The sequence below is a fragment of the Mycobacterium sp. IDUB_36 genome (genome assembly GCF_055419225.1).
Window position 1 is genome coordinate 1,019,114 of the sequence record NZ_JBVAXH010000001.1, and the last position, 43,511, is coordinate 1,062,624.

General features: G+C 66.0%; 42 protein-coding genes, 1 tRNA gene and 1 pseudogene (1 of these 44 cut by a window edge). 18 read left to right on the top strand and 26 right to left on the bottom strand.

Features of this window, described 5'->3' with window-relative positions; genetic code table 11:
- Both ACZYW1_RS04975 and ACZYW1_RS04980 read right to left on the bottom strand, forming a co-directional pair.
- Positions 1 to 165 carry the beginning of a hypothetical protein gene (locus ACZYW1_RS04975; RefSeq protein ID WP_463783772.1) on the bottom strand. 246 nt of this gene lie to the left of the window's left edge, so only the first 165 of its 411 coding nucleotides appear in the window; it begins with the start codon at positions 163 to 165; its stop codon lies beyond the left edge, outside the window.
- Between the two features lie 143 nt (positions 166 to 308).
- Positions 309 to 2,261: a serine/threonine-protein kinase gene (locus ACZYW1_RS04980; RefSeq protein ID WP_463783774.1), complete on the bottom strand. Its 1,953-nt coding sequence runs from the start codon at positions 2,259 to 2,261 to the stop codon at positions 309 to 311.
- A gap of 280 nt (positions 2,262 to 2,541) precedes the next feature.
- On the opposite strand from ACZYW1_RS04980, the gene ACZYW1_RS04985 reads away from it, so the two are divergent.
- Entirely contained in the window at positions 2,542 to 2,949 is a 408-nt protein-coding gene (locus tag ACZYW1_RS04985; protein WP_463783776.1) for a nuclear transport factor 2 family protein, read from the top strand.
- A gap of 41 nt (positions 2,950 to 2,990) precedes the next feature.
- Here ACZYW1_RS04985 and ACZYW1_RS04990 read toward each other — a convergent pair whose 3' ends face one another.
- Positions 2,991 to 3,584, bottom strand: a complete 594-nt coding sequence (locus ACZYW1_RS04990; RefSeq protein WP_463783777.1) for a TetR/AcrR family transcriptional regulator — start codon at positions 3,582 to 3,584, stop codon at positions 2,991 to 2,993.
- A gap of 211 nt (positions 3,585 to 3,795) precedes the next feature.
- On the opposite strand from ACZYW1_RS04990, the gene ACZYW1_RS04995 reads away from it, so the two are divergent.
- Genes ACZYW1_RS04995 through ACZYW1_RS05010 form a run of 4 tightly spaced genes read left to right on the top strand, consistent with a single transcriptional unit; the run spans position 3,796 to position 6,187 of the window.
- Complete coding sequence (locus ACZYW1_RS04995) at positions 3,796 to 4,500, top strand: hypothetical protein (protein ID WP_463783779.1); 705 nt, start codon at positions 3,796 to 3,798, stop codon at positions 4,498 to 4,500.
- The gene (locus ACZYW1_RS05000; RefSeq protein ID WP_463783781.1) at positions 4,497 to 5,297 is read left to right on the top strand and encodes a hypothetical protein; all 801 of its coding nucleotides are present in this window, start codon (positions 4,497 to 4,499) and stop codon (positions 5,295 to 5,297) included. The genes ACZYW1_RS04995 and ACZYW1_RS05000 overlap by 4 nt, the downstream gene beginning before the upstream one ends.
- Positions 5,294 to 5,905 carry a cytochrome c oxidase subunit 3 gene (locus ACZYW1_RS05005; RefSeq protein WP_463783782.1) on the top strand — a complete coding sequence of 204 codons (612 nt, stop codon included), beginning with the start codon at positions 5,294 to 5,296 and terminating at the stop codon, positions 5,903 to 5,905. The genes ACZYW1_RS05000 and ACZYW1_RS05005 overlap by 4 nt, the downstream gene beginning before the upstream one ends.
- Positions 5,906 to 5,908: 3 nt before the next feature.
- On the top strand, positions 5,909 to 6,187 hold the full coding sequence (locus ACZYW1_RS05010) for a cytochrome C oxidase subunit IV family protein (protein ID WP_463783784.1): 279 nt from the start codon (positions 5,909 to 5,911) through the stop codon (positions 6,185 to 6,187).
- 8 nt (positions 6,188 to 6,195) lie between these two features.
- Here the strand turns inward: ACZYW1_RS05010 and fadD1 are convergent, their stop codons facing one another.
- Positions 6,196 to 7,812, bottom strand: coding sequence for a fatty-acid--CoA ligase FadD1 (gene fadD1 / locus ACZYW1_RS05015; protein ID WP_463783785.1), 1,617 nt, complete (start codon positions 7,810 to 7,812; stop codon positions 6,196 to 6,198).
- Positions 7,781 to 9,433, bottom strand: coding sequence for a flavin-containing monooxygenase (locus ACZYW1_RS05020; protein WP_463783786.1), 1,653 nt, complete (start codon positions 9,431 to 9,433; stop codon positions 7,781 to 7,783). The genes fadD1 and ACZYW1_RS05020 overlap by 32 nt, the downstream gene beginning before the upstream one ends.
- Positions 9,434 to 9,582: 149 nt before the next feature.
- On the opposite strand from ACZYW1_RS05020, the gene ACZYW1_RS05025 reads away from it, so the two are divergent.
- Positions 9,583 to 10,203 (top strand): PadR family transcriptional regulator, encoded by a 621-nt coding sequence (locus ACZYW1_RS05025; RefSeq protein WP_463783788.1) that lies wholly within the window; start codon positions 9,583 to 9,585, stop codon positions 10,201 to 10,203.
- 3 nt (positions 10,204 to 10,206) lie between these two features.
- Here ACZYW1_RS05025 and ACZYW1_RS05030 read toward each other — a convergent pair whose 3' ends face one another.
- The 6 genes from ACZYW1_RS05030 to ACZYW1_RS05055 are packed head-to-tail and all read right to left on the bottom strand — an operon-like array spanning position 10,207 to position 15,017.
- Positions 10,207 to 10,614: a Zn-ribbon domain-containing OB-fold protein gene (locus ACZYW1_RS05030; RefSeq protein WP_463783790.1), complete on the bottom strand. Its 408-nt coding sequence runs from the start codon at positions 10,612 to 10,614 to the stop codon at positions 10,207 to 10,209.
- A 1-nt stretch (position 10,615) separates the two neighbouring features.
- Positions 10,616 to 11,815, bottom strand: a complete 1,200-nt coding sequence (locus ACZYW1_RS05035; RefSeq protein WP_463783792.1) for a thiolase family protein — start codon at positions 11,813 to 11,815, stop codon at positions 10,616 to 10,618.
- Positions 11,815 to 12,255: a MaoC family dehydratase gene (locus ACZYW1_RS05040; protein ID WP_463783794.1), complete on the bottom strand. Its 441-nt coding sequence runs from the start codon at positions 12,253 to 12,255 to the stop codon at positions 11,815 to 11,817. The genes ACZYW1_RS05035 and ACZYW1_RS05040 overlap by 1 nt, the downstream gene beginning before the upstream one ends.
- A 10-nt stretch (positions 12,256 to 12,265) precedes the next feature.
- Positions 12,266 to 12,766 (bottom strand): MaoC family dehydratase, encoded by a 501-nt coding sequence (locus tag ACZYW1_RS05045; protein ID WP_463783796.1) that lies wholly within the window; start codon positions 12,764 to 12,766, stop codon positions 12,266 to 12,268.
- A complete protein-coding gene (locus tag ACZYW1_RS05050; protein WP_463787687.1) occupies positions 12,763 to 13,833 on the bottom strand; it encodes an acyl-CoA dehydrogenase family protein in 1,071 nt (356 codons plus the stop codon). The genes ACZYW1_RS05045 and ACZYW1_RS05050 overlap by 4 nt, the downstream gene beginning before the upstream one ends.
- Positions 13,834 to 13,838: 5 nt before the next feature.
- On the bottom strand, positions 13,839 to 15,017 hold the full coding sequence (locus tag ACZYW1_RS05055; RefSeq protein WP_463783798.1) for an acyl-CoA dehydrogenase family protein: 1,179 nt from the start codon (positions 15,015 to 15,017) through the stop codon (positions 13,839 to 13,841).
- Positions 15,018 to 15,145: 128 nt separating this feature from the next.
- Between ACZYW1_RS05055 and ACZYW1_RS05060 the strand changes: the two genes are divergently transcribed.
- A complete protein-coding gene (locus ACZYW1_RS05060) occupies positions 15,146 to 16,399 on the top strand; it encodes a cytochrome P450 (RefSeq protein WP_463783800.1) in 1,254 nt (417 codons plus the stop codon).
- A gap of 93 nt (positions 16,400 to 16,492) precedes the next feature.
- The gene (locus tag ACZYW1_RS05065; protein WP_463783801.1) at positions 16,493 to 17,659 is read left to right on the top strand and encodes a DUF3060 domain-containing protein; all 1,167 of its coding nucleotides are present in this window, start codon (positions 16,493 to 16,495) and stop codon (positions 17,657 to 17,659) included.
- 80 nt (positions 17,660 to 17,739) lie between these two features.
- Here the strand turns inward: ACZYW1_RS05065 and ACZYW1_RS05070 are convergent, their stop codons facing one another.
- The 5 genes and pseudogenes from ACZYW1_RS05070 to ACZYW1_RS05090 all read right to left on the bottom strand — a co-directional run bounded on the left by ACZYW1_RS05070 (position 17,740) and on the right by ACZYW1_RS05090 (position 21,699).
- A complete protein-coding gene (locus ACZYW1_RS05070) occupies positions 17,740 to 18,054 on the bottom strand; it encodes a putative quinol monooxygenase (protein ID WP_463783803.1) in 315 nt (104 codons plus the stop codon).
- A gap of 85 nt (positions 18,055 to 18,139) precedes the next feature.
- Positions 18,140 to 18,835, bottom strand: coding sequence for an SDR family oxidoreductase (locus ACZYW1_RS05075; RefSeq protein WP_463783805.1), 696 nt, complete (start codon positions 18,833 to 18,835; stop codon positions 18,140 to 18,142).
- A complete protein-coding gene (locus ACZYW1_RS05080) occupies positions 18,823 to 19,869 on the bottom strand; it encodes an alpha/beta fold hydrolase (protein WP_463783807.1) in 1,047 nt (348 codons plus the stop codon). Before ACZYW1_RS05080 ends, ACZYW1_RS05075 begins: the two co-directional genes overlap by 13 nt.
- A 22-nt stretch (positions 19,870 to 19,891) precedes the next feature.
- Positions 19,892 to 20,988: pseudogene (locus ACZYW1_RS05085) on the bottom strand (NmrA family NAD(P)-binding protein).
- Positions 20,989 to 21,126: 138 nt separating this feature from the next.
- On the bottom strand, positions 21,127 to 21,699 hold the full coding sequence (locus ACZYW1_RS05090) for a TetR/AcrR family transcriptional regulator (protein WP_463783809.1): 573 nt from the start codon (positions 21,697 to 21,699) through the stop codon (positions 21,127 to 21,129).
- A gap of 66 nt (positions 21,700 to 21,765) precedes the next feature.
- Between ACZYW1_RS05090 and ACZYW1_RS05095 the strand changes: the two genes are divergently transcribed.
- From ACZYW1_RS05095 to ACZYW1_RS05105, 3 genes are all read left to right on the top strand, one after another.
- Positions 21,766 to 22,638 (top strand): alpha/beta fold hydrolase, encoded by an 873-nt coding sequence (locus ACZYW1_RS05095; RefSeq protein WP_463783812.1) that lies wholly within the window; start codon positions 21,766 to 21,768, stop codon positions 22,636 to 22,638.
- Between the two features lie 51 nt (positions 22,639 to 22,689).
- Positions 22,690 to 23,592, top strand: a complete 903-nt coding sequence (locus tag ACZYW1_RS05100) for an NmrA family NAD(P)-binding protein (RefSeq protein WP_463783813.1) — start codon at positions 22,690 to 22,692, stop codon at positions 23,590 to 23,592.
- A 165-nt stretch (positions 23,593 to 23,757) separates the two neighbouring features.
- Positions 23,758 to 24,759 carry an NmrA family NAD(P)-binding protein gene (locus tag ACZYW1_RS05105; RefSeq protein WP_463783815.1) on the top strand — a complete coding sequence of 334 codons (1,002 nt, stop codon included), beginning with the start codon at positions 23,758 to 23,760 and terminating at the stop codon, positions 24,757 to 24,759.
- Between the two features lie 86 nt (positions 24,760 to 24,845).
- On the opposite strand, the gene ACZYW1_RS05110 is transcribed toward ACZYW1_RS05105, so the two are convergent.
- On the bottom strand, positions 24,846 to 25,529 hold the full coding sequence (locus ACZYW1_RS05110; protein WP_463783816.1) for an alpha/beta fold hydrolase: 684 nt from the start codon (positions 25,527 to 25,529) through the stop codon (positions 24,846 to 24,848).
- Between the two features lie 61 nt (positions 25,530 to 25,590).
- Positions 25,591 to 26,289: an SDR family oxidoreductase gene (locus ACZYW1_RS05115; RefSeq protein ID WP_463783817.1), complete on the bottom strand. Its 699-nt coding sequence runs from the start codon at positions 26,287 to 26,289 to the stop codon at positions 25,591 to 25,593.
- Positions 26,290 to 26,362: 73 nt separating this feature from the next.
- Between ACZYW1_RS05115 and ACZYW1_RS05120 the strand changes: the two genes are divergently transcribed.
- Complete coding sequence (locus tag ACZYW1_RS05120; RefSeq protein WP_463783819.1) at positions 26,363 to 26,812, top strand: winged helix-turn-helix transcriptional regulator; 450 nt, start codon at positions 26,363 to 26,365, stop codon at positions 26,810 to 26,812.
- 89 nt (positions 26,813 to 26,901) lie between these two features.
- A complete protein-coding gene (locus tag ACZYW1_RS05125) occupies positions 26,902 to 27,696 on the top strand; it encodes a maleylpyruvate isomerase N-terminal domain-containing protein (RefSeq protein ID WP_463783820.1) in 795 nt (264 codons plus the stop codon).
- A gap of 274 nt (positions 27,697 to 27,970) precedes the next feature.
- On the opposite strand, the gene ACZYW1_RS05130 is transcribed toward ACZYW1_RS05125, so the two are convergent.
- The 3 genes from ACZYW1_RS05130 to ACZYW1_RS05140 form a co-directional block, all read right to left on the bottom strand.
- Positions 27,971 to 28,044, bottom strand: a tRNA-Met gene (locus tag ACZYW1_RS05130).
- Between the two features lie 69 nt (positions 28,045 to 28,113).
- Entirely contained in the window at positions 28,114 to 31,089 is a 2,976-nt protein-coding gene (locus ACZYW1_RS05135; protein ID WP_463783822.1) for a UPF0182 family protein, read from the bottom strand.
- A gap of 110 nt (positions 31,090 to 31,199) precedes the next feature.
- Positions 31,200 to 32,222: a YlbL family protein gene (locus ACZYW1_RS05140; RefSeq protein ID WP_463783823.1), complete on the bottom strand. Its 1,023-nt coding sequence runs from the start codon at positions 32,220 to 32,222 to the stop codon at positions 31,200 to 31,202.
- A gap of 106 nt (positions 32,223 to 32,328) precedes the next feature.
- On the opposite strand from ACZYW1_RS05140, the gene ACZYW1_RS05145 reads away from it, so the two are divergent.
- From ACZYW1_RS05145 to ACZYW1_RS05155, 3 genes are read left to right on the top strand one after another with little or no spacing between them, the layout of a single operon-like run.
- Complete coding sequence (locus ACZYW1_RS05145) at positions 32,329 to 33,711, top strand: zinc-dependent metalloprotease (protein ID WP_463783825.1); 1,383 nt, start codon at positions 32,329 to 32,331, stop codon at positions 33,709 to 33,711.
- A 36-nt stretch (positions 33,712 to 33,747) separates the two neighbouring features.
- The gene (locus tag ACZYW1_RS05150; protein WP_463783827.1) at positions 33,748 to 34,584 is read left to right on the top strand and encodes a cyclodehydratase; all 837 of its coding nucleotides are present in this window, start codon (positions 33,748 to 33,750) and stop codon (positions 34,582 to 34,584) included.
- Between the two features lie 45 nt (positions 34,585 to 34,629).
- Complete coding sequence (locus ACZYW1_RS05155; protein ID WP_463783829.1) at positions 34,630 to 35,970, top strand: macrolide-binding ATPase MABP-1; 1,341 nt, start codon at positions 34,630 to 34,632, stop codon at positions 35,968 to 35,970.
- 12 nt (positions 35,971 to 35,982) lie between these two features.
- Here ACZYW1_RS05155 and ACZYW1_RS05160 read toward each other — a convergent pair whose 3' ends face one another.
- Together ACZYW1_RS05160 and ACZYW1_RS05165 are read right to left on the bottom strand one after the other, a co-directional pair.
- The gene (locus ACZYW1_RS05160) at positions 35,983 to 36,246 is read right to left on the bottom strand and encodes a WhiB family transcriptional regulator (protein WP_463783831.1); all 264 of its coding nucleotides are present in this window, start codon (positions 36,244 to 36,246) and stop codon (positions 35,983 to 35,985) included.
- Between the two features lie 437 nt (positions 36,247 to 36,683).
- Positions 36,684 to 38,822, bottom strand: coding sequence for an ATP-dependent DNA helicase UvrD2 (locus ACZYW1_RS05165; protein ID WP_463783833.1), 2,139 nt, complete (start codon positions 38,820 to 38,822; stop codon positions 36,684 to 36,686).
- An 88-nt stretch (positions 38,823 to 38,910) separates the two neighbouring features.
- Here ACZYW1_RS05165 and ACZYW1_RS05170 point away from each other — a divergent pair, with 88 nt between their 5' ends.
- Positions 38,911 to 39,165, top strand: coding sequence for a mycoredoxin (locus tag ACZYW1_RS05170; RefSeq protein WP_463783835.1), 255 nt, complete (start codon positions 38,911 to 38,913; stop codon positions 39,163 to 39,165).
- Here the strand turns inward: ACZYW1_RS05170 and nudC are convergent.
- Both nudC and ACZYW1_RS05180 read right to left on the bottom strand, forming a co-directional pair.
- Positions 39,162 to 40,088, bottom strand: a complete 927-nt coding sequence (nudC, locus tag ACZYW1_RS05175) for an NAD(+) diphosphatase (RefSeq protein WP_463783837.1) — start codon at positions 40,086 to 40,088, stop codon at positions 39,162 to 39,164. The genes ACZYW1_RS05170 and nudC overlap by 4 nt on opposite strands.
- Before the next feature lie 48 nt (positions 40,089 to 40,136).
- Positions 40,137 to 41,204: a potassium channel family protein gene (locus tag ACZYW1_RS05180; protein WP_463783838.1), complete on the bottom strand. Its 1,068-nt coding sequence runs from the start codon at positions 41,202 to 41,204 to the stop codon at positions 40,137 to 40,139.
- A gap of 39 nt (positions 41,205 to 41,243) precedes the next feature.
- On the opposite strand from ACZYW1_RS05180, the gene ACZYW1_RS05185 reads away from it, so the two are divergent.
- Positions 41,244 to 41,639, top strand: coding sequence for a DoxX family protein (locus tag ACZYW1_RS05185; protein ID WP_463783840.1), 396 nt, complete (start codon positions 41,244 to 41,246; stop codon positions 41,637 to 41,639).
- Here ACZYW1_RS05185 and ACZYW1_RS05190 read toward each other — a convergent pair.
- On the bottom strand, positions 41,636 to 43,511 hold a 1,876-nt coding region (locus tag ACZYW1_RS05190; protein ID WP_463783842.1), incomplete at its 5' end, for a PD-(D/E)XK nuclease family protein. The two genes, ACZYW1_RS05185 and ACZYW1_RS05190, sit on opposite strands and share 4 nt — an antisense overlap.

Sequence of the window (43,511 nt, forward strand, 5' to 3'; positions counted from 1 at the left end):
GTACCAGCACGGCTCGATGCTCCCGCTGACACTTGCCGACGCGAGGTACAGGGTCACGTCCACCGCCCGACCGGGTGCCGGCGGATTTGCCTCAACGGCGTCGATCACCAGGTGAAGCTTGTGATCCGTCACGGTGTGCGTGATGCCGGTTTCGACTGCAGTCACGTTGGCTCCCTGTACGCCTGCGATCGCCGCGATCGGCGAGCTCCTGACGCGGAGAATAACTCAGATAGGGGCAGGGCCGTCGTCCGGATTCCAGGGCATAAGCACTGTTCACCTGCCGTTTAGGTTCTCGGCATGCGTCGTCGTCAATCGCCGGTGCGGGTGAAAGTCGTCTCGTAGTCGTGGGTAGCCGTGCAGCCGCCGGAGATATCGACATGCTCCGCGAGCTTCCAGACGCTGATCGGATCCTGCGGCGGTTGCGGCATCGCCCCTTCGATGGACCACTCGTTGTGCTGCGGGCTGCCGTTCTTGCACTTGGTGTCCTTGACCGAGTGCCTCGTCCACTTGCCATCGGCGAAGAGGAACTGCCGGGACGAGCCGTCTGCGGTGTCGGTGAAGTGGGAGAGGCAACGGCTGCCGTCTCGGAGACACTCGGTTCCGGCCACATAGTCCTCGGGCTTGCTCGCCGGGTTGGTCGATTCCGAGTGATAGTGGCCAAATAAAGCTGCTGCGGGCGATACCACCCGCGGCGGCTGCGGAACTGGGTCGGCGACCAGACCTCGATCGGCAGCACCGGTCCGGGTGAAGGTGACCGGCGCTCGGCGACCGCATCCCGACTCGCCAACAGTGCTGTAGGTACCGGTGAATCTGTCGGATTTGCCCTTCACCGAGAACATCACCCAGCGGGGGCTCGGCTCGCTGCCTTTGCATTCGGTCGCGGAGTCACCCTCGGCCACCGCCAACCACTCGCCGTCGACGTAGTCGAAGATCAGAGCCGAAGTGTAGCCGCCAGCACCCACCATCGACGCCGTTGCGACGCAACGCTTTCCGTGACAGGCGGACCGCACCACCCAGGTTTGGTCCGGCGTGTCACCCTCCTTCGACTTTCCCAAAAAGTTCGTTCGCGCACCGAACTTCGCCGTGAAGACGCCGTCGAAAGTCGGGCCGGCCGGCGGGAGAGGTGCCGGCGGACGCGCCTTGGCCTTGTCCGCCGAACCGCTGCCTCTGCCCAGAGTCACCCACAGCACTCCGGCCACCAGCGCGACGACGACCACCGCTATCAGCGCGATGATGCGCGGCTGAGCGATCTTGCTGCGCTTGGGTTCTGCTGACATCAACCCCTGTGCGTGCGGCGGTCCGGCGGGTGTGGTGTATCCCGGCGTGCGGTACTGCGTCGCGTCGCCCGCCGGTCCACCCCACGAGTTGTCGAACCGCGGGGGCGGCGTCATGCTCGCCACGGCGGTCGCCCTCGATCCGAACTCCGCGGCGTGCGGAGGTGGCGACGCTTGACGCGAGATAGCCGTGTGTGCGGCCGCGCTCAGTTCCACGGCTGTGGAGTATCGCCGGTCGGGGTCTTTGGCCATCCCGCGGGCGATGACCTCGTCGATCGCTTGGGGCAAGGTGTTCTGGACCGCTGAAGGCCGGGGTGGTGGAGTCGACAGGTGACCGGCCACCTGCTGTTCGACGCTGTCCCCGGGGAAGGGCCGCTCGCCGGTAAGAGTCTGGTGCAGAACACATGTCAGCGCGTAGACGTCCGAGCGCGCGTCCGGCCGACCCGCGCCGAACCGTTCGGGCGCCATGTAGGCCCAGGTACCGATTGCCGATCCGGTCGCGGTCAGCCCTGTCTCGCCGATCGTTCGCGCGATCCCGAAGTCGATCAAGTAGGCGAAGTCGGAGTTGGTCACCAAGACGTTGGAAGGCTTCACGTCGCGGTGCACGAGACCAGCCGCGTGCGCCGCCTGCAACGCCGACGCCACCTGCTCGATGATCTTGACCGCGCGGGTCGGCTCCAGCGGACCCTCGCTTAGCAGCGCCTCCAAGTCGCGGCCCTCGATCAGGCGCATGTCCACGTAGAGACGACCGTCGATCTCACCGAAGTTGTGGATCGGCACGATGTGCGGTTCGTATAGACCGGCCGCCAGCTGCGCCTCCCGGCGGAACCGCTCCTGAAACACGCTGTCGTCGGCCAGGTGTGAAGGCAGCAACTTCAGCGCGACGACGCGATTCGTGGCGGTGTCGTGAGCCCGCCAGACCTCACCCATGCCGCCGCGGCCCAGCAACGTTTGCAACGTGTATCGCCCGAACGGCCTGCCCTCCACCGAACCTCCCCGCAACTGCTCAGCAAACGCTCAGCTGCATCACCTTAACCGTTGGTAGCGCTCTCAACAGGGTGTCGCCGATTCCAGCCGCAGCTTCCGCGGGGGCGGCCCTGCCGGCGACCGGGAGCAAACTCCGCGCACCCCATACTCATGCCGCTTCACGTGCAGCGATGCAGGCCACGTGAGTAGTATTTGAAAACAATATGAGCTTTGCCGCGCCGCCCGAGTGGTCGCGACGAGCCGGATGCCACCCTGGCGATCGGCGGAAGGACCAGCCCCCGTGTTCAGCGGCCCACTGGAAGATCGCCTCGCTATCCGCGAGCGGTTCGATGCCTACAGTGACGCGGTCACCCGCCAAGACCTCGATGACTATCTGAACTGCTGGACCGACGACGGGACGCGGTCAGGCGAGGGCGGTGAGTGCGAGGGTATTGGAGCATTGCGGACTCATTGGCACGGAATTTGGAAAGCGCTGTCCCAGATGGCGTTCGTGACTCAGATCGGCGCTATCGCGGTAGCAGGGACCACGGCGACGGCTCGGTCGTACTGCCTGGAGACCTTGCGGTTCCGGGATGGCAGCACTCGCCAACTCGTCGGCGCGTACGACGACGAGCTCCGTCGCGTCGATGGGGTGTGGCGATTCAGTACGCGCCGCTACCGGGTGCTCATCGACGACACCGGCACGTGAGCCGGCCGAAAACCCCTGTCCAGAAGCCTGATTCGGTCGGATCAGCGATCTTCGCGCTGCAGGCTGCGGAGCGTACTCTTCACGAATTTGGCCAGCACCTCGTCGCGCTCGGCACCTGTCTCGCGGGCGCTGGTGAGTAAGGCGTAAAGGCCCAACAAGAAGAATGCGGCGCTGTGATAGGCGTCCACATCGTCGTACAGCACGCCGCGGACCCGCGAGCGTTCGATCTCGGCGGCGAGTAGGACGAATGTCGGATGCTTAGTCCATTTGTCGTCTTCCGGACGTGCCGGCGAGAAGTACAAGCTGATCACATCGCGGAACAGCGCTGCGCCCCACTGATTTTCGAGCTCCACGACCAGCCGGATGATCTCGTACAGGACTGCCGACAGGTCGCGACGCACATCGAGGAATCGACTCAGTTTCTCCGCGAGATAATCCTCGTCGCGGCCGATCAACTCCAGCAGCACATGTTCCTTGCTGGGAAAGTGGAAGTAGAACGTGCTCCGCGCTACCCCGGCGGCCTCCACGATCGCGTTGATGTCGGCCGAGCCGGTGCCGGCGCGCTGGAATTCCACAATCGCGGCGTCGAGAACCCGCGCCCGCGTCTTTCGGCGCTGCGCCTCCCGGCTCGTCACACTCTCCCGCACCTCGTCATTGTGCAACAACGAACGCTTTCACCGACAGATGTCACTGACATTGGCCCCACTGTGCATGATGGCCCGGCAGCGAGCTCGGGATTTCATTGTCATTTGTCAGCCAACGTGCTACATCTGAAGGACACCTGCGACGTCTCCTCCAGGCATGTCGTGGGCCGACTGCAGCCGGCGCGAGGCAGGAGCGATATCGATGAACACTCGGGGTCAACGCATCCTGCTGTGGACTGCACCCCCGGCCGTCGCGCTGTTCGCGCTTGCCTACGTTCTGTTCCCGGTCTTCTCGCCGCCGCTGTCACCGATGCTGACACCCGAGCAGGTTGCGGCGTTCTTCAGGAACAACACGACCGGAATATTGGGAGTGGCGATCCTGTGCAACTTGATCGCCTGTTCCCTTGTGCCGCTTTTTGCGGTGACGGCTGTGCAGATCTCCCGCGTCGCCACCTCCAGCACCGTCCTGACTTACGCCTACATCATCTGCGTCGGTGTCGGAACCACCGGCTTCATCCTCGCCGACTATTGCTGGGGCATGGCCGCTTTCAGGCCTGACCGTGACCCGCAGTTGATCAGCTTGCTCAATGACATGGCGTGGTTCTTCTTCATCGCACCGGTGGGCACGATCATGGTGCAGAATCTCTGTTTCGCGCTGAGCGTCTATCTCGACGGTCGAGCTGATCCGGTGTTTCCGCGCTGGGTGGCTCACTTCAACGTCGCGACGGTTGCACTACTGGCACCGAGCGCCTTCTCCATTCTCTGTAAGAGCGGACCCCTCGCCTGGAACGGCGGGCTCTCATTCACCCTGCGGCTGAGCACCTTTGCGATCTACATCGTTGTGATGTTCGCGGTTCTCCTGCGAGCCGTGCACCGCCAGGGTGACGAGCAGGTGGTGCTGGTATGAGCAGCGGCGTTGCCACCGAACCCGCGCCCGCCGCCGGGCCAACCCGGTCGTGGCGCGAGAATCCGAAACTCGATCAGTGGATCGCCTTTTGGACCGTGCCGTTCTTCTTCAGCGTATTCGGATTGGTCTTTGTGCCGCTGAGCTGGATGATGCCGCCACGCTCGCCGAGCGCCTCCACTCCACACATTCTCGACTTCATGCACTCGCACAACTTGCTCGTCGCATGCACGATCCTCACTCTCTCTTACGGTTTGGCGCCGGTGTCGAACGCGGTGTACCTCACCCAGATCAAGCGGATGTCGGTGAGCCCGGTATTCCGCTACTCATTCATGATCGGCGCCATCACCGGGGCCATCGTCGGAATGCTGTTACCGATGTTCTGCTTCGGTCTCGGCGCCTTCCGAACCGGTTATCGGCCGGCGGTTCAGGCGATGCTCTACGACTTCGGCTACCTGGCGTTCATCGGGTCGTTGGGCTGCTTCTGCGTCATGTGGATGGCATTCGGACTCGCGATCATCCTCGACGACAACAACGTTCTGCCGAAGTGGCTGGGCTATTACACGGTGTGGCAGTACGTGACCGAACTGATCGCCGCACCGGTGTGGATCGCCAAATCCGGGCCCTTCGCCTGGAACGGCATCATGACGTTCTGGTTCGCCATGGTGCTTTATGTCTCCTGGCAAATGATCGTCTACGTCTGTATCTTCCGGGCCATCAAGAACCAGCCCGAGTCCGAACTCGACAACGCCGCAACGGATCTGACCGCATCGTCGTCCGACGCTCGGGCGATTGCATGACCGACGTTGCCGCGGAGTCCCCCGCCGGCGTCGACCCGTCGCGGCGGGATGCCACGGTCAAAGACCACGTACCCGGCGAGTCGAGCATGTGGTTCTTCGTCATCGGCGACCTGCTCATCTTCGGCGTCTACTTCGTCGTGTACATGTTCTACCGAGGACAGAATCACGACCAGTTCCTGCAGAGCCAAGCGCTGCTCAACCTGGACATCGGCGCCGTCAACACTGTCATGCTCCTGACGAGTTCACTGTTCGTCGCGCTCGGTGTGGCCGCGGCGCGGGCCGGGGACACCGCGGATGCGTTGCGGCGCTTCGGTGTTGCTGTCGCTTTCGGTGCAGCTTTCCCGCTGCTCAAACTGTTCGAATGGATCCCTGAAATCAGTGACGGTCTGACGCCGGGCAAAAACCTGTTCTTCATGTACTACTTCGTGATGACCGGTATGCATCTCTGCCACGTGCTACTCGGTCTGGTCATCCTGGGATTCATCATCCGCAACCTGAAAACATCGGCGACACCCAAGATCTCGTTCATCGAGACCGGTGCCACCTACTGGCACATGGTCGACGTCCTGTGGCTGGTCTTGTTCGCCCTGCTCTACTTGATGAGGTAGACGATGACGTCACTGATCCGCAACCCCCTGACCATCGTCTGGGCGCTGCTCACCACCGTCACCCTGGTGTCGTGGTTGGTCGCCCGCGACGGTGGCGCGGCGCATCAACTCAATACCTCGGTGACCGTGATCGTGCTGTTGATCGCGGCGGTGAAAACCACTCTGGTGATCAGCCATTTCATGGAGGTCCGACGTGCACCGGTGTGGCTGAAGGCCACCACGGGCGGATGGGTGCTGGTGCTCTTCGCGCTGCTGTTGGGCGTCTACTTCGCCGGCCAGTGACGGCGTGGTCAGGAGTCGGCCGCCGACAGCTCCCTGCTGCCGACGTCATCGGCCACTGCCGCGTAGGTGGTTCCGCGGTCCTGGCGCACCCACAGGACTCCGTCGCCGCCCGATACTCCCTCGGTGATCAGGCTGCGCTTGAGGACCTTGTTGGTCGCGGTCTGTGGCAGCACGCGGTTGATCCGCACGTACTTCGGCCAGGCCTTCGGCGACAGGTCCGGTTGCGCGGCAAGGAACGTCGTGAGCTCAGCCGGCGTCAGCGTGTGCCCGGCGTTGAGGACGAGTGCCGCCATCACCTGATCACCCACCCGCGGGTCGGGCACCGCGTACACCACGGCCTGGTTGAGTCGTTCGTGGCGCAGCAGGATGCGCTCTATCGGTGCGGCAGCCAGGTTCTCGCCGTCGACCCGCATCCAATCGCTGGTGCGTCCAGCAAGGTAGATCCAGCCGTCGGTGTCGCGGTAGGCGAGATCGCCGGACCAGTACATACCGTGGCGCATGCGCTCATTGGTTGCGTCGGGATCGTTGTAGTAGCCGCCGAACGCACCGCCGCCCGTGGTGTTGACCAGTTCCCCGACGGCGTCGTCGAAGTTTGCCAGTGCACCGTTGTCGTCGAATACCGCTGTGGCGCACTCGGTCACGGACTCGGGGTGGTAGACGGCGACACCCTCCCAGCCCTTGCCGATCGAACCCGGTGGAGTGCCGTCCTCGCGAACCACGATGACCGCGAACTCGCTCGAGCCGAACCCGTCCATGACGCGGCAACCGAAACGGCGGGCGAACTCGTCGATGTCGCGGTCGGCGGCCTCGTTGCCGAACGCGACGCGCAGCGGGTTGTCGGTGTCGTCCGGTCGTTCCGGAGTACCCAGCACCAGCGCCAATGGCTTGCCGACGTAGTTCATGTAGGTGGCGCCGTAGCGACGGACCTCGTCGAGGAAGCGTGAGGCAGAGAACTTCGCCGGGACCATCGTCGCCCCGCTGCAGACCGCGACCGACCAACCGCCCGCCACCCCGTTGGAATGGAACAGCGGCATCGACAGGTAGCACACGTCGTCCGGGGTGACGTCCAGTTGCAGCACCAGACTGCTTCCGCTGAGCACCGCCATCACGTGTGCGAACGGAACCGCCTTGGGATTGCCGGTGGTGCCCGAGGTGAAGATCAGCAGCAGCGGATCGGTGGCGACCGCCTCGCGGTGCGGCACCAGTGCCGGCGCGGAACCCACCGCATCGAGATAGGTCGGCGACGTCACGTCGAGCACCGTGACACCGGTGAGGTCGAGTCCGTCCAGCAGCGGTCGATGGTCCGGATTGACCAGCAGCAGTTGACAATCGGAGCGACGGATGTCGGCGAGGAGTCCCGCCCCGCGACGGGTGGTGTTGATGCCGCACAGGACATACCCGCCCAGCGCGGCGGCCGCCATCGACCTCAGCATGGCCGGTGTGTTGCCCAGCAGTACCCCGACGTGCAGCGGCCGCGCCGGGTCGGCCATTCCGATCATCGCCGACGCCTCGGCGGCGGCCTCGGCCAGGTGTTCGCGCCAGGTCCACGTCCGGTCGTCGTAACGCACGGCGACGGTGTCGTCGTGAGCGCGGTCACGCAGGATTTGCTGGATGGTCTCGCGCACCGGGCGCCTCCTTGTCTGTGGATGTGAACACCAGTCCGGGATAGTCGTTTTCGGCGGCGTCGTCGCAGTGGCCGCGATAGGTTCCGAACCCGCCGACGTAGGGCATGAAGACCCGCTTCTTGCCGTCGATGTTGGCGCCCAGATACCACGACGAGTCCGCGCGGACGAACAACGTGTTCTCGGCCGCCTCGGCGACGTGCCGGGTCCACTCATCGGCGGCTTCGCGGCTAGTCTCCACCTGGTCGGCCCCCTTCGCGCGCACCGCGTTGATCAACGCGAACACCCAGTCCACCTGGACCTCGGCATGCAGCACCATGTTGGCCAACACCGACGGACTGCCCGGCCCGCTGAGACTGAACAGGTTGGGCAGCTGGGGAATCATCAGGCCGAGAAAGGTCATCGGGCCGTCCGCCCACAGCTGACTGAGTCGGTGGCCGTCGGGGCCGACGGGATCGATGCGGCTGAGCGCACCCGTCATCGCGTCGAAGCCCGTCGCGAAAACGAGTGCGTCGCAGGGGTACTCACAGTTCTCGGTGCGCACCGAGTCTTCGGTGACGCCGACGATCGGATCGCGGCGCAGGTTGACCAGACTGACGTGGTCGCGGTTGAACGACTGGTAGTAGCCGGTGTCGGTGCAGATCCGCTTGGTGCCGATCGGATGGTCGACCGGGATCAGGTCGTCGGCCACCACCGGATCGGTGACCAGTTCCCTGATCCGCGCCTCGGCGAACTCCCGCGCGACATCGTTGGCGGCCATGTCGGTCAGTTGGTCGGGGAACGTTTTGCTGAACAGCACTCCGCCCTGAGACCACCGTTGCCGCAAAGCTTCTGCGCGTTCATCGGGACCGGTCTCGGCGGCGGACTTCGTCTGACTGGTGTGCGGGGTGCCGGCGGGCGCGTAGGCCGATCGCCGGCGGCGTTCCGCATAACCCGCCTTGAGCCGTCGAACGTCGTCGTCGGTCCACGGCCGATTCGGCATCGGCACGCTGTAATTCGGCGAACGCTGGAACACCGTCAGGGATGCCGCAGCGTCAGCCAGCATCGGCGCCACCTGGATGCCGGACGATCCGGTGCCGACGAGCCCGACGTGCTTCCCGCTGAAGTCCGGTGCCATCTCCGGCCAGGCGGCGGTGTAGTAGACCTCGCCGGTGAACTTCTCGACGCCCGGCAGGGCGGGCCGGTTGACCGCGGACAGACACCCGGTGGCGCACAGCAGGAAGTCTGCTCGATGCCGCGCACCGGTCGAGGTGTGCACCTCCCACGACGCCGAGTCGGCGTCGAATGCGGCGGCGGTGACCGTGGCGCCGAAAGCGTAGTGGCGGCGGAGGTCGAACCGGTCGGCGACGTGCTCGAGGTAGGCCAGGATCTCGGGTTGGCCCGCGAAACGCTCGGTCCAGGTCCACTCCTGCTGGAGGTCGTCGTCGAACGAGTAGGAATAGTCGACGCTTTCGACGTCGCACCGCGCTCCCGGATACCGGTTCCAGTACCACGTTCCGCCGACACCGTCGGCTGCCTCGATGCCGAGAACCGACAGGCCGGCCGTCACGGCGCGATGCACCGCGTACAGGCCGGCAAAGCCTGCGCCGATGACGATCACGTCGTGACCGGCCCCCGCCGTCACGATGCGCGCTCTATGGCGGCCATCCGCTGCATCGCTGCTACCCCGTCGTTCATGGGCTCCTCGTTGGTGATGATCTGTTTCTATCAGGAATAGAGACGCGGTCGCACGGTATTGCCGGCATCGAGTGCACGCTGTTCTAGGGTGTCGCCATGGCCGACGATCGCGCCGACCCGCAGAACCGGCTGCGGCCCACCAGCTACGCGGTGCTGGGACTGCTGTCCTTCGGCCAGGAACTCTCCGGGTTCGACATGAAGCGCTGGGCCGACTGGAGTCTCAAGTTCTTCTACTGGGCGCCGTCCTTCAGCCAGATCTACGGCGAGCTGCACAAATTGGAGACTCTGGGGCTCGTCGCCTCGCGGTTGGACGACAGCAAACACCCGCAGCGCAAGCGCGGCGAGCGCGAGAAGCGGGTCTACCGCATCACGCCGAAAGGTGAGCGGGCGGTGACCGCGTGGACCACCGAAGCCGAGCCGGAGCCCGCCGTGCTCAAGCACGGCATCATGCTGCGAACGTGGTTGGGCCACACCGCGGATCCGGCCAAGCTGCGCGAGATGGTGCTCGCGCACCGCACGCAATCGGAGCGCATGCGGGTGCTGGCCCTCGACCACGCCGAGGGCGCCGCACCGGTGGCGGAGTGGTCCTACCCCGTGGCGGTGCTGAACTGGTCCGCCCAGTACTACGCCGACGAATGCGCGCGTGCGGACACACTTCTCGCCGAATTGGATCGGCTTGCCGCCCAACGCAAACGCAAGAAGAAGCCGAAGGCGTGAACCTCACGCGGGCCGGTAGCGCAACAGCGTGACGTCCTCGCCCGGCACGTCGTAAAAGACCGGGACGACGCGCATGCCGATGCGGATGTCCGAGCGCTCCACCTCGACGAGCTCGGTGCTCACGCGGGGTCCCACATCCCACTCGACGACCGCGAGCAACTGCGGCAGGGCGTCGGCCCACGGCGGTCCCGTCGGACGGTCGGCGACGGTGTAGGTGAACAACGTTCCCGCACCGTCGATCTCGCGCCATTCCAGATCGTCGGCGAGAGTGCCGGGAGCGAGCGTCCTGGGGTAGAACACATAGCGCCCCGACGACGGGCTGTACTGGATCTCGATGCGGTGTTGTCGCAGCGCCTGCCAGAACGGAGCAGACACCGGCGTCGGTTCGGGCAGCGGCATGGGCTCGGACATGTCAGTCGCCCTCCAGTACCAGCGCGACCTGCTCGCTCATGATCCCGCCGGTGCCGGTGACGAATGCGACGTCGCAGCCGGCGACCTGGGCCGCGGCGCTGCGCCCCATCACTTGGCGGGCCCCGTCGACGACGTGGTGCATGCCCCCGGCCATGCCGGCCTGCCCGAAGGACAACTGCCCGCCCGCGGTGTTCAACGGGAAGTCGCCGCCGAAGGTCAGATCACGGTCGTTGACCCACTTCGCGCCCTCACCCTTGGGGCAGAATCCGGCATCCTCGAGGCTCATCAGGACGGTGATCGTGTAGCAGTCGTAGATCGATGCGACGTCGACCTCGGACGGGGTGCGGCCGGCCATCGCGAACGCTCGTGCGGACGAGCGGGCCACCGGGGTGAGCATCAGGTCGTCGGCGTAGGTGGGTGTCTTGAACGAGATGTGCTCCCCGAATCCCTTGACCCACACCGGACGATGCCGTGACCGCGCGGCCAGGTCTGCGTTGACGATCAGCACGCCCGCGCCGCCCTGCACCCGCATCACGGTCTCCAGCATGTGGATGGGCTCGGCGATCATCGGACTGGCCAGCACGTCCTCGACGGTCAGCGGTTTTCCGTGGAACACCGCGTCGGGATGGGCGCAGGCATTGGTGCGCTGGTCGACGGCGATCTTGGCCAGCGCAGCCGGGTCGTAGCCGTAGAGGGCGGCGTAACGCTGAGCGATCTGGGCGTAGGGCGCGTTCTGGCCGACGTTGCCGTACGGGATCTCGTACTCGGCCTGGGGCGATCCGAACTTGTTGCTCGACGCGCCGTACCACGCAGGCGGGATGGCGGGTCGGCGCTGGGACTGCGGGAGCACGGTCGAGCCGGGCACGACGGCGAGCACCGCGTCGCAGAGACCCAACTCCACCGCGACGGCTGCCCGCCACACCATCCCCGCCGATGTGGCGCCGCCGAGGTCGACCCGCTCGCCGAAATCGATGGGCAGGCCCAGGTATTCACTCAGGGTGGCCGGCGCGAACATGTCGGACTCCGCGATGCCGTGGCAGACGAGCCCGTTGATCACCGAGCCGTCCAGGCCCGCGTCCTCGATCACCATCGCGGCCAAGGCGGCGTACTGGTCGATGGTGAACTGCGCGGGACGGGTTTGCTTTCGCTGCGCGGGCAGTTCGGCGATACCGACGATGGCGGCGGTGCCGTGCAACGACATCAGGACGGCTCGCTTCGCACGGGCAGTGCCACGGTCGCGGTGCCCGGCATCAGCACGGTCTCGCCGCGTCGCCCGGCGATCTCGACCTCGACCAGACCGATTCCGTTCTCAACCCTTTTGGCGGTGACCACTCCCCCGAACGTCAACTCCTCACCGGGGTAGGCCACCGCCCGGTTCTGCACGGAGTAGCGGACCAGCCGGCCACGTCCGCCGATCCAATCCGTGACCGCGCGGGCCAGCAGCGCCGACTGCAGCGGCCCCTGCACCAGCACGTCGTCGTACCCCTCGACATTCGTGGCCCAATCCTTGTCGTAGTGGATGCGGTGGCCGTTGTAGGTGGCGGCACTGAAGAAGAACATCTGCGTCGCGTCGACGGTGACCAGCAGCGGACGGATCTCGTCGCCGGGTTGGACGTCGTCGTAGTACAGCTGGGCGGTCACGCGCACCTCCTCACGGCCGGGCGATCATCGACGTGGTGGCTTCGGCCACCAACTGGCCGAGCTGGTTCTGGTAGGTGGTGCGCCACGTCACCAGCACGAAACGTCCTGATTTGCCCTGCTTTTCGACAATCGATTCGATCGTGCGCACCATCTCCACCTCGTCGCGGTGGTAGCAGGGCAGGTGGAAGGTGGTCGACTCGCCGCCGGCCATCCGCCGAGGAGCCAGCGGAAACGCCAGGCCCCCGGAGACCGCCCCGGACGACCCGTCGCGGCGCAGGCTGTCCAATGACGCGACACCGAGCACCGCGTACTGAAGGTAAAGCGGTGGGCAGATCACGTCGACGTAGCCGTTGGCGCGCGCATAGTCGGCGTCGAACCAGAGCGGGTTATGGTCGCCCACCGCCGCGGCCCAACGTTGCCACTGCAGGCGATCCACGTCGCCGATCGCGCGCGCTGCCACGCTTCCCACCCGCGCGGCGGTGTCGGCGTCGATCAGACTGTCGTCGCTCACGAGTCCTCCCCCTCCAGCCAGGTCGCGGCGATGTCAGCACCGCCACCGAGTGTCGAAAACACCCGCGCCCGTTCGGAGTAACGATGCAGGTCGGTGTCGACGACGTAGCCCGCGCCACCATGTAGCTGATGCGCATCGAGGGTGATCAGCTTCGCGGCTTCGGCCGCGTGCATACGAGCCACCGCCGTTTGACGTGTTGCGACGTCTCCGTCTTCGAGCACCGACAACGCCGCCCGCGCCGCGAGCCGAGCGGCGGCGAGCGCGATGTGCATGTTCGCGACGAGATGCTGCGCGGCCTGGAACGACGCGATCGGGCGGCCGAACTGTTGCCGCAGCAACGTGTAGTCGACCGTACGCTGCAGCGCCGCCTCCCCGACACCGACGAGGTCGAGCGACAGCAGCGTCGTCGCCGTATTGGCGAGCCGCCGCAGTTGCTCGTTCGATACCCCGCCGTCGGCGGTCAGGACGGAATTCCCGTCCACCCGGACGCCGTCGAAGTGCAGGCACGCCGCGGTCTGGCCACCCATCAGGGTCGCCGGCTCCTTGCGCAGCGACTCCGAATTGGGCACCACGGCAACGACATTACGCCCAGTGGTCGCGTCACCGCCCGAGACGACGACGAAGTCGGCGCGCTCGGCGTCGAGTACGAAATCGACGCGGCCGCTGAGTATCCAGTCGGCGCCGGCCGGCTCGGCGCGCAGCGTCGGCGTGACGAGACTCGCGTCGACCGGCGACCACAACGCCGTTGTGGCACTTGACTTTCCGGACGCCAGCAACGGCAACAGGGTGGCGCGCTGCTCAGCGGTACCCAGCGCATCGACGGCCATGCCCGCCAGGATGGTGCCGTGCACGATCACCGGGCACAGGCCGCGTCCGGCCTCGACGCAGAAGATCCCCAGATCGGTGAGGCGTCCGCCCGAGCCACCGTACTGCTCCGGCAGCACCAGGCCGAGGACGCCCGACGCGGCCAGCGACTCCCACTGCGCAGTCGCGTCCTGGTTGACCGCGAACAACCGGCGCAGGGTCGCCGCGAAGTCCCGTTCGTCATCGTCGGGCAGGAGTCGGATGCCGATCACCGCCCGTAGGAGGGCATACCGTGGCCCCGTTGTGCGATGACGTCACGCAGGACCTCGTTGGTGCCGCCGCCGAACCTCATCAGCGGAGCGGCCCGGTAGAGCCTCTCGAAGATGCCGCCCGCGGGAGCACCGGGCGAGCGGTGCGCCAGCAGGCCGTCGGGACCGAGCAGGTCGATCGCCAGATCGGCGATCCGCTGGCGCAGTTCGCTGGTGAAGATCTTCTCGACACTGACCTCTACGGTGGGGACGATTCCGGTGTCGAGCAACGACGCCGCTTCCACACCCATCAGCGTCGCCACGTCGACGTCGGCCTCGGCTTGCACGAGACGCCGCGCGAATGAGCGGTTTTCGAGGGGAACCGAGCCGTCCCGGCGCGCTGTCCGGGCTGACCTCTGCAGTTCGTCGAGGGCCCGCCGGAGGTCACCGGCGTTGGTCAGGGCACCGCGTTCCAGGTCAAGAGCACCGGTGATGTAGGTCCACCCCCGGTTCTCCTCCCCGATCAGATTCGTTGCAGGAACGCGGACATCGCGGAAGAACACCTCGTTGGTGCGGTAGCCCGACCACGCCGTCAGCGGTCGGATCTCGATTCCCGGGGAGTCCAGCGGCACGATGATCACCGAGATCCCGCGGTGCCGTCGAGCGTCGGGATCGGTTCGCACGCAGAGCCATTCGTGGGTGCTTCGCTGCGCACCGCTGTTCCAGATCTTGGCCCCGTTGATCACCCACTGATCGCCGTCACGGACGGCGCGGGTGCGCAGGCTGGCCAGGTCCGTCCCGGCGTCCGGCTCCGAATACCCGACCGCGCAGGTCAATTCGCCTGCGGCGATCGGTGGCAGGAACTCACGCTTGTTCTGTTCGGTGCCGTGCCGCATGATCATCGGCGCCACCGAGGTGACCGTGAGATCGGGCCCTGGCACGCCCCGGTACTCGAACTCGCGCATCAACAGGTGCTGATGCATTGCGCCGAGGCCGAGCCCGCCGTACTCCTGGGACCAGGTGACGCCGAACCAGCCCTTCTCGCCCACCCTGCGCCGAAATGCGGAGACCTCGCCGCCGATCCGTTCGAGGCCGTGTTCGGCGAGTTCGGCCTCCAGGGCCGGCGTGACGTTGTCGGCCAGGAACGTCCGCACCTCGTCGACCCAGGCCCGCTGCGCCGCGTCGAGACCGACATCCACAAGCGCTGAGCTTAATCTTGGCTCCACGGCCGAGGGACTCTTTCGAAAAGAAAGAGTTCTCGGCAAACCACCCATGGCGGGCGGGTGGGAGTGTGATCCTGTCAGGAGCACCGAACCGAGGAGCTCCGATGGCCGCACCTGAACTGCCTGCCGGGTTCGATTTCACGGACCCCGACGTCTATGCGGAGCGGCTACCCGTCGACGAACTCGCCGAGTTGCGCCGCGCGGCTCCCGTCTGGTGGAACGAGCAACGCAGCGGTGCCGAGGCGTTCGGCGACCAGGGGTACTGGCTGGTCACCCGCCATCGGGACGTGCGTGCGGCGTCATTGCGTGACGACGTCTTCTCCAGCGCCGCGAACTGCATCGTGCCGCGCTACCCCGACGAGCAGTCGGGCCGAGGCCAGATCGAGGCGGGCCGCTTCTCGATGATCAACATGGATGCGCCGCAGCACAGCCGGTTGCGAAAGATCATCTCCCGCGGATTCACACCACGTGCCGTCGAGCGGCTGCGCGACGGCCTGAGCGAGGCGGCCCGCGACATCGTGGCGAGGGCGACGGCCGCGGGCACCGGTGACTTCGTCCAGCAGGTCGCCTCCGAGCTGCCGATGCACGCCATCACCAATCTGCTCGGCGTCCCGGACGAGGACCGGATGAAGCTGTTCCACTGGACCAACGAGATGGTCGGCGACGAGGATCCCGAGTTCGCGGAGTCGCAGGCGTTGATGTCGGCCGGAGAACTGGTGTTCTACGGAATGCGTTTGGCCGCATACAAAGCCGACAACCCGGGCGACGACATCGTCACGAAGTTGATCAAGGCGGACATCGACGGCCAGAAACTCACCGACGAGGAATTCGGCTTGTTCATGATCACCCTGACCGTGGCCGGCAACGAGACCACCCGCAACTCGATCACCCAGGGCATGATGGCGTTCCTCGACCACCCCGAGCAGTGGGAGCTGTTCAAGAAGGAACGACCCCACACCACGGCCGACGAGATCATCCGGTGGGCCACGCCGGTCACGTCGTTTCAACGGACCGCTCTCGTCGACGTGGAACTCGGTGGGGTGCAGATCAAAAAGGGGCAGCGCGTCGTGCTGGCCTACCGATCGGCCAACTTCGACGACGAGGTCTTCGACGAGCCCTTTCGATTCGACATCCTGCGAAATCCCAACCCGCACGTGAGCTTCGGCGGGACCGGTGCGCACTACTGCGTCGGCGCGAACCTGGCCCGGTTGACCGTCAACCTCATGTTCTGCGCGCTGGCCGACGCCGTGCCCGACCTGAAGGCGCTCGCCGAGCCGGAGCGACTGCGGTCGGGTTGGCTGAACGGCATCAAACACTGGCAGGTCGATTACTCGGGAGGGTGTCCCGTCCGACACTGAGCGAGGGCGGTCCGATAGGTGCTGCAGGCGCATCAGTGCGTCGCGGGGAAGTAAGGCTGTGTAGTCGTTACTAGCGTGGGAGCATCTGTGCTCATGGACTCGCCGGGGGATGCCGAAAAGCGGATCGCCGATCTCGAACGTCAGCTCGATCAGCAGCGACGCATCAACGAGTTGGAGCACCAGCTCGACCAAGCGCGGACCGCGTCCCCGCCCTCGAACTCCGGGGCCGAGGTCTATGATCTTCTGAGTTCGTTGCGCAGGCTCGGATCGGCCGGCCGGCCACCCTCCAGCGCGAGTCCGCCAGTCGGCGCACCGGTCGACGCAATGCTCAGCGCTGCACCACGTTCGGTGCCTCTACGGTTCGTCCTGGCGGAAGTCTTGCCCTTCCGGTGGTGGTACATCACCGTGATGTTTGTCGTCGCCGTGCCGGCAGCGATCGTCTGGGCAACCGCGCCGAGGGCGGCCCTTCCCGCCGCCAGTCTCACCGTTGTCTTCATCTACGCATGGCAACTCAAGGGCACCCGCTCCCGACTGCAACTACTCAAATGGGGCCGGGTCGCCACGGTCACCAGAACCGAGATCGCCTCGAGGGCAAGCTATTACGGCGGGGTTACCTGGTACAACGCACCGCTACCGGTGGCCAATGGGTGGCGGGTAGCCCGACCGCTGTGGAGCGGACCGAGCACCACGACCAGGATTCAGTACACCCTCGATGACTATCAGGGCGAGCTGAGCGTACGAGGCCGCGAGTACGTCGACGGGGTCATCCTGGCCGACCAACGCCACCCCGACCGGGCCCGTTGTGTCACGTTCTTTCCCTACGACCTAGACCGCGACGACAACGGAAATTGGATCGGCCGACTGCGGCCCCGCCTGGTGTCAGGCATGGTCGTGTGGCTGATCATCCTCATCGGCTGGTTCAGCGCCGCCATGGCGATCACCACCGGCTACGCCACCCGCGCGCTACACAATGCCCAGACGGTCACCGTGGACGCCGACGCCTCGGCCCTCATCACCGGCAGTAGCCTCACCCGACAGGCCACCTGCGACCACGGCCACCTCACCGTCAACGGCAACCAGAACGTCGTCACCGTCGCTGGCCATTGCACCAGCCTGACCGTCACCGGCATCAAGAACACCGTCACCATCGACGCTGTGGACAGCGTCTCGATTGCCGGCATCGACAACCACGTCGTGTACCACTCCGGTCAATCCACCATCGCCGATAGCGGCATCGGCAACAGCGCCACCCGCGGCTGAACGATGCGCAACCCAACCCACAGCACTTGCGAGACCGGATGTGATCGAATGCGGACCTCGTCGATCTCCCGCTTCCGTCATCAGCTTTGGTAGTCAGAACCAACTTTGGCCCCCAACAGGTCGACAGGCGCGATGATCGGAGGGCGGTCGAAGAGTTCCGCGTTGGCCTCGAGAGCCCTGCGCACCTCACCGTGCAAGTGGGTTTGACGATCAGCCTCGGTGTCGAAGGTGTCGAAGATGCCGAACGTGGTTTCATCGATACGGAATCCGAACCACTGCTTGGTGCCAAGTTCGGCGTGTACGAGTCGTTCGGCGGTCTTGAGGAACGCGGCGACCTCCTCCTCGCTCCCCGATTTGGCGTGCAGCGTGACGAAGAAACCTCGCGTTGGCGACATGCAATTCTCCTTGCCGTAGTTGGGTGAGTGACATGTCTTGGATGCGCCCAAGCTAGACCGACGAGTACGCGTGCGACTACCCAAGTCACAGGGTCAACGTCAGTCCCGCCACCGGACCTGCGAGTGCCGCCTTCGCGTGAATGGAGGCGTCGTCAGTGAGGACCTCGTCGGCGTTGGCCTCCAAGCCGTCGATGATGACTCGTGCGGCCACGACCGGGCTGAGTTTGTCCATGGTGATGTCTGCTGCCATGTCGGTGTCGATGAAGCCCGCGTGCACCCCGACCACGTGTGTGTTCTGCGACTTGAGCTCCACGCGCAGGGAATTCGTCAACGACCACGCTGCGGCCTTCGACGCCCCGTAGGCGCCACCGCCAGCCAGCCACGACATCACCGAGAGCATGTTGACGAAGGCGCCCCCGCCGTTGGACCGCAACACCGGCGCGAATGCCCGCGCCACTCGAAGGGGCCCGAATACGTTGACGTCGAACGAATCTGTGGCGTGTTGGAAGTCGCCGGTCAGTAGTGGCTCGGGTACGAAGATGCCGGCGTTGTTGAACACGATCTCGGCGTCAGAAACCGACTGGGCCAGCGCGTCGACCGATTCCTGCGCGCGGACGTCCAAGACGTGTGTGACCACCGCTGCGCGGTGGTCGGAATGCGCGCTGCGCGCGGTGGAATGGACCGTGAGCGCTCCGCGTGCCAGGAGTTCGTCGACCAGCGCCGCCCCCAACCCCCTTGCACCGCCGGTGACCACGACGACTTTCCCCGCTACTGCGACCATGTCGTTCTTCTTTCTCTTGTGTGAGGTGGTGCGGGCAGGACGGCGGTCTGCAGCCAGTGCACCAACGCCGCGTTCACCTCAACGGACTTCTCCAGACCAACCCAGTGACCCGCCGGGAGGCTGACCTCGGCCAGATTGGTGCAGTGTTCGCGCATCGGTTCGGCGAGCCTGGTACGGACGGTGTCGGCGGTGGGCTCGTACTGGGCCTCGATGAACATGGTGGGCATGCGAAGGACCGCGTCGACGGAGTCCTCGCTGTAGCAATAGTTGTCGACGTGGTTGAGGTAGTAGCTGTTTGGTCCGGTGAACCCGTTCGACCTCAAGGCGCCGACCACGTCGTCGTACACCTCGTCGTCGAGGATGTCGGGGTCGCGGGCAACGTCGGGAAGCACCGTCACCCCACCGAACCAACCACCGTCGCGACGTACCGTCGACCGTGGTGAGCGGCCTCCCAGAATGGCCGGGTCGCCGCGCCGGCAGAGCGCGCGGACCACCCGGTCTGGGGCCGAGTCGAACTGCGCGGTCACTTCGGCGAAGGACTCTTCGAAGTACGCCATGTAGTCGAACTGTCCGAACGGGAAGTCGTTCTCCGGGTACACCTCTCGATTGACGTAGCTCACCAGGGTCGCCAGTCCGCGATCGAGCGTGCGGTAGGGCACCACCAGAGTGGCCACCGCATCGCAAATCTCAGGATGGTGCGCGGCCAGCGCCCAGACCACCGCGGCGCCCCAATCGTGGCCTACCCACACCGCGGACTGCCGGTCCAGGTGACCGATCAGGGTTCGGAGGTCCTCGACGAGGTGGCGCAGCGCGTAGGCAGTCGGTGTCGACGGGACGAAGGACCCACCGTAACCGCGCATGTCGGGTGCGACTACGCGGAAACCCGCGGACCTCAGCGCGTGCAGCTGAGGTGCCCAGGTCGATGCGGTGGCAGGCCAGCCGTGGACCAGTACCACCAGTGGTCCGTCGCTGGGACCGGTTGCCAGGTAGGAGATTTCGCCACCGGTGACGCTGGCGGTGAATCGTGCCGCCACCGTGGCGAGGGCCGGCCGGGATCTACAGCGTGCCTCGACGCCCATCGGCGCTGCCCTTCAAGATTGGCGACTCGTCCGTCCAATTCTGAGGTTGAACGCGATCCCACAGTGATCCCCTGCCGAGGTTGCGCCCTGCCTGGTCGTGCCGGCGCAACCACTCCTCCACCGTGCGAATGCGATTCGGGTGGATCTCGTCCAGTAGCGAGTAGTTGCGTTCGATGATGTCGTACTTCCACAGGTTCCAGAATCCGGTGAAGTTCTGACGTACCGTCATGGTGGCCTTGTCCGCGGGGTCGGCGTTGTACCCGGCGGGGTCGTCGACCCTGGCAGCGAACGGGCCTCCCGCCAATAGGTTTCCAGGTCGACGTCGACGAAACGTGCCGGGTGGCCCGTGACCTTCTCGAAGGCGGCTGCGAGATCCGCGTACTTCACGTGGTCGACGGCAACGGCCAAATTCATTCCATTGGCCAGCTCGGCGTGATCGAACAACCACCGTACATAGAACCCGCAGTCTTCGAGGGCGACGTGCGGGACCGCCCCGTCCCCCAGCGGCACCCGCCACGTGAGGATGCCGTCTTCGAAGGTGGGTGTCATCGGGGTTCCTGGCGACAGCACCATCTCCATGTAGGGGCCGGTGGTGAACAATGCGGCGCCCATGCGGTCGCGATTCATCTGATTCTGCAACAGGATCCAGTCGCCGATACGGCCCTTGCCGTCATAGTGACCGGTGCGAAATCGCGAATCGTATCCGGCAGCCTTGAGGCCGTAGTCCAGATTGCCGTAGACGAAGAATCGGACGCCCTCTTCCAGAGCGATCTCGTATGACCTTATGGCCCAGAACATCTCAGTCTTCTCACCGGTGTTGAACCCGTTGATGTTGATGAAGGCGCCGTCGCAGCCGCGCAGGCCCTGCCTCAACACGTCCTCGTCGGCGAAGGATCCTTCGACGAAGGTGACATTCCCGAGTGCGGCCAGGGACTGGGCGCGCTCCGACCCGTCGTCTCGGCTCAACGCGCGGACCGAGTACGCGCCGTCAGCGACGAGGCCCTTCACCACGGGCATGCCCTGAGCTCCGGTCGCCCCAACGACGAAGACCGTCGGCGAGGCGTGTTCCGAAATTGCCTGCGCCTGAAAAGGGTTCGACATGTCATCTGCTCCTGTCTCGAGGCCGGAAGCTACGGAGAGCTACGGACCCCTCTGAGTATTATCAACTATACCCAGATGTTCAACGGGTGACCGGGAGTTCGCCGGCGTACGTCAGCGCGTGAGTTCCTCAAGGGTCACGGCGAGGAACACGTCGAGCGGATCCAGCGCCCCGGTGGCACGGCTGCGAGCGACGGCGCCTTCGAAACCGTCCACCAGCGCGGCAGCGAGATCGGCCGGGGCTCGTCCATTGGACAGCTCCCCCGCGTCTTTGGCACGGACCAGCACCGCCGTGAGCGCGTCGATCCACTGCTCGAAGCTCGCACGCACCGCTTCCCGAAGCTCGGGGTAGGACCCGGTGACGCTGTTGCTAAATGTACCCAGCAGGCAACCAAATTCCGTCCGACCACCCCGACGTGCGGCGACCAGTTGCACGAAATGTTCTCGCACGGCGTCGACGGCGCCACCCGAGGCGTTCACCAGCGACTCCAGGGCCAAGGTGGGCACGTAGCGGTTCACGTGCTCGACGGCGAACTGCTCCTTGCTCGAAAAGTGGTTGTAGAACGATCCTTTGGGCACGCCTGCCGCGGCGACAAGGTCGTTGACGCTCGCACCCTCGAAACCGCGCTCGATCCACACCCCCAACGTGCGGTCAACCAACTGCTCCTTGACGCTGGGCCTACCCATGTCATTCCTCCCACAGCGTAAAAAGCCATCGTGACATTTTAAGACGACCGGTCATATAGTGATTGTATGGCAATTCGGACAAAGACACCATCCAGCTACCTCTCCACGTGGTCGCCCGCCCCGAGCCGGTGGTTCACCCGAGCCGATGGCAGCAGGCTGCGGTACATCGTCGCCGGCGACGGACCTCCGCTCGTGCTGATGCATACCGTGCGCACCCAGCTGGATTACTTCCAGCGGCTCATCCCACTGTTGACCGGACGCTATCGCGTCTACGCGGTGGACTTCCCAGGGATGGGGTGGTCCGACATTCGACCGGACGCGCACTACGACCACGCTGATCTGCAAGGCGCCATCGTCGAGTTCGTCCGTGGTCTGGAGTTGTTCGACGTCACCTTGGCCGGAGAGTCGATGGGTGCCACCATCGCGCTGACCGCCTCCGTCGAACTCGGCGAACGGGTGAGCCGCGTGGTGGCTTCCAACACCTACGACTACCCCCAGGGGCTGGAACGGGCGAATCCGTTGGCGCGGTTCATCGTTTCCTCCGTGCGGGCTCCCTTGGTCGGTCCCACCTTCGCCAGCCTGGAGAACAGGCCCATCCTGAAGGGCATCATGAGCGGCGGGTATGCCGACCCCACCCGATTGCCGGCTCCGTTCCTCGACGAGCTAATGCGGGTTGGCAAGCGACCCGGCTATTCACGCGTCGCGCGCGAGGTGTACCGCAACTTGCCGACCCTCATCGCGGCGCGCAGCAGCTACCCGTCGATCACAGCGCCTGTCGCGCTTCTGTACACCAGCCAGGACTGGTCACGGACGAGCGACCGGCAGAGCACCGCGGCGGCGATCCCGACCGCCACGGTGCACACGATCGACGACGCGGGCCACTTCTGCGCAATGGAACGACCCCACGCATTCGCCGACGTCACCCTGGGCCGACCCTAACCAGCAGCTCGAATAGTAGAGCTACACAACGACTCTCAAGGAGACAGCGCAATGGCATCGGATCGACTCTTCCTGATCACCGGAGCCACGGGAAACACCGCAGCACCGACCGTCGAGATCCTTCTCCACGCGGGGCACCGAGTTCGCGCGTTCGTACATACCCTCGACGAGCGCTCCGACGCTCTTGCCGCACTCGGTGCCGACGTGGTCGACGGTGACCTGCTCGACTTTCGAGCGATCAGTTCCGCGATGGCCGGCGTCGACGCCGCCTACTTCTGCTATCCGATCTTGACCGACGGCCTGCTGGCAAGCACCGCCATCTTTGCCCAGGCGGCGACCGAAGCCGGCGTAGGCGCGGTGGTCAACATGTCGCAGATATCGGCCCGCCGAGACGCCACGAGTCATGCCGCCCAGCAGCATTGGCTCTCCGAACGCCTTCTCGACCGCTCGGCATTCGCCACGACGCATCTGCGACCGACGTTCTTCGCTGAATGGCTCACCTGGGCCTGGCGCCGCGACGACGACGAGGCCGTGCTTCGACTCCCGTTCGGGACTGGTCGACACGCTCCCATCTCTGCACGCGATCAGGCCAGGGTCATCGCCACCGTTCTGCAGAATCCGAGTCCGCATGATCGACAGGTCTATCCGCTGGTGGGCGGCAAGGAACTCGACCACTACGCAATCGTCGACGAGATCAGCTCCACGCTGGGAATACCAGCCCGATACGAGCCAGTCGAGATCCCCTCCTTCGCAAAGCTGTTGGCCTCGAAGGGAACGAGTCCGCACTTCGTCCAGCACGTCAGCAGCGTCGCCCGGGACTACCAGGACGGCGTCTTCGCCGGCGAGAACAACCTGGTGGAGGTCATCACCGGACGACCGCCGATGACGGTGCCGGAGTTCGTCACCGCCAACCTCTCGGCCTTCTCCCACGACGGACCCTTCGTACAGCGCTGACCCACCTTCCATCACCCCCAAGGGGCACTCATGACCACGGCCACCACCACGTCGACGACACACGTCGCCACTCGTCTGGACATGTCGACGTCGGTGCCGACCGACTGACCTCGAACAAGCCATCGAGATCGCAATCAACCATCACTGCAACAGAACTGGATCATCATGACCACCACGCACACACGTCCCATCCTCATCACCGGCGCGGCAGGTGAGGTCGGCTCGGTCAGCACCACGATGGTCCGCATGCTCCTCGATGCCGGCTGGCCAGTCCGCGCCTTCGTCCGTACCGACGACGACCGCGCGGAGGCACTCCGGAAGGCCGGGGCGGACGTGTTCGTCGGAGACCTGCTCAACATCGCCGACGTCGCGGCGGCGCTGAACGGCTGTCAACGGGTGTACTTCAGCATGGGACTGTCGCCCTATTACGTCGACGCCAATTTGTTGATGGTCGCGGTCGCCCGCGCGCAAGGCGATCTCGAGGTGTTTGTGAACATCTCCGAGTCCGAGCAGTCCCTGCTGACCTTCGACCGGATGACGGCGCCGGAGGGAATTCGCTTGTCGTGGCTGGGCGGCAACGTGTCTCAGTGGTCACCGCAGCAACGGGCGCACTGGATCGCCGAACAGGTCTTGGACTGGTCCGGCCTTCCGGTGGTCCACGTCCGCGCCAGTATCTTCGTCGAAAATCCGGTCTTCGCCTGGTTTCCCATTCCGGATCTGCTGGCAACCGGAGAACTTCGCTTGCCGTTGGGCGACACCAAGGTGGCACCCATCGCGGGATACGACGTGGCCGAGCTCTGCGTCAACATTCTGAAGGATCCGGCCGAGCACGTCGGAAAGACGTACACGCTGATCGGGCCTGAACTGAAGACCATGTACGAATTCGCCGAAGACTATGCCGCCGCACTGAACCGGCCGGTGGTGTACGTGCCCCAGGACCTGGAGACGTGGAACACCGACTACATCGACAGCGCACTGGCAGCCGAGAAGCCACACAACGGTGAGCACCTCAAGACGCTGACCCGGCTGATGGCCAGCGGTCGCTACTTCGATCTGCCGACCGACGACCTCGCCGGACTCCTCGGGCGCGAACCGAAGACATTGCGTTTTGCGCTGGCGAACTCACCACGCATCCTCGCTGACGTAGCGGCTTCGTTCAGTCAGTAACCTCCTGAAAGGAGCAGCGGCACAACGGCAATCTGGACATCCACGAGCTACCCGGCTGTTGCACCCTGGCGGCCATGCCCGGGTGCTCAGCCGCAGGCCCGCCGGATGAGGGCGGCGACGGCGTCTGGCTGTGACATGTAGACGGCATGGCTGGCTTCCACCTCCACCGTGGTGGCACCGGCCCGCTGCGCCATGGCACGCTGGGCGGTCGGCGTGATCATTCGGTCCTCGGTCGCAACCAGATACCAGCTTGGCTTGCCGCGCCACGCCGGATCTGTGACCGGCTCGGCCATGGCCTCTTCCCCCCACGGAACCTGGGAGTCGGCAAGGAACACGGCATCGGCGGCAGCCAGGTCGGCACCGAAAGAACTGTGGAACTTGGCTCGGTCTTGGAACCAAAAGCCCTCCGCCACTTCGATGATCGGCGAGCCCGGCCCGGCGGGATCACCCACGAGCGCTCGTACCGACTCACCCTCATCCGGTGCGAATGCCGCGATGTAGACCAAGGCCACCACCTTGTTGTGCATGCCGGCTTCCGTGATGACCGCACCTCCGTACGAATGCCCCACGAGCACGACCGGCCCGTCTTGCGCGTCGACGACCTGCCGTGTCGCCGCCACGTCGCCCGGCAGCGACAGGGTGGGATTCTGCACCACGGCAACGTGATAGCCGTCCCCCGTCAAAAGGTCGTACACCGCGCGCCAAGATGATCCGTCCACGAAGGCGCCGTGTACCAGAACGATGTTCCGCGGTCCGCGGCTCGTACTCATGGCGACCACCTTGCCCGACGACTCGTAGGCAAACGGGCAGTCACGACGGAGGTGTGATGGCTCAAGCGAATTCGGGATACAGCGCGCGGACGCCCCCGGAGAGCGCGGCCTGGATTCGTGTGGTCGATTCGTCGGCGATGATCTCGGGGTTGCCGGCCTCCACGCCGTCCAGCGCGATCCTGACGACGTCGGCCGGGTCGGACTTGTCGGCGTCGACATGGTTGGCCATATCCGTGTCGATGTAGCCGACGTGCAGCGCACTGACCTGCGTCCGTTGGCCCGCCAGCTCCAACCGCAGCGCGTTGGTCATCGCCCACGCGGCCGACTTGGCGGCAGAGTAGGAGCCATAGTCCGGAGACGTCACCCACGCCAACAGCGAGAGCACGTTGAGGATCGCGCTCTGAGGGTGCGCACCCAACTGCGGCGCAAACGCACGTATGACGTGAAGCGATCCGAGATAGTGCGTGTCGAGGTCGAGCGTGATGTCAGACAGACGACCCGTGAGTAGCGAAGCGCCAGTGAATGTTCCGGCATTGTTGACGACGAAGTTTACGTCGCCGGTGGCCGTTGCCGCGCGGTCGACCGAGGCCAGATCGGTGACGTCGATCTGCACCGGGATGACGCCGTCGACGTCAACGGCAGAGGCGTCACGCGACCCGCCGTAAACCTTGGCCCCCCGCCGAACGAGTTCCTCGGCGAAGTGACGCCCCAACCCCCGGTTGGAACCCGTGACCAGGACGGTACTTCCGGCAATCTCCACATCGGCTCCCTTGGGTTGGAAAACCGAACTTAGCATCTGGGTGGGAAATGTCAACCCAGCGTAGGGTGGGAGTGTGCCTTCGTCTCTCGATGACCTGCAGTGCTCGATCGAACGTTCCCTTCACGTGGTGGGAGAACGGTGGACCCTGCTGATCCTGCGCGAAGCCCATCGCGGCGCAACACGTTTCGACGAGTTCAAAGATGCACTGGGGGTCTCGTCGGACATCCTCACCGCGCGACTGGGCACCCTGGTGAAGCACGGGGTGCTCGAACGTCGTCCATATCGGGAACCCGGACGACGTGAGCGCCTCGAGTACCACCTCACCGAGTCCGGGCGCCAACTCCAGCTGGTCCTCGGGGCCCTAGGGCAGTGGGGCGACGCGTACCTGCCCCGCACGCAGGGACCGTCGATCGAACGCCGCTCGCCCACCGGACAATCGGTGCGCTTGTGTTACGTCGACCAATCGGGTGTCGAGGTGTCACCCGTGGACGTCAAGTCTCATCGAACAGCTGCGTACCGCTGACACAGCGCTCCATCGCCAAGCCATCTGCTATTTCGTATCCAAGACGACCGGTCGTATAGTGATGACGAAGGGGCTTAGGAGGTCACGTCATGAGCCAGGCAGGCATTGCCGGGATGCGGCGAGCAGCACAGGACATCGTCGACGTCGTCGAGACGTTCGACGACACCGATTGGCGGGCGCCTAGCGCGGCCAGCGGGTGGTCGACCAAGGACGTGGTGACGCACGTCGGGTGCCTGCTCGAAGATCTCGTCGCAGCGGTGGATCAACAGCCCCTGCCCGACCTGGGCATCGAACCGCTCAACGACATTCAAGTCGCCGAACGCCGGCACCTTTCCGGCCCGGAAGCCGCTGCGTTCGTCAAAGAGCAATTCAGTTGCGCCCTGGCCGCTTTCGAACCGTTGCAAGCCGAACCCCTGGCATCCCGCGAAACGCAGATGCTCGACCTGGGCTCCTATCCCCTTCATTCGATAGCCGATATGTTCACCTTCGATATGTCCACTCACCTGCGATACGACATTCTCGCCCCGCGCGGACCCATCGAGCGCAAGGTGTCCGCGCTGGACGAGGTACTGCTCGGCCCCTCGGTGTCGTGGCTCCTGGGCGGTGTGCCGAAAATGCAGCCAACGCTGGCGACCGCGGTCGAGGGACCGCTCGTCCTCAATCTCACCGGGCCCGGTGGTCGAGACGTCCTGATCGACGTGATCGACGGTGCGATCACGGCGGCGGCAGCCGACTCCAGCGCTGACGCGGTCGCGACGATCAGCTCGACGACCGCCGACTTCCTGAGATGGTCGACCCGGCGGGTCGACTGGCGCAACGTTGTCGCTGTTTCCGGTAACCACGCTGTGGCACAACGCTTCTTGAACGCACTCAACCTCATCTGAGCACGTCACGCAGGCCGGATTCGAGCGACGACGAAGGAGTGCCGTGGCCCTGCTGGGATTGACGACGCACGGCGTCGAGCCATGCCGCGAGGGTCGAAGCTGGTGGACGTCTGCGACAGCCGCGTTCGCCGTGATCCGCGGACCCGGCGAATCACCGCATCGTCGTGCGCGTTCAGTCGGACAGTTGCGCACACAGCAGTAGCCAGTACGGCCATCGTTCATCCGCGGACATGAAAACGGCCCCCGGAGTGATCTCCGGGGGCCGTTTTTTTAGTAGCGGGGACAGGATTCGAACCTGCGACCTCTGGGTTATGAGCCCAGCGAGCTACCGAGCTGCTCCACCCCGCGACGGGTGAATATCAGGTTACCGAACGTGCGCGATGCCACCAAATCGCGCGCTCACCAGGGCCGGAGGCCCTACTTCGCCTCGTTGTACTTGTTGATCGCGTCATCAAGGCGTTGCAGCGCGGTGCCGTAGGCGCCGAAGTCGCCCGACTTCTGCGCATCTCGTGCCGCACTCATCGCGGACTCGACGTCCTTGAGCGCGCCGGCCTTCGCCGGTGACAGGCTGACCGCGCCACTGGGTGTCGGCACGGCGGCGGCGTTGGCCGGGGGCGGCGGGCTCGCGGGCGGCCCGGCTCCGGGTTGCGAACCGGCCGGCGCGCCCGATTCGGTGGGCGCGGGCCCAGCTGCGGTCGCACTGGCGCCGGGGCCGAACAGCCCGTTCAGCGCATCGCCGACGGTCGGTCCGTAGCCGATCTTGTCGTTGTACATCATCGCCACCCGTATCAACCGCGGATACGACGACGCCACGTCACTGGAGCCGGGCGAGGCATAGACCGGCTCGACATAGATCAGTCCGCCCTGGGCGACCGGCAACGTCAGTAGGTTGCCCCACTTGATCCGGTTCTGGTTGTCCCGCCCGATCACGCCGAGGTCTTGGGACACAGCGGTATCCGTGGTGATCGCGTTGTTCGCCAGCTTGGGACCGTTGACCTGCCCCGGGATGGTCAGCACGGAGATCTTGCCGTAGGTCGACGGATCTGAGCTCGCGCTGATGTATGCGGCCAGGTAATCGCGCTTGAATCGGTTCATCGCGCTGGTCAACTGGAACGATGCCGAATCATCGCCTTTGGCAATGTTTTTCGCGACGATGTAATACGGCGGCTGATAGCTGCTGGCGGTCGGATTCGGGTCCAGCGGCACGTCCCAGAAATCCGATGTGGAGAAGAACGTCACCGGGTCGTTGACGTGGTACTTGGCCAGCAGCATCCGCTGCACCTTGAACAGATCTTCGGGGTAGCGCAGGTGCGCGGCCAGCTCGGTGCTGATCTCACTCTTCGGTTTGACGGTTCCTGGAAAGACTTTCATCCACGCCTGCAGCACGGGATCGTGCTCGTCCTGCTCGTACAAGCTCACCGTGCCGTCGTAGGCGTCGACCGTCGCCTTCACCGAGTTGCGGATGTAGGACACCTGCTTGTCCGGAGCCAGCCGGTTGAACGCCACCTCCGAGGAGTCGGCGGTAGCCGACGACAGCGACGTCAGTTCGGAGTAGGGGTAGTTGTCCAGCGTGGTGTAGCCGTCGATGATCCACACCAGCCGCTTGTTGACGATCGCCGGATAGACACTGCTGTCGGTGGTCAGCCACGGCGCCACCGCCTCTACCCGCTGGGCCGGGTCGCGGTTGAACAGGATCTTGCTGTTGGAGCCGATTACGTTGGAGAACAAGAAGTTTCGCTCGGCGAACTTGGCGGCGAACACACTCCGGGAGATGAGACCACCCAGCGGCACGCCACCGCTTCCGGTGTAGGTGTAGTTCTTGGTCTCGGTGTTGGTCTCGTAGTCGTATTCCCGGTCGACTCCGCTCTTGCCGACGATCGCGTAATCGGCCGGCGTGCTGGCGATGACCGGCCCGTAGTAGACGCGCGGCTGCTCCAGCGGTGCCGGACCGGCGGACGTCACGCCGCCGTTGGCTCCGACGACACTGGCCAGGAACTCCGGGTAGCCACCGTTTTGGTTGGGATCGTTCGCAATTCCGCGCACGGTGTTGGCGGGCGAGGCGATGAAACCGTTGCCGTGGGTGAAGACGGTGTGCCGGTTGATCCAGTCCCGCTGGTTGTCGATCAGGTGGTCCGGGTTGAGTTCGCGGGCGGCGACCACGTAGTCGCGCAGGTTGCCGTCACGGTCGCGGTAGCGGTCGATCGACAACTGGTCAGGGAAGTAATAGAAGTTCTTGCCCTGCTGGAACTGGGTGAACGCGGGGCTGATGATGGTGGGGTCCAGCAGCCGGATGTTCGAGGTGGTGGCCCGATCCGACGCCACCTGCTCGGCCGTGGCCCGTCCGTCGCCGCTGTAATCGCGGTAGGTCACCACGTCCTCGGTCAGACCGTACGCCTGCCGGGTCGCGGTGATGCTTCGGCTGATGTACTCGCGTTCCTTCTGCGCCGCATTGGGTTTGACGCTGAACTGCTCGATGACCAGCGGCCAGGCGGCGCCGACCACCATTGACGACAGCAGCAACAACACCAAGCCGATGGACGGAATGCGCAAGTCTCGCAGCACAACCGCGGAGAACACGGCCGCCGCACAGATCAGCGCGATGGCCAGCAGGATCAGCTTGGCCGGCAACACGGCGTTGATGTCGGTGTACCCGGCTCCGGTGAACGGCTTGCCCGCGCGGGTGTGCGAGAGCAGCTCGTAGCGATCCAGCCAGTAGGCAATAGCCTTGAGCAGCACCAGCGTTCCGACCAGGCTGATCAGCTGGATCCGCGCGGACCGGCTCAACGCACCGGTGCGCCCGGACAGCCGAATGCCGCCGAAGATGTAGTGCCCCAGCAGATTCGCGACGAGAGCCAACAACACCGCGGCGAACAGGAAGCTGAGCACCAACCGGTAGAACGGCAACTCGAAAGCGTAGAAGCCGAGATCTTTGCCGAACTGCGGATCGCGGACTCCGAAGCTGCTGCCGTGCAGGAAGAGCTGGACACGGACCCAGAACGTCTGCGCGACGATTCCGGCGAGCAAACCGATCGTGACCGGGACGCCCACGCCGATCACCCGAAGCCGCGCCATCACCACGGTTCGGTACCGCGCCACCGGATCGCTGCCGTTGCTCGGGACGAATACGGGCCGATTCCGGTAGGCCAGCGCCAGCCCGGCGAACACGATGCCGCCGACCAGCAACCCGATCGTCACGAACACGATCAGCCGGGTTGCCAGCACTGTGGTGAACACCGACCGGTAGCCCAGTTCGCCGAACCAGAGCCAGTCGACGTAGGCGTCGATCAGCCGCGGGCCGACCAGCAGCAGACCGATCACGGTCAAGGCGATCGCGATGAGTGTCCGACTGCGTCGAGTCAGCTTCGGCATTCTGGCGGCGGGCCGCATCCCCACTAGCTACGCTCCCTGCTCGGTCTCGACAGCGATTCTGACGTCGACTTTACGCATCACTTGTGATCCGGCCCGGGATCGATCGCGAGACCCGATCGGCCCGGCCGTCCGGGCTAACAACTCGGCGGCTGTCCGCCGGTATTGACCGTGTGCAGTGCCTCCACTGCCTCACCGAGGTTGTCGACCTTGATCAACTGCAGGCCGGGGACCTTGCCGGCGTTTGCCTCGTAACAGTTTCCGGCGGGAACCAGAAACACCGTGGCACCCGCGTCGTGGGCGGCGCTCATCTTGTGCCCGATCCCGCCGATCTTGCCCACTTCACCGTCCGGCTTGATCGTGCCGGTGCCGGCTACGAACTTCGACCCGGCGAGATTGCCGGTGGTGAGTTTGTCGATCACCGCGAGGCTGAACATCAGACCCGCGGACGGCCCGCCCACGTTGGCCAGGTTGAAGTCCACCGCGAACGGCGCCCACGGCGCGTCGGTGACCGAGACACCCACGAATCCGAAGTCGCCCTTCGGGTGATGGCCGAGCGTGATCTTCGCGGACCCGGGTGGCGCGTTCTTACGGCGGAAGTCGACCGTGACCTCTTGTCCGGGCTTGGTGGTCTTCAGAAACGAGGTGAACTGCTCGACGTCGGCCACCGGTTTGCCGTCGACTGCCTGCACGGCGTCTCCGGCCTGCAGCTTGCCCACCGAGGGCCCGGGGTCGGGAACGGTGACGATGGTGACCGCCTTCGGGTACTTCAGGTAGCCCAGGGCGGCGAACTCGGCGTTGTGCTCGGATTCCTTGAAGTCGGCATCGTTGGCCTTGTCGACCTCTTCGCGGCTTTGCCCCGGCGGGTAGACGAGGTCGCGCGGCATCAACTGCTCCTGCCCTGACAGCCACAGTGTCAGCGCCTCGGCCAGGCTGAGCTCGTCGCGCTGGGACACCGTGGTCATGTCCAGGTGGCCGGTGGTCGGATGGGTGGTGGTGCCCTTGATCTCGACCACCTGCTTGCCGTCCACCTCGCCGAGGGTGTCGAAGGCCGGGCCGGGGCCCAGTGACACGTACGGCACCGTCACCGCGGCGAGCAGCACACCGAAGACGACGATCGGGACCAGCGCCACCATCAGCGTCAGAATCCGCCTGTTCACGTCGCCAACACTAGCCGCGGCATCCCGGCGTCCCGGTTCGTCACCCGCACTCCGGCGGGCAGGTTCACTCAGAGCGTGACGCCGGTGCGCGCGTCGCGCCCTGACCATGAGTACCGTTGTGGACATGGCTGACCCGCCTTTCGGCTTCTCCTCGGGAGACGACCCGGACCGCGACAAGCGCCGCGAGAACGAACCCGAGTCCGGCTCGGGCTCCGCCGATCCCTTCGGACTGGGCGGCCTCGGCGGCGACTTCAACGTGGCCGACCTGGGCCAGATGTTCACCCGGCTCGGGCAGATGTTCAGCGGCGCCGGCTCCATGGGCGGGCAGTCCTCCGGCCCGGTCAACTACGAACTGGCCCGCCAGTTGGCGTCGAGCTCGATCGGGTTCGTCGCGCCGATCCCGCCCGCCACCCGTGAGGCGATCGGCGACGCCATCCACCTCGCGGAAACCTGGCTCAACGGTGTCACCGCGCTTCCCGCGGGCACCACCAAGACGGTCGCCTGGTCACCCAACGACTGGGTGGACAACACGCTGGAAACCTGGAAGCGGCTGTGCGATCCGATGGCCCAGCAGATCGCCACGGTGTGGGCGTCGGCGCTGCCCGAAGAAGCCAAGGCGATGGCGGGCCCGCTGCTGTCGATGATGTCGCAAATGGGCGGCATGGCTTTCGGCTCGCAGCTCGGCCAGGCACTGGCCCGGCTCTCCAAGGAAGTCCTGACCTCCACCGACATCGGATTGCCGTTGGGGCCCAAGGGAATTGCGGCGCTGCTGCCGGACGCCATCGAGTCGTTCGCCGACGGGCTCGAGCAGCCGCGCAGCGAGATCGTCACCTTCTTGGCCGCCCGCGAAGCCGCCCATCACCGCCTGTTCACCCACGTGCCCTGGTTGTCCAGCCAGCTGCTCGGCGCCGTCGAGGCTTACGCCAAGGGCATGAAGATCGACATGCAGGGCATCGAAGAGCTGGCCCGAGACTTCAACCCCGCGGCGATGAACGATCCGGCCGCGGTCGAGCAACTGCTGACCCAAGGGGTGTTCGAGCCCAAGGCCACGCCGGAGCAGACCCACGCACTCGAGCGGCTCGAAACGCTGCTGGCCCTGATCGAGGGCTGGGTGCAGACCGTGGTGAACGCCGCTCTGGGCGATCGCATCCCGGGCGCGGCCGCCCTCGGCGAGACCCTGCGGCGCCGACGTGGCACCGGCGGGCCGGCCGAACAGACCTTCGCCACCCTGGTCGGCCTGGAATTGCGGCCGCGGAAGTTGCGCGAGGCCGCGGCGTTGTGGGATCGGCTGACTCAGACCGTCGGCGTCGATGCCCGCGACGCCGTCTGGCAGCACCCCGACCTGTTGCCCGGCTCCGAGGATCTCGACGACCCGGCCGGCTTCATCGACCGGGCCCTCGGCGGCGACACCAGCGGGATCGACGAAGCCATCGCCGAATTCGAGCGTCGCGCGGACGAAGACGGCGGCTCCGGCGCTGTGGATAGCTGAGCTTCGCCAACCCGACTCCCATGGCACAGTGCCAAGATGGCGCGGGCTGCGGAGCTGTATGCGCTGGATCCGGCGCTGCCGGTGCTGCTTCGTCCCGACGGCGCCGTACAAGTGGGCTGGAGCCCGCGGCGCGCGGTCTTGATCCGACCTCCGCTCGGTGTAACCGCGGCGGGGCTGGCCGGCGTGTTGCGGGCGATGTACTCGCCGGTACCGCTCGATGACCTGCGACGCTATTCCAGCGGCCTGAGCGACGGCGAACTGGACGACCTGATCCGGCGATTGGTGACGGCGGGGGTCGCCACGCGTGGCATCCGACAACAGTCGGCTCGATCAGCATCGATCCGGGTGCATGGCCGCGGCCCGCTGTCTGAGTTACTGGCCGAGGGGTTGCGATGTTCGGGTGCGCGGGTCAAGCAGAGCAATCAGTCGCACGCCGCCTTCACATCTGCCGAGACCGACCTGGTGGTGTTGGCCGACAACCTCGTCGCCGATCCGCGGCTGCTGCGTGAGCTGCGCACCCAGGGCGTCGCGCATCTGGCGGTGCGGGTGCGCGACGGCACCGGACTGGTCGGCCCGCTCGTCATACCCGGGGTGACCAGTTGCCTGGACTGCGCGGATCTGCATCGCCGCGATCGCGACGCGGCCTGGCCCGCGGTGGCCGCCCAGCTGCGCGACACCGTCGGGGTGGCCGACCGGGCGACCTTGCTGGCCACCGCGGCGCTCGCGCTCAGCCAGGTCAGCAGCGTGATCGGCGCGGTCCGCGGCGTGGAATCGGAGCCGCCCGCGTCGCTGAGCGCCACCCTGGAGTTCGACGTCCACGCCGGATCGATCGTGGCGCGGCGATGGCCGAGGCATCCGCTGTGCGCCTGCTGACAGTGGTGTGGGCGAATCGATACAGCGCCCACAGATTTGTCATGGATGATGGGTGGCGTGGCAGACATCAAACGCAAGGGCGCCGCGCGCAACGCGAAGCTGGCCGGCCTCGCGGGCGGCATCGCCGGTCGTACGGCGCTCGGGTTCGGTAAGCGACTGGCCGGCAAGTCTCAGGACGACGTCAACGCCGAGCTGATGGAGAAGGCGGCCAAGCAACTCTTCACCGTGCTGGGTGAGCTCAAGGGCGGCGCGATGAAGGTCGGCCAGGCTCTCTCGGTGATGGAAGCCGCGATCCCTGAAGAGTTCGGCGAGCCGTACCGCGAGGCGCTGACCAAGCTGCAGAAGGACGCGCCGCCGCTGCCCGCTGAAAAGGTGCACCGCGTGCTCGATTCGCAGCTCGGCACCAAATGGCGGCAACGCTTCACCGAGTTCGACGACACCGCCGTCGCCTCGGCCAGCATCGGCCAGGTGCACAAGGGGGTGTGGTCCGACGGCCGGGTGGTCGCCGTCAAAATCCAGTACCCCGGCGCCGACGAGGCACTGCGGGCCGACTTGAAGACGTTGCGGCGCATGATCGGTGTGGTCAGACAACTCGCGCCGGGCGTCGATGTCGAAGGCGTGGTCGACGAGTTGATCGAGCGCACCGAGATGGAGCTCGACTACCGCCTCGAGGCCGAGCACCAGCGCGCATTCGCCAAGGCCTACGACGGCCACCCCGACTTCCTGGTCCCGCGCGTCGTGGCCAGCGCCCCCAAAGTCGTGATCCAGGAGTGGATCGAAGGCATCCCGATGGCCGACATCATCCGCGACGGCACCGTCGAGCAGCGCGACCTGATGGGGACCCGACTGGCCGCCTTCATCTTCGACTCGCCGCGCCGGATCGAGATGATCCACGGCGACGCCCACCCGGGCAACTTCATGTTGATGCCCGACGGAAAGATGGGCGTCATCGACTTCGGGGCTGTCGCACCACTTCCGGGCGGATTTCCGGTCGAGCTCGGGGCGACGATCCGGCTGGCCCGCGACAAGAACTACGACGAGGTGCTGCCGACGATGGAGCGGGCCGGCTTCATCCAAAAGGGTCAGCAGGTGTCGGTGCGCGAGATCGACGAGATGCTGCGCCAATACGTCGAGCCGGTCGAGGTCGAGGTCTTCCACTACACCCGTAAGTGGTTGCAGCGCATGACGTATCGGCAGCTCGACCGGGCCGGCGCACAGATCAAGACGGCGCGGCAGATGGATTTGCCGCCCAAGCTGGCGATCCCGATGCGGGTGCTCGCCACCTCGATGGCGATCATGTGTCAGCTGGACGCCCACGTGCCGACTCAGAAGCTGTCCGAGGAGCTGGTCCCCGGGTTCGCAGATCCCGACAAGGCTGCCGTCTAACGACTTTCGCGTCTAGGCCGCAATTTTACGGGGGCGTCCGCGCGGCCGTTTGCGGCTCACGACCGAGCCACGGTCCAGGATTTCACCGCCCCAGACCCCCCACGGTTCAGCGCGGTCCAGCGCATCGGCCAGGCATGACCGCCGAATCGGACAGTCGATGCACAGCTCCTTGGCGCGCTCCAGATCCGACGGGCTGTCGGCGAACCACAGGTCGGGATCGCTGACGTGACAAGGCAACTCTGATTGCTGATCGTCGGGATCGAGTTCCGCGGTCATAGTGTGCACACCTGCTTTCTGGTCTGATGGATTCCGGACCAGTGGCGGGGTGTTCGACCCAAAAAATTGGCCACGGATCCTGGCGACTTCGGGTCCGTGGCCTGCTGGCTAGCTTGTGGGCTTCCTACGTGGGGAGTGCCCCAAACCACGGACGCTGGGTCTTGGCGGCGGCAATACGCTTGTGCGCAGCCGCCGTAATGGCGGCATGGGCAGCATGGCGGGAGCCAGCGACGCCGGCCGGGTGTACGTCGAATACGTTCACGGTGATCATCGGGCTCCCTCCTTCATCAGGACACGCAAGTTGCGATACGAGGCTAAATGCTACCAGCGCAAATCGGCAAGCGATTTTCTGAGCTGGGCTTATGGTGTCGACCCGCTGCGGGCGACACGACCGCCCTGGCGATCGCCACGGGCTTTTAGTGTCGACCCCGTGTGTTTCATGACCGGCTGCGGACGAGCTCCAACACATCAGGACCGAACTGCTCGAGCTTGCGGGCGCCGATGCCAGGGATCGCGACCAGCGCGGCGTCGTCGGTGGGCAGCAGCTCGGCAATCGCGATCAGGGTGTTGTCGGTGAACACCACGTAAGCCGGGACGTTCATCTCCTTGGCGGTCCGCAGTCGCCAGTCCTTCAGCTCGAGCAGCAGCTCGTCGTCGATGTCGGCCGCGCAGGTTTCGCAGCGGCGAAGCATGATCGCCGCGGGAGTGGCCAGCGGGTTGTTGCAGATCCGGCACCGCGACGCCGGCGCGTTCTTGCGCCGCGACTTGGTGGGCGTGGGATCGACTTGCGTCTGCGGTGACAACCCGTTCAGAAAGCGTGACGACTTGCGCCCCTGCCGCCCGCCCGGATTGCGGGCCAGCGCCCAGCTGATAGCCAAATGCACTCGGGCCCTGGTGATTCCGACATAGAGCAAACGGCGCTCCTCTTCGACGGCCTCACTCTCGCCACCATGGGCCAGTGCATGCGAGATGGGCAGCGTGCCGTCGGTCAGGCCGACCAGGAATACCGCGTCCCATTCCAGACCCTTGGCCGCATGCAACGAAGCGAGCGTGACGCCCTGCACCACCGGAGGGTGGCGCGAGTCGGCGCGGGTGCGCAACTCAGCCAGCAACTCGGGCAGTTCCAGCGACGGCCGGTGCGCGACTTCTTCATCGACCAACTCGGCCAATGCCGCCAGCGCTTCCCAGCGTTCACGGGCTCGCGTTCCGGTCGGCGGTTCGGCGGTCAGGCCCAGCGGCTCCAGCAACGCGCGCACCACATCGGGCAGCGGCGAGGGCGATGGCGAAGCCGTCTCCGACTCGCCGCCGCGGTTGGCGGCCCGCTGCATCGCCAGCAGGGCCTGGCGGATCTCCTGACGGCTGAAAAAGCCTTCGCCACCGCGGACCTGGTAGGCGACGCCCGCCTCGGTCAGCGCCTCCTCGTAGACCTCGGACTGCGCGTTGATGCGGTACAGCACCGCGATTTCCGACGGCGGCGTGCCGGCGTCGACCAGTTTTGCGATCGACTTGGCCACCGCGGCGGCCTCGGCGACCTCGTCGGGGTAGTCGCGAAACGTCGGCTCGGGACCCGGATCCCGCTGTCCGACCAGGTGCAACTTGCTGCCGGCCACCCGTCCGCGGGCCGCAGCGATCACCCGGTTGGCCAGCGACACCACCTGCGGCGTGGACCGGTAGTCGCGTTCGAGGCGGACCACCGTCGCGTCCGGGAAACGCCGGGAGAAGTCCAGCAGATAGCGCGGCGATGCCCCTGTGAAGGAGTAGATGGTCTGGTTGGCGTCGCCGACCACGGTGAGGTCGTCACGGTCACCCAGCCACGCCGACAAAACCCGCTGCTGCAGCGGCGTCACATCCTGATATTCGTCGACAACGAAGCAGCGGTAGCGATTTCGGAACTCCTCGGCCACCGACGCGTCGTTCTCGATCGCGGCGGCGGTATGCAGCAGCAGGTCGTCGAAGTCCAGCAGCGCAACGCCTTGGGCGTTGTTGCCCCGGGCCTTCAGCGACTCGTAGGCCGTGTAGACCGCGGCGACCGTCGCCGCGTCCAGCGGGACGTCGCGGGACACCGCGGCCACCGCCTCGGGATAGTGCTCGGGCGTGATCAGCGAGGCCTTCGCCCATTCGATTTCACCGGCCACGTCGCGGACGTCGTCGGTGCTCAGCTTCAACCCCGCGCTGGTGGCCCCGCGGGCGACGACGGCGAACTTGGTGTCCAGCAGTTGCCAGCCGGTGTCGCCGACCACCCGGGGCCAGAAGTAACGCAGCTGGCGATGCGCCGCCGCGTGAAACGTCATCGCCTGCACACCGCCGACGCCGGTTTGCGCGGCCGCTCCCAGCGCCCGCAACCGCGTCCGCATCTCGCCCGCGGCACGCTGGGTGAACGTCACCGCCAACACCTGGCCGGGAGCGACGTGGCCGGTGGCGACAAGCTGGGCGATGCGATGGGTGATCGTGCGCGTCTTGCCTGTTCCCGCGCCCGCCAGGACGCAGACCGGCCCTCGGGGCGCCAATACGGCCTCGCGCTGTTCGTCGTCGAGTTCGGCAACCAAGGAGTCGGTTTTGGCAGTGATCCCCGGCATGGCGTCCATCTTGGCAGTGATCGCCGACATACGTCTCGCAGCGCCACGCCGCAGCAATATCGCGAGGCCACGTTATGTTGGATCAACTATGACTAATGCTTCCGTCACGATGTACTCCACCCAGTGGTGCGGCTACTGCAAACGGCTGAAGACCGTGTTGAAGTCCGAGGGCATCGCCTACGACGAGGTCGACATCGAGCAAGACCCCTCCGCCGCGGACTTCGTCGGCTCGGTCAACAACGGCAACCACGTCGTCCCGACCCTGAAATTCGCCGACGGGTCGACGCTGACCAATCCCGGCCCCAAAGAGATCAAGGCAAAGCTGGCCCAGCTGGCCGGCTAGTCACGAGCGTCGGCCCAGGACTCCACGATCACCCGCGCGATCGACACCGATCCGGGCAACAGCAGCCGAGACTCCGAGTCGCTGCTCCAGTCCCCCAGCGCCAACGCGGCGCGGATCTCGTCGCGGGTGAACCACTCGGCTTCGGCGATCTCGCCGTCGTTGAAGGAGAACGGCTGTGCGGGGTCGGCGATCGCGTGGAAGCCGATCATCAGCGACCGGGGAAACGGCCACGGCTGGCTGCCCAGGTAGCGGATGTCGCTGACGGTCAGCCCGATCTCCTCGTGGATTTCGCGGGCGACGCACGTCTCGAAGGACTCCCCCGCCTCGACGAAACCGGCCAGCAGCGAGAACATTCGGTCCGGCCACACTGTCTGACGGGCCAGCACCGCCCGGTCGCCGCCGTCGTGAACCAGGCAGATGATCGCCGGATCGATGCGCGGGAACTCCTCGTGACCGGTGAGCGGGTTCCGCCGCGCCCAGCCGGCCCGGATCGGTTTGGTCGGCGATCCGTCGATCGAGCTGAACCGTGAACTGGCGTGCCAATTCAGCAGTGCCGCAGCAGCCGACACCAACTGCGCGCCGATGTCGTCGAACAGCTGGCCGGCCCGGCGCAGATCGGCGACCTCGGCCTTGACGTCGGGGTCTTCGGGCGATTCCAGTGGGCCGCGGACCGCCCACACATGCCGGCCGTCCTCGAGCCGGCCGAGGAAGACCGCGTCCGCGGGCGGCTCGTCGGCCAGGTTTTTCGCCTTGCCCAGCAACACTTTTCCGTTGGCGACCAACACCTGGTTGCGCGAGTCCAGGCGCAGCAGCGCCGCGTCGGCCCAGCCCGCCACCGCGGCATCGGTGTCGGTGCGCACCTGGTCGGCCCGGTCGGCGCCGATGCGCGACAGCAGCGGCACCGCCTTCAGTTGGAAATCCACGACGTACCTTCCTGGTCGCGACGCGCCACGCTCGCGATCACCCCGCGCTTACTTGCCCGTGTTGCGGACATAGAGCAGCCGGTCGCCGGCCTCGATGGCGTCGGCCTCGGGCGCGTCGACGCGCAGCAGCCGTCCACCGCGCACCACCCCGAGCACGATGTCGGGCAGATGCCGGGGCGAGCCGCCGAGTTCGGTCTGTTCGACCTCGCGTTCGGCGATCGCGAATCCGTGGGACGGCGTCAACAGGTCGTCGATCATCTCGACGACGCTGGGCGTGGTGGTTGCCACGCCGAGCAACCGGCCGGCCGTTTCGGAGGAGACGACCACCGAGTCGGCCCCGGATTGCTTGAGCAGATGCTGGTTTTCGGCCTCGCGGATCGACGCGACGATCTTGGCGTTGGGCGCAACCTCACGGGCGGTCAGCGTGACCAGGGTGGCGGTGTCGTCGCGGCCGGTGGCGACGATGATCGCCGATGCGTGCTGGGCCGAAGCAAGGCGCAGGACATCGGATCGGGTGGCGTCGCCGTGCACGGTGACGAGGTCGGCGGACGCCGCATGGTTGAGCGCGGTGGGGTCGATGTCGACGACGACGAAGTCCTTACCGGCCGCTTCGTCGCCACACATCGCGGCGACCGCGGTCTTGCCTTTGGTGCCGTAGCCGATGACGACGGTGTGGTTGCGCACTGAGCTCCTCCAACGCTGAATCTTCCAGGCCTGCCGGGACCGCTCGGTGAGCACCTGGAGGGTCGTGCCGACCAACACCACGAGGAACAGGATTCGCAGCGGCGTCAGCACCAGCACGCTGATCAGCCGGGCGAATTCGGTGTACGGGGTCAGGTCGCCGTAGCCGACGGTCGTCAGGGACACCGTCGCGAAGTACAGGCAGTCCAAAAACGTCAGCTGGCCGCCCCGAACATCGGTGTAGCCGTTGCGGCCGAGGTAGACCGTGACCACCGCGGCGGCCAGGGCCAGCAGAGCGATGACGATTCGCCGCCAGATCGCCCGCACCGGGCTGAGTTGCACCTCAGGGACCCGCACCACGCCGACGAGTGCGTAGCCAGGTTTGGCGGTCAGCGTCTCGTCGAGATCGCGTTCTTGACGGTTAACTCTGACCACGGCTCATCGGCTCGACCGGACGCACGACACAATGTAACCATGACCGCCATCACACACAGTCCTCAACGGGACGCCAGTCAGACGCTCGCCTACCGGGTCGCGGCGATGTTGCTCGGCATCGGCACCCTGCACTTCGTCGCGCCCAAGCCGTTCGACGGCATCATCCCCGCCGAACTACCGGGCAGTCCGCGGTTCTACACCTATGCCTCCGGTGTCGCCGAGATCGTCATCGGCGCCCTGCTGGTGCCGCTGCAGACCCGGCGCGCGGCAGCGCTGTCGGCCGCCGCACTGTTCTTGGCAGTGTTCCCGGGCAACGTCAACATGGTCCGGCTGTGGTGGGACAAGCCATGGCCGATGCGGGTCATTGCGCTGGCCCGGTTGCCGTTGCAGATTCCGATGGTCACCACCGCGCTCAAGATCGCCCGCACCTCCTAGCGGTACAAGCCGAGCATCCCGGCCAGCTCGTCGCGACTCGGCAGCGCCGCCGGAACGACGGTCTGTCCGGTTCGCACGTAGTGAAAAGCGCCCCCCACCAACGATTCCTGAGATCCGCTGAGCGCAGCCCACGCGAGGCGGTAGACGCCGAGCTGGACCGCAGCGTGCCGGGCGGCGTCCGAGCCGTGCGGTGGCTCACCGGTCTTCCAGTCGACGACGGTGGCACCGCCGTCGGGTTCGGCGAAAACCGCGTCGATGCGGCCGCGCACCACCGTGCCGCCGATCGCCATCTCGAACGGCACCTCGACCGCGACCGGTGTGCGCGCCGCCCACGGCGATGCCAGGAAGGCTTCTTGCAGGGCGGCCAGCTCGTCGGCGTCGCGCTGTGCGATGTCGGTGTCGGCGGCTCCCGGTAGGTCGGCCAGGTCGAACAGCCGCTCGGCGCCGTAGAAGCGCTCGACCCAATCGTGAAAGGCATTGCCCAGCAGTGCATGTGGCTCCGGTCGAGAGGGCAGCCTGCGGGCCAGCCGCTGCATCGCCTGTTCGGGATCGCGGGCGAGCTCGACCAGACTGCTGACCGACAGCCCGGTCGGCAGGGTAGGCGCAGGCGGTTGTGTGGCGCGGGCGCGCTCGTGCAGCAGTGCGTCGACATCGGCTGCCCAGCCTTCGGGATCGCCGTCGTCGACGGGTATGTCGGCGGCCATCGCAGCCGCGACCAGGGCGGCGCCGCGCTGCACGTCGGCCCGGCGGGCACCGAGCGGGTCGACCGGCCAGTTGGCCTCGTGAACGTTGTCGCGCAGGGGGTTTCGGTCACCGTCGGACGGGGCGGCCGCCCACTCTTCGATCACCTGACCCTCGACGGGTGACGTGTTGATGATGTCCTTGAGTTCGGACAGGAAGGCGGACGGCCCGCGCGGTTTGATGCCGGTGGCGGCCCAGTGATGGCCGGACAGTAGCAATGTGTCCTCGCACCGGGTGATCGCGACGTACAGCAGTCGGCGTTCCTCGTCGATGCGACGCTGATCCAGCTGTGAGCGGTGTGCGGAAATCTTGTCGGACAACTGCTTTCGATCGGTCACATCCGAGGTGTCGAGTACCGGCACGCCGTGCACGCCGTTGTCGGACCGGTCGCCCCGCAGCAGCGGCGGCAGGTCGGCGGCATCGGTGAGCCAGGTACGGGCCTGCGCAGTCGACGGGAACAGCCCGCCCGACAGGTGTGGCACGGCGACCACCTGCCACTCCAAACCCTTTGCGGCGTGGACGGTCAGCACCTGGACCCGATTCTGCGCGACGACCACTTGAGCCGGCGCCAAGCCGTTCTCGACCACTGCGGCGGCGTCCAGGTAGCCCAGCAGTCCGACGACCGAGGCGAGCGGGTCGGTTGCGCTCGCCGACCGGTCGGCGTAGCCGTTGACCACGTCGGCGAACGCGTCGAGTTGCTCGGTGCCGGTCCAGCCGTTACCCGGCGAGGCGGCCCGCACCTCGCAGTCGACGCCGAGCAGTCGCCGCACCTCGGCGACCAGATCGGGCAGGGGGTGGCCGAGATGGCTGCGCAGCAATCTCAGCTCGTCGGCGAGCGCGGTGATACGGCGATACCCCTCTGCTGAATACCCCTGCGCGGGGCCAGGATCGGCGAGTGCGTCGACGAGACACGCAGTGTCGGCCTCAGTCCCCACGGCCTTTGCGATCGCTTCGGGGGTCTGGTCGCGACCCGCCGCACCCGGCCGCGCCGGGCTTACGATCGCTTCGGGGGTCTGGTCGCGACCCGCTGCACCCAGCCGCGCCGGGCTTGCGATCGCTTCGGGGGTCTGGTCGCGACCCGCTGCACCCGGCCGCGCCGGGCTTGCGATCGCTTCGGGGGTCTGGTCGCGA

Excerpts from the sequence above, each read along its gene's own strand:
- ACZYW1_RS05065 (WP_463783801.1), top strand. The coding sequence starts at position 16,493 with ATGGACTCGCCGGGGGATGCCGAAAAGCGGATCGCCGATCTCGAACGT.
- ACZYW1_RS05160 (WP_463783831.1), bottom strand. The coding sequence starts at position 36,246 with ATGACCGCGGAACTCGATCCCGACGATCAGCAATCAGAGTTGCCTTGT.
- ACZYW1_RS05150 (WP_463783827.1), top strand. The coding sequence starts at position 33,748 with ATGGCGCGGGCTGCGGAGCTGTATGCGCTGGATCCGGCGCTGCCGGTG.
- ACZYW1_RS05090 (WP_463783809.1), bottom strand. The coding sequence starts at position 21,699 with ATGGGTAGGCCCAGCGTCAAGGAGCAGTTGGTTGACCGCACGTTGGGG.
- ACZYW1_RS05075 (WP_463783805.1), bottom strand. The coding sequence starts at position 18,835 with ATGGTCGCAGTAGCGGGGAAAGTCGTCGTGGTCACCGGCGGTGCAAGG.
- ACZYW1_RS05030 (WP_463783790.1), bottom strand. The coding sequence starts at position 10,614 with ATGTCCGAGCCCATGCCGCTGCCCGAACCGACGCCGGTGTCTGCTCCG.
- ACZYW1_RS05035 (WP_463783792.1), bottom strand. The coding sequence starts at position 11,815 with ATGTCGTTGCACGGCACCGCCGCCATCGTCGGTATCGCCGAACTGCCC.
- ACZYW1_RS05005 (WP_463783782.1), top strand. The coding sequence starts at position 5,294 with ATGACCGACGTTGCCGCGGAGTCCCCCGCCGGCGTCGACCCGTCGCGG.
- ACZYW1_RS05110 (WP_463783816.1), bottom strand. The coding sequence starts at position 25,529 with ATGAGTACGAGCCGCGGACCGCGGAACATCGTTCTGGTACACGGCGCC.
- ACZYW1_RS04995 (WP_463783779.1), top strand. The coding sequence starts at position 3,796 with ATGAACACTCGGGGTCAACGCATCCTGCTGTGGACTGCACCCCCGGCC.
- ACZYW1_RS05100 (WP_463783813.1), top strand. The coding sequence starts at position 22,690 with ATGGCATCGGATCGACTCTTCCTGATCACCGGAGCCACGGGAAACACC.
- ACZYW1_RS05095 (WP_463783812.1), top strand. The coding sequence starts at position 21,766 with ATGGCAATTCGGACAAAGACACCATCCAGCTACCTCTCCACGTGGTCG.
- ACZYW1_RS05000 (WP_463783781.1), top strand. The coding sequence starts at position 4,497 with ATGAGCAGCGGCGTTGCCACCGAACCCGCGCCCGCCGCCGGGCCAACC.
- ACZYW1_RS05105 (WP_463783815.1), top strand. The coding sequence starts at position 23,758 with ATGACCACCACGCACACACGTCCCATCCTCATCACCGGCGCGGCAGGT.
- ACZYW1_RS05010 (WP_463783784.1), top strand. The coding sequence starts at position 5,909 with ATGACGTCACTGATCCGCAACCCCCTGACCATCGTCTGGGCGCTGCTC.
- ACZYW1_RS05060 (WP_463783800.1), top strand. The coding sequence starts at position 15,146 with ATGGCCGCACCTGAACTGCCTGCCGGGTTCGATTTCACGGACCCCGAC.
- ACZYW1_RS05155 (WP_463783829.1), top strand. The coding sequence starts at position 34,630 with ATGATGGGTGGCGTGGCAGACATCAAACGCAAGGGCGCCGCGCGCAAC.
- ACZYW1_RS05185 (WP_463783840.1), top strand. The coding sequence starts at position 41,244 with ATGACCGCCATCACACACAGTCCTCAACGGGACGCCAGTCAGACGCTC.
- ACZYW1_RS05070 (WP_463783803.1), bottom strand. The coding sequence starts at position 18,054 with ATGTCGCCAACGCGAGGTTTCTTCGTCACGCTGCACGCCAAATCGGGG.
- ACZYW1_RS05170 (WP_463783835.1), top strand. The coding sequence starts at position 38,911 with ATGACTAATGCTTCCGTCACGATGTACTCCACCCAGTGGTGCGGCTAC.
- ACZYW1_RS05025 (WP_463783788.1), top strand. The coding sequence starts at position 9,583 with ATGGCCGACGATCGCGCCGACCCGCAGAACCGGCTGCGGCCCACCAGC.
- ACZYW1_RS05125 (WP_463783820.1), top strand. The coding sequence starts at position 26,902 with ATGAGCCAGGCAGGCATTGCCGGGATGCGGCGAGCAGCACAGGACATC.
- ACZYW1_RS05165 (WP_463783833.1), bottom strand. The coding sequence starts at position 38,822 with ATGCCGGGGATCACTGCCAAAACCGACTCCTTGGTTGCCGAACTCGAC.
- ACZYW1_RS05145 (WP_463783825.1), top strand. The coding sequence starts at position 32,329 with ATGAGTACCGTTGTGGACATGGCTGACCCGCCTTTCGGCTTCTCCTCG.